Origin of the sequence: Desulfonema magnum (assembly GCF_017377395.1) — a bacterium.
GTDB classification, from domain to species: Bacteria; Desulfobacterota; Desulfobacteria; order Desulfobacterales; family 4be13; genus Desulfonema_C; species Desulfonema_C magnum.
The window spans coordinates 7,324,279-7,381,949 of record NZ_CP061800.1; the positions used below are offsets into that span (position 1 = coordinate 7,324,279).

35 protein-coding genes (2 of these 35 only partly in view) are annotated in these 57,671 nt (G+C 44.2%); 25 read left to right on the plus strand and 10 right to left on the minus strand.

The window, feature by feature from the left end:
• Both dnm_RS28130 and cbiQ read right to left on the minus strand, forming a co-directional pair.
• Positions 1–159: the beginning of an energy-coupling factor ABC transporter ATP-binding protein gene (locus dnm_RS28130; protein ID WP_207680191.1), read on the minus strand. Its footprint begins 591 nt before the window's first position; 159 of the gene's 750 nt are visible here — the first part of the coding sequence; the start codon lies at positions 157–159; its stop codon lies off the left edge, out of view.
• Positions 138–899, minus strand: coding sequence for a cobalt ECF transporter T component CbiQ (gene cbiQ / locus dnm_RS28135; RefSeq protein ID WP_207680192.1), 762 nt, complete (start codon positions 897–899; stop codon positions 138–140). Before cbiQ ends, dnm_RS28130 begins: the two co-directional genes overlap by 22 nt.
• A gap of 769 nt (positions 900–1,668) precedes the next feature.
• On the opposite strand from cbiQ, the gene dnm_RS28140 reads away from it, so the two are divergent.
• From dnm_RS28140 to dnm_RS28160, 5 genes are all read left to right on the plus strand, one after another.
• Positions 1,669–2,097 (plus strand): NIL domain-containing protein, encoded by a 429-nt coding sequence (locus dnm_RS28140; protein WP_207680193.1) that lies wholly within the window; start codon positions 1,669–1,671, stop codon positions 2,095–2,097.
• A gap of 3 nt (positions 2,098–2,100) precedes the next feature.
• Complete coding sequence (mnmA, locus tag dnm_RS28145; protein WP_246556129.1) at positions 2,101–3,264, plus strand: tRNA 2-thiouridine(34) synthase MnmA; 1,164 nt, start codon at positions 2,101–2,103, stop codon at positions 3,262–3,264.
• Between the two features lie 60 nt (positions 3,265–3,324).
• Positions 3,325–4,905 (plus strand): DNA methyltransferase, encoded by a 1,581-nt coding sequence (locus tag dnm_RS28150; RefSeq protein WP_207680194.1) that lies wholly within the window; start codon positions 3,325–3,327, stop codon positions 4,903–4,905.
• A gap of 260 nt (positions 4,906–5,165) precedes the next feature.
• Positions 5,166–6,443, plus strand: a complete 1,278-nt coding sequence (gene mtaB / locus dnm_RS28155) for a tRNA (N(6)-L-threonylcarbamoyladenosine(37)-C(2))-methylthiotransferase MtaB (protein WP_207680195.1) — start codon at positions 5,166–5,168, stop codon at positions 6,441–6,443.
• A 512-nt stretch (positions 6,444–6,955) separates the two neighbouring features.
• A complete protein-coding gene (locus dnm_RS28160) occupies positions 6,956–8,284 on the plus strand; it encodes a hypothetical protein (RefSeq protein WP_207680196.1) in 1,329 nt (442 codons plus the stop codon).
• A 66-nt stretch (positions 8,285–8,350) separates the two neighbouring features.
• Here the strand turns inward: dnm_RS28160 and dnm_RS28165 are convergent, their stop codons facing one another.
• A complete protein-coding gene (locus tag dnm_RS28165; protein ID WP_207680197.1) occupies positions 8,351–8,491 on the minus strand; it encodes a hypothetical protein in 141 nt (46 codons plus the stop codon).
• Positions 8,492–8,521: 30 nt separating this feature from the next.
• On the opposite strand from dnm_RS28165, the gene dnm_RS28170 reads away from it, so the two are divergent.
• The 12 genes from dnm_RS28170 (at position 8,522) to dnm_RS28225 (ending at position 29,714) form a co-directional block, all read left to right on the plus strand.
• Complete coding sequence (locus dnm_RS28170; RefSeq protein ID WP_207680198.1) at positions 8,522–9,073, plus strand: CDP-alcohol phosphatidyltransferase family protein; 552 nt, start codon at positions 8,522–8,524, stop codon at positions 9,071–9,073.
• A gap of 47 nt (positions 9,074–9,120) precedes the next feature.
• Positions 9,121–10,839: a B12-binding domain-containing radical SAM protein gene (locus dnm_RS28175; protein ID WP_207680199.1), complete on the plus strand. Its 1,719-nt coding sequence runs from the start codon at positions 9,121–9,123 to the stop codon at positions 10,837–10,839.
• A 308-nt stretch (positions 10,840–11,147) separates the two neighbouring features.
• Positions 11,148–12,386, plus strand: coding sequence for a type II secretion system F family protein (locus dnm_RS28180; RefSeq protein ID WP_207680200.1), 1,239 nt, complete (start codon positions 11,148–11,150; stop codon positions 12,384–12,386).
• A 479-nt stretch (positions 12,387–12,865) separates the two neighbouring features.
• On the plus strand, positions 12,866–14,854 hold the full coding sequence (locus dnm_RS28185; protein WP_207680201.1) for a response regulator: 1,989 nt from the start codon (positions 12,866–12,868) through the stop codon (positions 14,852–14,854).
• A 32-nt stretch (positions 14,855–14,886) separates the two neighbouring features.
• The gene (locus dnm_RS28190) at positions 14,887–15,540 is read left to right on the plus strand and encodes a response regulator (RefSeq protein WP_207680202.1); all 654 of its coding nucleotides are present in this window, start codon (positions 14,887–14,889) and stop codon (positions 15,538–15,540) included.
• A 554-nt stretch (positions 15,541–16,094) separates the two neighbouring features.
• Positions 16,095–16,385 carry a hypothetical protein gene (locus tag dnm_RS28195; RefSeq protein WP_207680203.1) on the plus strand — a complete coding sequence of 97 codons (291 nt, stop codon included), beginning with the start codon at positions 16,095–16,097 and terminating at the stop codon, positions 16,383–16,385.
• A gap of 762 nt (positions 16,386–17,147) precedes the next feature.
• On the plus strand, positions 17,148–19,709 hold the full coding sequence (locus tag dnm_RS28200) for an ATP-binding protein (protein WP_207680204.1): 2,562 nt from the start codon (positions 17,148–17,150) through the stop codon (positions 19,707–19,709).
• A gap of 19 nt (positions 19,710–19,728) precedes the next feature.
• Entirely contained in the window at positions 19,729–20,130 is a 402-nt protein-coding gene (locus tag dnm_RS28205) for a response regulator (protein ID WP_207680205.1), read from the plus strand.
• A gap of 1,633 nt (positions 20,131–21,763) precedes the next feature.
• The gene (locus dnm_RS28210) at positions 21,764–22,204 is read left to right on the plus strand and encodes a hypothetical protein (protein ID WP_207680206.1); all 441 of its coding nucleotides are present in this window, start codon (positions 21,764–21,766) and stop codon (positions 22,202–22,204) included.
• 690 nt (positions 22,205–22,894) lie between these two features.
• Positions 22,895–27,166: a PEP/pyruvate-binding domain-containing protein gene (locus dnm_RS28215; protein ID WP_337833590.1), complete on the plus strand. Its 4,272-nt coding sequence runs from the start codon at positions 22,895–22,897 to the stop codon at positions 27,164–27,166.
• Between the two features lie 265 nt (positions 27,167–27,431).
• On the plus strand, positions 27,432–28,679 hold the full coding sequence (locus tag dnm_RS28220) for a type I glyceraldehyde-3-phosphate dehydrogenase (protein WP_207680207.1): 1,248 nt from the start codon (positions 27,432–27,434) through the stop codon (positions 28,677–28,679).
• Positions 28,680–28,994: 315 nt separating this feature from the next.
• Positions 28,995–29,714, plus strand: a complete 720-nt coding sequence (locus dnm_RS28225) for a response regulator (RefSeq protein ID WP_207680208.1) — start codon at positions 28,995–28,997, stop codon at positions 29,712–29,714.
• 69 nt (positions 29,715–29,783) lie between these two features.
• Here the strand turns inward: dnm_RS28225 and dnm_RS28230 are convergent, their stop codons facing one another.
• Positions 29,784–30,686 carry a hypothetical protein gene (locus dnm_RS28230; protein WP_207680209.1) on the minus strand — a complete coding sequence of 301 codons (903 nt, stop codon included), beginning with the start codon at positions 30,684–30,686 and terminating at the stop codon, positions 29,784–29,786.
• Positions 30,687–30,933: 247 nt separating this feature from the next.
• Between dnm_RS28230 and dnm_RS28235 the strand changes: the two genes are divergently transcribed.
• The 3 genes from dnm_RS28235 (at position 30,934) to dnm_RS28245 (ending at position 33,705) form a co-directional block, all read left to right on the plus strand.
• On the plus strand, positions 30,934–31,095 hold the full coding sequence (locus tag dnm_RS28235; protein ID WP_207680210.1) for a hypothetical protein: 162 nt from the start codon (positions 30,934–30,936) through the stop codon (positions 31,093–31,095).
• Between the two features lie 771 nt (positions 31,096–31,866).
• On the plus strand, positions 31,867–32,331 hold the full coding sequence (locus dnm_RS28240; RefSeq protein WP_207680211.1) for a hypothetical protein: 465 nt from the start codon (positions 31,867–31,869) through the stop codon (positions 32,329–32,331).
• A gap of 729 nt (positions 32,332–33,060) precedes the next feature.
• Entirely contained in the window at positions 33,061–33,705 is a 645-nt protein-coding gene (locus dnm_RS28245) for a hypothetical protein (protein ID WP_207680212.1), read from the plus strand.
• 137 nt (positions 33,706–33,842) lie between these two features.
• On the opposite strand, the gene dnm_RS28250 is transcribed toward dnm_RS28245, so the two are convergent.
• From dnm_RS28250 to dnm_RS28265, 4 genes are all read right to left on the minus strand, one after another.
• Positions 33,843–35,297, minus strand: coding sequence for an FAD-binding oxidoreductase (locus dnm_RS28250; RefSeq protein ID WP_207680213.1), 1,455 nt, complete (start codon positions 35,295–35,297; stop codon positions 33,843–33,845).
• Between the two features lie 58 nt (positions 35,298–35,355).
• Positions 35,356–36,741: a chromosomal replication initiator protein DnaA gene (dnaA, locus tag dnm_RS28255; protein ID WP_207680214.1), complete on the minus strand. Its 1,386-nt coding sequence runs from the start codon at positions 36,739–36,741 to the stop codon at positions 35,356–35,358.
• A 992-nt stretch (positions 36,742–37,733) separates the two neighbouring features.
• The gene (icmF, locus tag dnm_RS28260) at positions 37,734–41,015 is read right to left on the minus strand and encodes a fused isobutyryl-CoA mutase/GTPase IcmF (protein ID WP_207680215.1); all 3,282 of its coding nucleotides are present in this window, start codon (positions 41,013–41,015) and stop codon (positions 37,734–37,736) included.
• Positions 41,016–41,373: 358 nt separating this feature from the next.
• Positions 41,374–42,039, minus strand: a complete 666-nt coding sequence (locus dnm_RS28265) for a TetR/AcrR family transcriptional regulator (RefSeq protein ID WP_207680216.1) — start codon at positions 42,037–42,039, stop codon at positions 41,374–41,376.
• A gap of 662 nt (positions 42,040–42,701) precedes the next feature.
• Here dnm_RS28265 and dnm_RS28270 point away from each other — a divergent pair.
• The 3 genes from dnm_RS28270 to dnm_RS28280 are packed head-to-tail and all read left to right on the plus strand — an operon-like array spanning position 42,702 to position 47,679.
• Positions 42,702–43,310 carry a TetR/AcrR family transcriptional regulator gene (locus dnm_RS28270; protein WP_207680217.1) on the plus strand — a complete coding sequence of 203 codons (609 nt, stop codon included), beginning with the start codon at positions 42,702–42,704 and terminating at the stop codon, positions 43,308–43,310.
• Between the two features lie 50 nt (positions 43,311–43,360).
• On the plus strand, positions 43,361–44,647 hold the full coding sequence (locus dnm_RS28275; protein WP_207680218.1) for an efflux RND transporter periplasmic adaptor subunit: 1,287 nt from the start codon (positions 43,361–43,363) through the stop codon (positions 44,645–44,647).
• A complete protein-coding gene (locus dnm_RS28280) occupies positions 44,644–47,679 on the plus strand; it encodes an efflux RND transporter permease subunit (protein ID WP_207680219.1) in 3,036 nt (1,011 codons plus the stop codon). The genes dnm_RS28275 and dnm_RS28280 overlap by 4 nt, the downstream gene beginning before the upstream one ends.
• A 592-nt stretch (positions 47,680–48,271) precedes the next feature.
• On the opposite strand, the gene dnm_RS28285 is transcribed toward dnm_RS28280, so the two are convergent.
• Together dnm_RS28285 and dnm_RS28290 are read right to left on the minus strand one after the other, a co-directional pair.
• Positions 48,272–51,379, minus strand: a complete 3,108-nt coding sequence (locus dnm_RS28285) for an efflux RND transporter permease subunit (RefSeq protein WP_207680220.1) — start codon at positions 51,377–51,379, stop codon at positions 48,272–48,274.
• A gap of 1,056 nt (positions 51,380–52,435) precedes the next feature.
• Positions 52,436–52,672, minus strand: a complete 237-nt coding sequence (locus dnm_RS28290; protein ID WP_207680221.1) for a hypothetical protein — start codon at positions 52,670–52,672, stop codon at positions 52,436–52,438.
• On the opposite strand from dnm_RS28290, the gene dnm_RS28295 reads away from it, so the two are divergent.
• Both dnm_RS28295 and dnm_RS28300 read left to right on the plus strand, forming a co-directional pair.
• Positions 52,654–53,067, plus strand: a complete 414-nt coding sequence (locus tag dnm_RS28295; RefSeq protein WP_207680222.1) for a Crp/Fnr family transcriptional regulator — start codon at positions 52,654–52,656, stop codon at positions 53,065–53,067. The genes dnm_RS28290 and dnm_RS28295 overlap by 19 nt on opposite strands.
• 459 nt (positions 53,068–53,526) lie before the next feature.
• Positions 53,527–57,671, plus strand: partial view of a CHAT domain-containing protein gene (locus dnm_RS28300; RefSeq protein ID WP_207680223.1) — the 5' portion only. The gene runs 3,349 nt beyond the window's last position; the window shows 4,145 of its 7,494 coding nt (coding positions 1–4,145); the start codon lies at positions 53,527–53,529; its stop codon lies off the right edge, out of view.

The window sequence follows — 57,671 nt, forward strand, 5'->3', positions numbered from 1 at the left end:
CAAAAAGGTTGTCTTACCACTCCCGTTGTGACCGATAAGCCCCAGTTTTTCCCCTTTTTGCAGTTTAAAATTCAGATTCTCCAAAATTGTTTGCCCGCCATAAGGATAAGAAAAACAAACGTCCTGCATATGAATAATCAGGTTATTTTCACGAACCATTCCAACATCTCCAATCCGATAATTGCCGCGACCATAAAAGCCGAGCAGATAACATCCAGCCGGGTGAGCGAAAACTCGCTGAGGCAGTAAAATTTTCCTTTGAATCCGCGGCACACCATGGCCTGATGCACTCGTTCGGCCCGGGCTGAGGCTCGGACAAAAAGCATTCCGATAAGATACGCATATGTTCTGTAGGTGTGTATATCTGTCTTAGGGCAGAATCCCCGGATTTTTGCAGCTCTTATAAGACGCTGATATTCCTGCTCGATGACAAAAACATACCGATAGGTCAGCAGGAGAAGGTGAACGATTTTTTCAGGAACGCACAGGCGGTTCATGGCATGTCCCAGCGTGGCCAAAGGTGACGTGGCAACCAGTGCAATAAAAGCCAGCAAAATCGCATTTGATTTCAGGGTAATCTGAGCTGAAAGCAACACTCCTTCCCGGGTTGCGGAAATAGGCCCGATGCTGAATATCGGCTCTCCCTCGAAAGTCAGAGGCAATGCCACCCAAAAGAAAAGAAGCAGAGTGTTGAGCATCGCCAGTCTTCTGCCGACTTCCCGGAAGTTCAGCCGGGCCAGAAGCACCAGCAGAAATGACAAAAAAAGTGCCCACGCCAGCGCGGGAAACTGATTCAGAACCGCAACAGCAAAGGAATATAACGTTGCAAAGACAAGCCTGACCCTCGGATCAAGCCGGTGAATCAGGGAATTCTCATTTATAAAAGGTTCGGTGATCATTATTTTTCTGTTTAACTCTCTGTCGTTAAAGAACAAAAGATGTCAGACGCTAAAAAATAAGCCTGCAAGTTCCGAATACCTGACAACTTAATCTGACATTTAGCACCTGCCACTTGACACCTGAAACTTAACACCTAATTTTTATGGCGAAGGTTGTCAAGTGGAAACCAGGTTATTTTATTTTCCAAAACCAGTTTTTTATAACAGTCATGAACTGTCAGTCACAACAACACATGAAAGTTTAACAGATTTTCCTGATATCCGACACTTTCATGTAAAATTTTAACCACGAAAAAAACACGAAAAGGAAGAAAATGACCAATCACAAATCACCGAGGAATAAAAATGAACCATCAGGAAAATCGGATACTGAGTGTGACCTGCTTTGATCATTTTATGAGCCACTTTAACATGCTGGTCTTTCCGGCTGTGCTTTTTCCGCTGTAAAAAAGCGTTTCGCTCTGTTTTTGAACTCCGGAAAAAATTTTCGTACTGTTTACGCTGCCAAAATTATATCTTAAAAATTCTTATCAGCAGAAATAAGTTAGTAACGGAAAATATTTTTTCGATAAGCGATAACGTAATTTATTATAACATAAAAAAGTGTCCGAAGTATTACAAAAAAATTTTTTCGGAATATTTTGATTTGTCCCGCATTTCTTCCCTATTTTTGCTTCAATGCTTCAATGTTATTTGTTGACATGAATTGAAATCATTATTACAGTATTTTCTTTTTTTATAAAAGCAATATGTCTTGTCGGAGTTTATTATGTATTCAAAAATACTTATCCTTCGTTTCCCCGGAGACGTCGTACATAAACCTATTGTTTGTTCCCTGGTCAGAGATTATGACCTTACTTTTAATATACTCAATGCCACCGTGTTTCCCAGGAAAGAAGGCATCCTGGTTCTTGAACTTTACGGGACCAGAAAAAATTTCAGGCAAGGTGTCAGCTATCTCAAAGAACAGGGCGTCCATGTTAAGAATGCAGAGCAGGAAATCAAAAGAAAAGAGGAAAAATGCACGCATTGCGGCGCATGTACAGCAGTATGCCCCACTGGTGCCCTTTCGATTCAGCGCCCTGAGATGATTGTTAATTTTGATCAGAAAAAATGCAGTGTCTGTGAACTTTGCGTACCTGCCTGCCCTACCAGAGCAATGAAAGTCCGCCCCACAAACTATGCGTTTTTTGAATGAAACTTGAAACTTGAAATTGGGAGTTGGAAACTGGAAACTCGGAATTTGAAACTGGAAACCGGAAGCTCGGAACTTGAAGCTCGAAACTCGAACGCGGATAACCAAGTTTCAAGTTTCAAGTTTCAAGTTTCAAACATAGCCATTGCCATCAGCGGCGGTATTGATTCGCTTGTGTCGGCATATTTGTTAAAAGAACGAGGGTATGAGGTCATCGGCATTCATTTTGTTACCGGATATGAATCTGATGATTCCCGACAGATTCAATCTGTAGCGGACCAGATTGGGATTCCGTTAAAAATCGCGGACTGTAGTACTGAATTCCAAATAAAAGTCGTTGATTATTTTACACAATCCTACCAGAGCGGTAAAACCCCGAATCCGTGCCTTGTATGCAATCCGTCCATAAAATTCGGAACGATTCTTGATTTTGCCCGAAAACTGGGCGTTTCCTGTCTTGCCACCGGACACTATGCCCGAATCATAAAACATGACAGCGGCAGGTTTCATCTTTACAGGGGAACGGATCCGGTAAAGGAGCAGTCTTACTTCCTGGCGTTTCTGTCACAGGAGCAATTGGCGAGCGCATGTTTTCCCCTGGGAAATATGACAAAATCAGAGGTGATAAAACTGGCTGAAAAAAAAGGACTTCATCCTGTTGTAAAAGAAGAAAGCCAGGATGTATGCTTTATCAAAGGCAGAACATATGGTGATTTTCTTGTCCGGACCCAGGGATTTGAGCCGGAACCGGGACTGATACAAGATATAAACGGCAATATAATAGGGGAACACAAAGGGCTGCATCTTTTTACCATCGGCCAGCGCCGCGGCATTAACTGTCCTGCTTCGGAACCTTATTATGTGGTACGCCTGGACATGGCGCAAAATCGTCTGGTGGTGGGCTTAAAAAAAGATTTGTTCTCCGGAGAATGCCGGGTGGCAGGGATAAACTGGATCAGCCGGAAACCAACTGACCCGATTAAGGTTCATACCCGGGTGAGATACCGCCATAAAGCAGCACGGTCTGTGCTGTTTCCTGTTGACACACATACGGCAGTCATCAGGTTTGATGAGCCGCAGTCAGCCATAACCCCCGGACAGGGAGCCGTGTTTTATAAAGGAGATGAAGTCCTGGGCGGGGGGTGGATTGAAAAAAATGTCAGGTGTTAAGTGTCAAGTCTCAGTTTTTAAGTTATATACCATAAAGAAAAATAAAGGAAAGATGTTAATATGTCAGAATTACTAACAATCAAGGAAGCCAGTCAATGGGCTTCTGAATATTTGGGAAAGAATGTCACACCATCGAATATATCTTATCTGATTCAATATGGCCGTATTCCTAAAAATGGAGGGAACGGAAGTGTTCTCATTAACAGATATGATTTGGAAAAATATTACAGTTCGCATTTTTTAACAAAAGAAGAAACATGGAAAAAGCAGCTTGGTGAAGATTTAAACTGGACTTTATCCTTTTCTGAATACAAAGAATCAGAAACAACCAAACATGTTCACAGACTGCACCCATATAAGGGGAAATTTATTCCTCAGCTTGTTGAATATTTTTTAGACAGTCATGTTGATAAATTTAAAAAAGAAGTGTTTTTTAATTCAGGAGATATTGTTTTAGACCCATTCTGCGGTAGCGGAACAACACTTGTTCAGGCAGGTGAATTAGGTATTCACGCCATTGGAACAGATGTTTCAGCTTTTAACAGTTTCATCAGTAATGCAAAAGTAGATAAATACGACATTAATGATGTTCTGCATACAGCAAAAAAGATATCATTAAGACTCAGACAATTTCAGGAAGATAAAAACAACGTTGATTTTGAGAATCATTTGCTGAATGAACTCAGAATATTTAATAATAAATATTTCCCATCACCTGAGTTTAAATTCAAAGTGAGACAAAAAGAAATAAATGAAAAAATATATGGGGAAGAAAAAGAAAAAGAATTTTTAAAAATCTATGAAAAATTAGTTAAAAAATATCGAATCAGACTTAAACAAAAAGGGAATGATTCCTTTCTTGACAAATGGTTTCTGCAAGTTGTCAGAGATGAAATTGATTTTGTATTCCAGCAGATAAAATCAATAAAAACTGTGACAACTAAAAAAATTCTCGCGCTTGTTTTAAGTCGTACAATTCGTTCATGCAGAGCAACAACACATTCTGATCTGGCGACTTTGTTTGAGCCTGTAACATCAATATATTATTGTAAAAAACATGGAAAAATATGTAAGCCCCTGTTTTCCATCCTGAGTTGGTGGGAAAGATATACAAAAGATACCTTAAAACGGATTAAGCTATTTGATGAGTTGCGTACTCCCACTTTTCAAAGGTGTCTGAGCGGAGACAGCAGAATAATAAATATATTTAATGAGATGGAAAAAAAAGATGCTGAGTTTGGGAAATTGGTAAAAGCACATAAAATTAAGGGAATCTTTTCGAGTCCGCCTTATGTGGGACTGATAAATTATCACGAACAACACGCTTATGCTTATGACTTATTCGGATTTGAAAGAAAAGATGAATCAGAGATCGGTCCTTTGTACAAAGGTCAGGGTAAAGCTGCAAGAGAATCTTATGTCAGAGGTATTTCTGATGTTCTGAACAATTGCAAAAAATATTTACAGGATGATTATGATGTTTTCTTAGTTGCCAATGATAAATACGGACTCTATGCAAAAATCGCTGAATTGTCTGAAATGAGAATTGTAAATCAGTATAAAAGACCAGTGTTAAACAGGGTTGAAAAAGACAGAGCAGCTTATTCAGAAATAATATTTCATTTAAAGGGAAATAAATAGTGAGTTTGGAAAATCGTGTAAAAGAAAAAATTTCAATTGAAGTGATTAAAACTTTGGTAACAAGATTTGATAGTTTTCCAGAAGATGCTTCACATAATAGAAATGCACCTTTCCATGAAGCGTTTTTGGAAGCTTTTGCTGATAAAAAGGCGTATAACCCGGTGATACACTTGAGACCCACAGGTATCCGGTCATTATACTCCTTCCACCCTGCGTGCTGAAATACATCTTCCTAAAATCTGACACCTAAAAAAACACCTATGAATAAATTCAATATCATAACACTGGGCTGCAAAGTAAACCAATACGAATCAGAGGTCATTGCCAGGGAACTGGAATCCGAGGGATGGGTTCCTGCCAATGACAATGAAACAGCGGATATCTGCATTATAAATACCTGCACAGTGACTCAGAAAGCATCCATGCAGTCAAGGCAGGCCATACGGCAGGCCATACGGTCCAACCCCGAAGGACGTGTTCTTGTAACAGGCTGTTACGCCCAGACCGAACCGGATCAGATAAAAAAAATAAAAGGTGTGTCCGATATCATCGGTCATAAAGATAAGCATAAAATCGTTGAAAACTTGAAACTGGAAACTGGAAACCGGAAGCCGGATAGCCAAGTTTCAAGTTTCAGGTTTCAAGTTTCAAACGCAAGAACACGGCCCTTTCTGAAGATTCAGGATGGGTGTAATACGTTTTGCACTTACTGTATTGTTCCTTATGCCCGGGGAAGAAGCCGGAGCATGCCTTTTGAAAATGTATTGCAAAATATCAGACAGTTAAAAGATGCGGGATTCCATGAGGTGGTTCTGACAGGAATACATCTCGGGTGCTACGGGACTGATCTTTCTCCGGCAACCAGTCTCTCGGAACTGTTGCATTGTATCCATGATTCAGACAGAACAGACCGGATACGGTTAAGCTCAATAGAACCTCATGAAATCACTGATGATATCATAGAACTCGTGGCAAAATCAGACACACTCTGCCATCATTTTCATATTCCGTTGCAAAGCGGAGATGATTTTATTTTAAAGCAGATGCACAGACCTTATACCAACGCATTTTTCAGAACGCTGATTACCAAAATTCATGAGATGATGCCTGATGCGGCCATTGGTGTGGACACGCTTATCGGATTTCCGGGCGAAACCGAGCAGGCTTTTGAAAATACATATGCGACCATAAAAGACCTGCCTGTGACTTACCTGCATGTTTTCCCTTTTTCATCCCGTGAGGGAACGCCTGCAAGCACTTATCCGAACAAGGTTCCGTCAAAGGTGATCAAGACACGATGCCAGAAGATGCGAACACTTGGAAATGCCAAAAAAAATGAATTTTACAGAACAGTTGTGGGAAAAAGCGCTGAGGTTCTTATTGAAAGCAAAAGAGATAAATCTTCGGGTCTTTTAAAGGGAAGCACGTCAAATTATATCCCTGTTCTGGTGAATGGCGGAGATGAATTGAAAAATACTCTTGTCAGCGTCAGGATTGAAGAAGTGGATGATAAAAACAGGGTGCGGGCTGCTATCTGACCAAGCTGATGCTGACGGACCAGAGTGCCGAAGGAAACCCTCCGAGGACTTCGGCGAGTTTAGCTGAGTCGTTTTAAAAGCCTCGTCGGAGGTCTCATGTCACTTGTCAGAATCAGCGTAGTCGGGCAATACGCTCAGGCTGGATAACAGGCATAATTTTCATTAAAAAACTTGTTTTTTAAATGAAAATTATGTATAAAGCTTCGTAAACGAATTGAAAGCGAATTTTTTGGCCAACGATTTGTTGGAATCACCTAAAAATAAGTACCTGATCAAAATTTTTTATACATATTTTTTCTGTGAACCACGGAGAAACCCGGCTTTTTCCTTCACACGCGGCGGCTCATTCCGGGAAAAAAGCCGGGTTTCTTTCCCGTGCGAATATCGAAAACTTATGGTTAGATACTTATCTGTATGCAGATGCTTTTTGCATAAATTAAAGCGGAGGCTGCCGAACCAATCATTCCAGCAGGCGGCGTTATCCGAGTTCAGTAAGAGGAGGTAAAAAAATAATGTTTTGTTCCGTATGCAGATTATGTTTTTCAATTCTTGTCGTCGCAGGTCTGATGATTTTATCAGACCCCGCACTGGCTCAGGATTTCCCATCCACAAAAACGGTGACAGTGATAGGGACCAGTCCGATCCGGGGGCAGAATGTGGCAAAAGCAAGGGAACAGGCCATCTCAGACGCACTGGCTTCCGCGGTTGATCTGGCGGCATTGAATATTTTACCTTCTGATATTTTTTCAAATAATTTTGAGATATTAAATGAAATTTTGTGTGATCATCCGGACAAATTTGTTCGAAATTACAAAGTGCTGGCAGAGTCTGATACCGGAAAGACATACCGGATAATGCTGGAGACAACTGTTCAGACTGACAGAATCGAAGCACAAAAAAGACAGTTGGCGGCCATTGATATGACAGCCCGTAATGATGTAAAAAAGCCCCTCAATGTCTTGTTTCTCATTGCGGAACAGAATCTGAATAATTCGCCGCAATATTGGTGGGGGGAAAATATGACCCGGCCCGATGCTTTTTCAGAAAAAGCCATGGCCAAGATAATGGAAAAAAAAGGATTTATTGTCGTACCCCACGGATACAGGGTTTCCGATACAAAGCTGAATACATCCCTAGGTTATAAACCGGACCTTGACAATCAGGAGGCGATGAATATTGCAAAGCGTTTGCAGGCAGATGTGGTCATTGTGGGGAAATCCATTGTGTATAACGTCTCAAACACATCATCATTCAGCGGGACGGTGTCAGCCCGTGCCATTCGGACAGATACGGGCGAAGAAATCACGTCCACGCTTCAGACTTCCGTAAAAGTAAGCGCAGATGAAATATCAGGTGCCAGAGACGCGCTTTCATCATCCGGCACCCTTGCAGGCAAAGAACTCTCTTCACAGATAAGCGCTGCCTGGCACAAGTCTCCGACAATAGCAGATGTGCGGAAAACAGAACCGTGGAAGCCAGCAGATGTGCGGAAAACAGAACCGTGGAAGCCAGCAGATGTGCGGAAAACAGAACCGTGGAAGCCAGATATACGCCAGAGCCGGTCACAAGAAAAAAAAACAGACTTGCTGGAGCTTATTGTCAGCGGAACCAGCCAGCTGGGAAATTTCATAAAATTCCGCAGGACACTTACTGAAATACCGGAAGTCGAAAAAATACAGATCCGGGAGATGAAATCAGATGAGGCGACCATTCATGTCAGCTTTCAAGGAAATACCGGAGCGTTTGAAGATGCACTGAGATCAAAAACCTTTGAGCTGTTTCGCACCAAATTTTATCGTGTATCAGATGATATCCTGAGAGTCGAACTTATTTCCAAATAATAGTCATGAACCAACGGTCACAATGAAACATAAAAGTGGAAACCGGAATCTTTTAATTATCAATTATCAGCAGATGGAAATTTCAGACGTATCTTGTTGGCATGTCAGGCGGATTCGGGACGCGAAGCGTCCGCACTGCATTCCCACGCAAAGCGTGGGAACGAGATGGTTAAAAATTTTTTCTGGCTGCTGATTATCAATTGTCAATTATCAATTATCAATTATCAATTATAATCAATGCCTATAAATATTCCCAATATTATATCAATTATCAGGATACTCCTGACACCTGTTTTTGTTATCTGTCTGATGAGGGGTCTGTTTTTCCCCGCACTTTTAGTCTTTGCTGTTGCGGGAATCAGTGACGCCCTGGACGGCCTTATTGCAAGATGTTTTAACCAGCGTACCGTATTAGGCGCATATCTTGATCCGATTGCAGACAAGATACTTCTCATGTCTGCTTTTGTCAGTCTGGCTGTTCTGAAGATCGTGCCTGGCTGGCTCACGGTCATTGTCATCAGCCGGGATATTATCATCGTGATCGGATACGCTGTTCTTGAAATTACAGGTACACGGGACAAGATTGAAATAAAACCGAGCCTTGTCAGCAAATGTACCACCTTTGCCCAACTGTTAACCATTTTTTTTGTCCTTCTGAACCCGGGTATATCAACCCCTCTTGCCATTAAGAGATTATACTGGGTCACGGCCGGCTTAACCATAGCCTCTGGTTTGCATTACATTTACATCGGTATGAAAAGCCTTCACCATGCGGCCGATGACAAATGAGCGTTTACAAATCACAAATCACAAATTAAAAATCACAAATCACAAGCATGAAACTACTCATTATTTATCCATATTGTCTTGAAGCCAGGGTTCACGAGGAAGACATCAGTATTGTTCCTATGGGGGCTTACTATGTGGCCGCGCTTCTCATGGAAAATCATTATGATGTTGAAATACTGAACTGGTATAATTTCAGCAGGGAAGACCAAAGAATAAAAGACATTCTGGCAGAGAAGAAACCGGATGTGATCGGATTTTCCGTCCTGCACGCAAACCGATGGGGCGGCATTGAAATTGCCCGGATGGCAAAGCAGGTGAACCCGAATGTGAAAATTGTTTTCGGCGGGATCGGCGCCACTTTTTTATGGGAACATTTTCTGACACATTTTAAAGAAATTGATTTTGTTGTTATCGGAGAAGGAGAACACGCGTTCTTAAATCTTGTAAAATGTATTGAAAATAAAGATCATGAACAGATTGAAAAGATCAGGGGAATTGCTTTCAAAAAAGAGGACAAGGTTGTAAAAACAGCGTCTGCCGAATTTATTCATGATCTTGATGAATTGCCCATTCCTGCAAAATATTTTACCTATCAGCATGTGGCCCTGACCCGGGGATGCCCTGGAAATTGCACGTTTTGCGGGTCTCCCCAGTTCTGGGGGCGTAAAGTCAGGTTTCACTCTTCTGATTATTTTGTTGATCAGTTGGAGCTTCTTTACAAAAGGGGCGTTGGTTTTTTCTACTTTTCTGATGACACATTCACACTGAAAAAAGATCGGGTTATTGAAATTTGTAAAAAAATCATTGAAAGAAATATTAACATCAGCTGGGCGGCAATTTCCCGCGTTGATCATATCAGCGAAGATATATTATACTGGATGAAAAAAGCAGGGTGTATCCAAATCAGTTATGGCGTGGAAAGCGGTTCGGAAAAAATAAGAAAGCAGCTGAACAAGAATATTAAGACCGATCAGATCAAAAAAGCCTTTTCACTGACAACTGCTTATGGCATTTTGGCCCGGGCTTATTTTATTTACGGATGTCCCGGGGAAAGCTGGGACACCATCCAGGAGACTATTGACCTGATAAATGAAATAAAACCCCTGAGTGCCATATTTTACATTCTTGACATCTTTCCGGGAACTGCCCTTTATGCTGATTTTAAGAAAAGAACTAAGGAAAATTTTCCTTTCACTGAAGGGGATAGGGGAAACTTTGATGATATATGGCTGAAACAAATTGAAGATATACTCTATTTTGAAAGTGATCCCCATTTGTCTCAGGAAATTATTCTGGCTTATGGAAAAAAACTCAGAACCACCTACTATGAGAGTCTTTATCGCTTTGCTGATGAGATTGAACTGACAGATAATAAAGAATTATATATGACCCATTCTGATTTTCTTTCCAAGCTCGGAATGACATTCACTCACGGAGATTACTCCCAAATTGAAGCGATTAAACATAAAGACAAGATTGCAGAGAGATTATACCAGAAATCATTAACATATTATCCTGATCATCGGGCTTATCTGGGACTGGGCATTATTAAGCAGAAAAACGGAGAGTATGAAGAATCTGTCAGCATTCTCTCCAAAGGCATTGAATATTTCCCTGACAGCGAGCCATTGCATATGTGTTCAGGGATCAGCTACATGAATTTGGGAAAATACGCGGAAGCGCTTCCCTATTTTCTGAAACTCCGACATTCAAAAGACGCTGCCTACTATATCGAACAATGCCATAAAGCATTAAAAAATACCTGATTGTAACGGATTTGGGGGATGCCCGGGGTTTTTTCCGCGGTATCGGGCAATATGACAGCGGACAGGAGGATGAGACGGATGTCCCGGCCCGGAATATCCGGTAAATCCTTAAATCCGATGTCATATTCGCGGGCCTCCCCCGAATCCGTTATAATCAGAAAAATACATAATGCGACAAATATGCACCTAACACCTAACACCTGACACCTGACACTTAACACCTAATACCTGAACACCTAACACCTAACACCTAACACTTAACACCCAACACCTGACACCTAACACTTAACACCTAACACCACCTATATATGTCTCTATATTCATACAAAGCAACAGATACTTCCGGCAAAATCATTAAGGGAACCCTTGAAGGCACAGATGAAAAAGGAGTGGCAGGCAAGGTCCAGGATATGGGCTATATTCCCATAAACATTCGTCTGGCTGGCAGGACCTCGGGCAACGGTGCTGAGGGCATGTTCACAGGCAACCTGAATGTTCTTTCTTTTGCCACAAGAATTTCAACCAAAGATGTCATGCTTTTCACGCAGGACCTTTCCGCCTTGCTGGAGGCGGGGCTTCCTGTGGACAGGGCTTTGTCCATACTCGGCAATGTGACGGAAAAAGAGAAATTCAGGAAAATTATCCGGGAAGTGTTAAAGTCTGTTGAGGGCGGGAGCTATCTGTCGGACGCCATGGCAAAATACCCTCATGCGTTTTCAACTTTTTATGTGAATATGATACGAGCCGGAGAAGCCGGGGGGGTTTTGGATGCTGTCCTGGGAAGACTGGGAATATTTTTGGAAAGCGCTCAGGATATCAGTGATTATATAAAATCTGCCCTGATTTATCCTGTTTTTCTGGTTTTTGTGGGAGGCATCTCAATCATTATCCTTATGACCTTTGTGATTCCGAAATTTTCCATTATTTTTTCTGATATGGGCCAGGCCATTCCCCTGTCAACACAGATATTACTCGGACTGAGCGAGGGCCTGAGAACATACTGGTGGCTTATCATCGGAACCATGAGTCTTGCTTATTTCTTTTTACAGCAGTATGCGAAGACCCCGGGCGGGCGTTTAAGGATGGATACCTGTAAAATTAATTTTCCCATAGGTGGTGAACTGGTCAGAAAAGTAGAAGTGGCCCGGTTCGCCAGAACACTGGGAACCCTGGTCAAAAGCGGTGTGCCTATTTTGCAGGCGCTTGATCTGGTTAAGGACATTATCGGCAATCAGGTGATAGCAGGATCAATGAAAAAAATTCGTGAACGAGTCAAAGAAGGGGAAAGACTTTCAAAGCCCCTGGAAGATACCGGAATTTTTCCTTCCCTTGCAGTTCAGATGATCACGGTGGGCGAAGAATCAGGACGACTTGATGAAATGTTGCTGAGAGTTGCGGACAATTACGAAAAAGTTGTAAGAAATATGGTAAAAAGATTTATCAGCCTTCTTGAACCGGTCATGATTCTTATTATGGGAGTTGTGGTGGGATTTATCATTATATCCATGCTCATGGCCATATTCAGTATGAATGAAATTCCATTTTAACTGAAAGAGTAAAAACGCTTCCGATTTTTATGGTGACACTTCTTATCTATCTTCAGGGCTTGTTTTCCATCAACCCATTTTAGCCCATAAGTACCTGATCAAAAATTTTTTATATATCTTTTTTTTGCGAACAGCGGAGAAACCCGGCTTTTTCCATTATGGGCAGCGGATCCTTCCGGTAAAAAAGCCGGGTTTCTTCCCCGGGAATATATCGAAAACTTATGGTTAGGTACTTATGATCCTTCGGAGAGTTTCCCCGGCCTCGCCAGAGCTTCAAGGTGGTCTTCCGTCAAAATCAAAGCGGGCAGGGTTTTAGGCATTCGTCCCCAATATTTATCTGTTTACACCTTGAATCTGATTTAAAAAGATGATAATAAAACTCAGTTTAGTTACAGGTTTCCAAAAATTAAAATCCGCAACCGTCTGAAGGGGCAATTCCCCTGTGGCTTCCCCTGTTTTTTCAAAAGGGAAAAATGATAATGGGACAATATGAAATTTTATTGGTAGATGATGATCCTCTGATCCTCAAAATGACAGACGAGTTTCTTAAAAGTCAGGGATATGACATTACAGCAGTTTCCGACGGCGCTTCAGCCATTGAGGTGACAGACCAAAAAAATTTTGATCTGGTACTCACGGATTTGGTCATGGAGCCAGTTGACGGATTAAGTGTTCTCAGGCATGCAAAAAAGCGGAATCCCGAAACCATGGTCATTATTATGACCGGCTTTGGTGATATGGACTCCGCAATTCATGCGCTCAGGCTTAATGCAGATGATTATATACTTAAACCCTGCGAACTGACGGAAATCTGCGCCAGAGTGTCCATATGTCTTGATAAGCTGAAGCTCAGGCAGAAAATCAGAACAGATCGGGAAAAACATTATGAATCCCTCTGCAAAGCACATGAAAATCTGGAACTCAAAGTTGAACAACGTACCGCTGAATTAGTGAGAACAAATGATCAGTTGAAACGTGAGATAGAAGAGCGAAAGCGCATGGAAAAAATTCTGTCCATGTATGAACTTATTATTTCAACGATCAGGGACAAGATGGCTTTTATTGACAGAAACTATATTTATCGGACGGTAAATAATGCCTACACAAAATATCATAACAAACCCAAAGACAAAATTGAAGGCCATTCCGTTGCAGAACTATTAGGAACAGAAATATTTGAAAATTCTGTGAAAGACTATCTTGACCGTTGTCTTGCCGGTGAAGAAATTCATTATCAGGAATGGTTTGTTTTCGCTGACGGGAAACCGAGGTTCATGGATGTGGGCTATTATCCGTTAATTGAGAACGGCGGTTCTGTTTCCGGTGTGGCTGTGAGTTCACGTAACATCACAAATATCAAACAAACAGAAGAAATGCTGCGAAAACGCACACAAGAGCTGAGTGAGCGGGTCAAAGAACTGAACTGCCTTTACTGTATTTTTAAGCTTCTTGAAAAAAAAGATGTCCCGCTCAATGAAATGCTTCAGGAGATAGTCAGTCACATTCCCTCTGGCTGGCAATATCCGGAAAAGACTTGCACACGCCTTATTTTGGAGGGTCAGGAATTCAAAACTGAAAATTTCACAGAAACCGCCCATAGGCAATATTGTAATATTCATATAGGTGGTCAGCAGATCGGGGTTTTAGAGGTCTGTTATCTTGATGAAAACCTGGAAAAAGATGAATGCCCTCTTTTAAAGGAAGAACAGAATTTAATCTCCGCTATTGCCGACCGGCTGGGAAAAACCATCGAACACAACCGGGCAGATGAAGCCTTGGAACGTATGAATGAACAATTGTTGGCAGAGCATTATCAGAGAAAAGAATTGTCAAAAAGACTGATTGATTTGCTGGAAAAAGATCGTAAGAATGTGGCCATGGAGCTTCATGACCAGATCGGACAGACATTGACGTCCCTTAAAATATGCCTTGAACTGGTCAGGAATGTAAAAAATAATCGTACTGAACTGGAAGCCGGGATAAAAAATGCAAAAAACAAAGCAAGCCAGGCCATAAGGGAACTCAAGAACATCTTTCACGGACTGAGGCCCGCCATGCTGGATACGCTGGGGCTGGTCCCTGCTCTTCGGGAACTTTTCAATGAGATTGAAAATCAGACTGAGATTGAAATCCGTTTTTTTTACAGCAAAAATTTTCCAAAGCATTTTGACAAAAAGCAAGAAATTGCACTCTACCGCATTGCCCAGGAAGCCCTTAACAATGCGGTGAAATATGCCAAAGCCAAAGAGGTCTTTGTAAATCTGATCCTTAAAAATCAGAGCATTTCGGTGAGTATTGAAGATGACGGGATTGGCTTTGATCCTGAAACGGTCATGGCGGATCAGAAAAAAGGCAAACGATTAGGGCTTGTTTTTATGCGGGAAAGGGTGATACAACTTAACGGAGAATTCCAGATTGAATCACGTGAAGGAGGGGGCACGCATTTGCTGGCAGAAATACCTCTGTAAAACATTTCGAATTTCAAATGGGGAATCCATTTATGCCTAAAACCAAAATTCTTATAGCAGATGATCATCGGGTAGTCATAGAGGGGATCAAAAGCACCTTGCGGGAATATCAGGAATTCGAAGTGGCAGGTGAGGCCCTTAATGGCAGAGAAGCTGTGAAGCTTGCGGAATCTCTGATGCCCAAGATTGTCATCACAGATATTTCCATGCCTGATTTGAACGGCCTGGATACCACATTGCAGATAAAAAAAATATCTTCTGATATTCGGATTATCATTTACACCATGTATTCGGACAGAGAATTTATTATTGATCTTTTCAAAGCAGGCATATCAGCTTATGTTCTGAAAGAAGACCCCATTTCAGAACTGATATTGGCGATCAAAGCGGTGAACGGAGGCGGTACTTATTTCAGCACAATGGCCCCCACGATTCTGTTAAGACATATAAAAACCCTGGAAGAAGGTAATATCGAAGAAAATATTTTTAAAATTCTCAGCCTGCGTGAGCGGGAAGTGTTTCAGCTTCTGGCTGAAGGAAATTCCACGAAAAATATTGCTCATAAATTGTGCATAAGTCCAAAAACAGTGGAATCTCATAAATATAATATTATGGCAAAACTGGACCTTGAATCCATAGCTGATCTTATCAGACTGGCTATCAGAAAAAAAATTATTCCGCTTTGATCTGAATGATTCATAAAAGCCGTTTTTGCTGTAAATTATGCCAATCCGAAAACTGAATTTCTGAGTCTTTTTTTCTGTATCTGTTTATTTATCAGCAGGATAAATAATTTTCTCTGAAATATTGTGAATAATACAGATTTAATCAGAGGTTCTTTTTCTCAGCGCTCAGTTTTTGAGCTTCAATCATATTTAAGAAATCTTCGGGACAAAATCAGGATTTTCCCTATGGAAAATATTTTTTTGCTTTGATATATTTCTTTTTTTGACGATGCTATGTTATTTATAGCTTCATGAAAATGGGAATTGAAAATTGAAAAATTCCGGTCTCATTTTCATATTTCGTCGTGACTGACAGGTTATATCTGTTTATATGAAACTGAAAATTAAAAAACTTCTGATGACCATTTTCATGTTTCATTGCGACCGCCAGGTCATGGTCGTTTAAAAAATGTTTTCAGAAATGTTCCCCCGGGAGGATTCCTTCGGGAGAGGGCGTTCTGATACCCTGAAAAACAGATAATAATGACAAATCAGCAGGAAAAGGAGAGAAATTAATGGCAACCAATTTCCGAATTTTATCTCATCGAAAAAGAAATAATCTGCATTTGAAGCTCACAGGGGATTTTGACGGATCTTCCGCGTATGAGCTGATAAACAAACTGGAAGCCAACTGCGGCAGTGTTGTCAGAATCTTCATTCACACCGGCAGCCTGAAGACTATTTATCCTTTTGGCCAGAAAGTGTTTCAAAACAAACTTTCCGTTCCCAGCAGTGAGGTCAGCAAACTTATATTCACCGGGGAAAACGGAGATAAAATATCCCCTGAAAAAGACAGATCCCTCTGACAGTCCGATTTTCACTGGTTTTATTGGGTTGAAAAGTAAAACCAATGAATCTGATTCCATCACATTAAGACGCTGGCTGTAAAAGAATTTGACCAATTATTGTATCAGAACAATAAGGGGGACCAGGCCGGACTGCTTCTTTCTGACCAAATTGGTAAAAGGTTCTCGCCGAGGAATTGTGAGCCTGACGAACAGGAACATTTATATATAGTTAAATTCCCCTGCATTTCGCTTAGTTCTGTAATGACTTTGAATTTAAAACAATTTTTGAATAATGTTTTGCATAATCAGAATTTGATACTGACAGATTCAGGTGATTATGAACGACAGGCGAAATGCAGGGCATATATAATTAAGGATATTTTTCCTGATTGTTTTGCCACACCATATTATGATATTTGTTAAGTAATAATGATTAAATAATCATTTAAAAACATACAAAGCGGATAACACACAGCGTAACCTGCTATCAGGAATCAGAGAGCGGCCTTGTTCACAGAGGAGCGGAGGGACTGCGCTGAATTTTGTGCATCTGCGCTTTTAACGGACTTTAAAATAAAAGGGATGACATCGGACCTGTGAGATTTGCATAACAGCCCGCAGGTTTTCGGAAAGGTTTCGAAAGCTTTCCATCAGAATCGGAGAGATGAGGCATTTGTTATGTCCTATTAAGTCAGCGACCTATTTACGGATTTCTGTGCTAACCAGATGTATTTAAAAAAATCCCTTAGTTATCTTGCCGACGGCAAGGTGGAACCTATCATGAATGAAAAAATCTTAATCATAGACGATGAAAAAGATATTGTAAAATTTCTCAGTGAATTATTAGCCAGAGAGGGATTTCAGGTCAGAAACGCATTGAGGGGTGAGGAAGCCATAAACATTTTTAAGGCCGAACCTTTTGATCTGGTCATTACGGATATCAGAATGCCCGGGATGAACGGCCTGGAAGTGATGAAACAGATCAAAGCCATGGACGAAGACACAGAGGTCATCATCCTGACAGGTTTTGCCACATTTGATACGGCTATAAAAGCGTTGCGGGATGAGGGGGCATCTGATTATCTGCTCAAACCTCTTGAAAGTACGGATGAACTTTTCATTGCATTAAACCGTGCCTTGGAAAAACGGAGATTGCGCATTGAAAACAAAGCGCTTTTCAATGAACTGAAACAGTCCAAGGAAAACCTTGAAAATAAAGTCGGAAAAAGAACCCGGGATTTGGAACAGGCAAACCGTGAACTTGCGGAAAGCATTAAAAAACTGAACTGTCTCTTTGGCATTTCCGATCTTCGCCAGAAAAATAATCTTTCATCAGAAGAGATTATCCAAAGTATTGTTGATATCATTCCCCCGGCATTTCAGTACCCTGAAATCTGTTATGCACGAGTTGTTCTGGAAGGAGAGATTTTTGAAACACGCCATTCGATGGCTGACCAGCACTCACAATTTGAAAATCAGAAATCGGACAATCAGAAAATTTCTGAGATAATTATTGTTAATGGTAATAAAATCGGAAAAATAGAAGTAATTTATCTGGAAGAAAGACCGGATATCTGTCACGACCCTTTTCAAAAGGAAGAAAAAAGCCTCGTCACTTCGATTTCTGAGCGATTGGGAAGAATTCTTGAAAAAAAACGATCTGATGAAGCGCTCCGAAAAGCAAAAAATGAACTGGAACAGCGTGTGAAAGAGCGTACTGCTGATCTGGTCATTGCCAACAGGGAGCTTGAGCAGGCAATGGAAACACAGAAACGAACTCAGAAAGATCTCCTTAAAAATCAGACCATGCTCCAGTCTGTTTTTGACGGAATTCCGGATCCCCTGATAATGTTATATCCTGATATGTCTGTTAAGATCGTGAATAAAGCCGCCAAAGCCTACTATCAGATATCAGAAGAGCAAGATGTTACCGACGGTCTTTCTTACAAAAAACTGATAGAAGAACCAATAAGTTGTGAAGAATATGACATTGCTTCGGCAATTTCCGGAAGCCATGCAGTGACATTTGAAAGAAAAAGTTTTACAGCTCCTGACAAAACTGAACAGGTGGATATTTATCCTTTAAGGGAAATGGAAGAAAAAGGAGCCATTATCCGCATCAGTGACATCACAGAGGCCAAATTAATGGCAAAACTGAAAGAGGAAAAAAAAATCGCCGAAGCTGCGAATCTGGCTAAAAGTGATTTTCTTGCCAACATGAGCCATGAACTCCGGACCCCTCTGAATGCGGTTATCGGTTTTGCAGAGGTTTTGCAGGATGAGTACTTTGGGTCTCTCAATGAAAAACAGGCCGAATACATCAATGACATTCTTCAGGGCGGGAAGCATCTGCTTGGTCTGATCAATGATATTCTGGATATATCCAAGGTGGAAGCAGGCAAGATGGATATCACTCCTTCTCCGGTCTTAATAAAAGAACTGCTGGAAAGAAGCCTGATTATGATCAAGGAGAAGGCCGTAAAAAACGGAATTCACCTCAGCCTTGACATTCCGGGTGACTTGGATAACCTGACAATTATGGCGGATGAGCGAAAATTAAAGCAAATCATGTTCAATCTCCTTTCCAATGCAGCCAAGTTTACACCAAAGGATGGCTCGATTTCTGTAGAGGTAAGACAGGCAGAGAACACAGGACACGAAAAACAGAAAACAGGTGACTGGCTTGAAATTTCAGTGGAAGACACGGGTATCGGCATAAGCCCTGAGGACCATGAAAATATTTTTGATGAATTTTATCAGGTCCGTAATCCCACAGATGAAGTCCGTGCCGGTACCGGACTGGGACTGTCCCTGGCCAGGCGATTTGTAGAGATGCACGGCGGAACCATGCAGGTCAGAAGCGAAGGAAAGGGAAGCCGATTCAGCTTTGTATTGCCGCTGAATCCCGAGGCCCGGGAAGCCAGTATGACAAAAGCAGAAAATATATCTGCCATTAGTATCCAGGATGAGACCGTTCTCTCCAGTTACCTGAATATACTGATCCGTTTGTCCGGAATGTCAAACCGTTTTTTTACGTTATGCCGCCTGCATACGGAACAAAAGCTTTCAAAAGAAAAAGCAGAGGAAATCGGAAAGACACTGCAAAAAATAAAAAGAGAACATGATTTGCTGAGAATAGAACAGAGCAGCCAGCTTTACCTGATTCTTAAAGATACTGATTACAACAGAGCAAAGCTGACCTGCGACCGGCTGACAAAGAACCTTAACAGTGTGGTCAACGGACTGGATATTCATTGGTCCATTGCCACTTTTCCTGAAAATGCCCGGACCCCTGAACTGCTCTTAAATAAAGTAAATAACCAAATAACGAATGAAATTTAAAAGGTTCCGAGGATCGGAGATGAAAAAAATCATACTGATTGCCGAAGACAATCCCGTAAATCTCAAGTTGGTACGGGATATTCTCCAAGTGTCCGGGTATGTCACTTTGGAGGCGACGAACGGCAGGCAGGCAACAGAATTTGCCAGGCTTTATTCTCCGCATATGATTCTTATGGACATCCGTATGCCTGTCATGGACGGCTTTGAAGCAACAAAAATTTTAAAAGCTGATCCTAAAACCCGAAATATTCCTGTGATTGCGCTGACTTCTTTTGCCATGAAAGGGGATGAGGAAAAAATCTATGAAGCCGGATGTGACGGATATCTGACCAAACCGCTTGATACCAGAAAATTTTTAAAAAAAGTGGCTGAATATTTAAAGCCAGATTCCGCCATTCTTAAATCCTCTGCTCTCGTCTGATGTTTTTCTGTTTCAGGAATAACGAGCCAAACAAAGACCTGAGGGTTGCCAAAAAAAAATGTTCAAAGCCTTCCCGCGTCGTCAAAAATCATCTCAAATATCTTCTCATCCCTGAATTTTCTTGAAAATACATATTATCTCTGCTATTTTTATCATAAAAAAAAGTGTCAGGTGTCAGGTGTTAAGGGAGTTCCCAAAAATTAATATACCTGTGAACGGACACTCCCCTGACTCCCATCAAGGGAAGTGCCGAACGGACCCGGAGTGCAAAAATTTTATTTTCGCACTTGCGAAAAAGCATTTTTCGCACTCCGGAGAGTTGACTTAGGCAATTGCGAACGGATCCGGAGTGCAAAAATTTTATTTTTGCAATTGCGAAAAAGCATTTTTCGCACTCCGGAGAGTTGACTTAGGCAATTGCGAACGGACCCGGAGTGCAAAAATTTTATTTTTGCAAGTGCGAAAAAGCAATTGCGAAAATTTTATTTTCGCACTCCGGAGAGAACACCGGAAAATCTGTTCAGCCCTCAGTCACCAGTATCGGAGGGAGGCAATGCTGCTGACAGGCTGCTCCGAACGGATCCGGAGTGCAAAAATTTTATTTTTGCAAGTGCGAAAAAGCAATTGCGAAAATTTTATTTTCGCACTCCGGATAGAACACCGGAAAACCTGTTCAGCCTTAAATCAACAGTATTGGAGAGGGGCAGGCAATGCTGCTGACTCAGGCAATTGCGAACGGACCCGGAGTGCAAAAATTTTATTTTTGCAATTGCGAAAAAGCATTTTTCGCACTCCGGAGAGTTGACTTAGGCAATTGCGAACGGACCCGGAGTGCAAAAATTTTATTTTTGCAAGTGCGAAAAAGCAATTGCGAAAAAGCATTTTTCGCACTCCGGAGAGTTGACTTAGGCAATTGCGAACGGACCCGGAGTGCAAAAATTTTATTTTTGCAAGTGCGAAAAAGCAATTGCGAAAATTTTATTTTCGCACTCCGGATAGAACACCGGAAAACCTGTTCAGCCTTAAATCAACAGTATTGGAGAGGGGCAGGCAATGCTGCTGACTCAGGCAATTCCGAACGGAGCCGGAGTGCAAAAATTTTATTTTTGCAAGTGCGAAAAAGCAATTGCGAAAATTTTATTTTCGCACTCCGGAGAGAACACCGGAAAATCTGTTCAGCCTTAAGTCACCAGTATCGGAGGGGGGCAATGCTGCTGACAGGCTGCTCCGAACGGACCCGGAGTGCAAAAATTTTATTTTTGCAAGTGCGAAAAAGCAATTGCGAAAATTTTATTTTCGCACTCCGGATAGAACACCGGAAAACCTGTTCAGCCTTAAGTCAGCAGTATCGGAGGGGGGCAATGCTGCTGACAGGCTGCTCCGAACGGAGCCGGAGTGCAAAAATTTTATTTTTGCACTTGCGAAAAAGCATTTTTCGCACTCCGGAGAGTTGACTTAGGCAATTGCGAACGGACCCGGAGTGCAAAAATTTTATTTTTGCAATTGCGAAAAAGCAATTGCGAAAATTTTATTTTCGCACTCCGGATAGAACACCGGAAAATCTGTTCAGCCCTCAGTCACCAGTATCGGAGGGGGGCAATGCTGCTGACAGGCTGTTCCGAAAGGATCCGGAGTGCAAAAATTTTATTTTTGCAATTGCGAAAAAGCATTTTTCGCACTCCGGAGAGTTGACTTAGGCAATTGCGAACGGAGCCGGAGTGCAAAAATTTTATTTTTGCAATTGCGAAAAAGCATTTTTCGCACTCCGGAGAGAACACCGGAAAATCTGTTCAGCCCTCAGTCACCAGTATCGGAGGGAGGCAATGCTGCTGACAGGCTGCTCCGAACGGACCCGGAGTGCAAAAATTTTATTTTTGCAAGTGCGAAAAAGCAATTGCGAAAATTTTATTTTCGCACTCCGGAGAGAACACCGGAAAATCTGTTCAGCCCTCAGTCACCAGTATCGGAGGGGGGCAATGCTGCTGACAGGCTGTTCCGAACGGAGCCGGAGTGCAAAAATTTTATTTTTGCACTTGCGAAAAAGCATTTTTCGCACTCCGGAGAGTTGACTTAGGCAATTGCGAACGGATCCGGAGTGCAAAAATTTTATTTTTGCAAGTGCGAAAAAGCAATTGCGAAAATTTTATTTTCGCACTCCGGATAGAACACCGGAAAACCTGTTCAGCCTTAAATCAACAGTATTGGAGAGGGGCAGGCAATGCTGCTGACAGGCTGCTCCGAACGGACCCGGAGTGCAAAAATTTTATTTTTGCAAGTGCGAAAAAGCAATTGCGAAAATTTTATTTTCGCACTCCGGATAGAACACCGGAAAACCTGTTCAGCCTTAAATCAACAGTATTGGAGAGGGGCAGGCAATGCTGCTGACTCAGGCAATTCCGAACGGATCCGGAGTGCAAAAATTTTATTTTTGCAAGTGCGAAAAAGCAATTGCGAAAAAGCATTTTTCGCACTCCGGAGAGTTGACTTAGGCAATTGCGAACGGACCCGGAGTGCAAAAATTTTATTTTTGCAATTGCGAAAAAGCAATTGCGAAAAAGCATTTTTCGCACTCCGGAGAGAATACCGGAAAAATTCTGCTGAGTTGCGGTTGCAAACCCGTCCCGCAAAAAAACATCCGAAACATTCACACACGGTGATTTGGTAAAATATTTCGAACGGGGTTGCAAACCCTGTCCTGCAAAGTTATGACCGGAAGGTCATGGCTGTTATTTAATTCGTTTGGTTTATTGGAAAGGATGCCAACTTGATACAATCAAAAGCCCTTGAGGCTAATCTGGCCAGTTACCATGTCGAGGTTACCATAGATTCCAAATATCTGGTCCTGCAAGATATTATGTCCGGCTATTATGGCATTATGGAGGGACTGAACACCTTTCTGGCAGAACTCTCCCATCCTCATAAAAACTGGCAATTCATTGTAAAAGAAGCCAGAAAATATTCCCTGGATTATCTTCATCTTTTCAGAAAACATCCCAAAGGGAATGATGCTGCCCGGCTTTTTGTTGATATTTTTATCAATGCCATTGAAGAAGCAAACACTGACACAGATGTCAAATCAGATGCCGCGGATAACCTTCTTCTTTTCTTAGAGCATATCATAAAGGAAGCCGGAACTGAAATTGAAAAATTCATACAGCTGACTGATGAGTCTTTTGATCGTATAAGAATGCTGGATGACAGCCATTTTTTCTTGTTCGTCAAAAGTTTCTACCAAATAAAAAAGCTCACAAAAGCCCTTTTCACGGCTGTAAGCAATCCTCAGCTTTCAGGCTTCGGCCTTCGCTCCTCTGTCTTGCTCCTTGTGAAATATTATAAACACACATATGCTTACTGGCTGAACCAGGAAGACCCCTGGCAATGGTTCGAAGAAGAAGCAGAGAACGGTTTGAAACCGCTTACCCCCGAAGCCCGGAAAACATTAAATGAATTTTTTAAAAACATATCCCACGAACAAATCAGCAAATGGAATTCGAAAATTTTGAATTTCGAATCTCAGATATCAGATATCAGATATCAAATCCCAAATCCCAAATCCCTGGAATTTCCGGGCTACAATCAGATTGTCGAAGTTTATCGGGACATGCCGGGCAGACTTCTTGATGCAGGAGGGAGAAACGGACAGGGCAAGGGCTGGAAAGTGATATTCCTTTTCCATATCATGAGTATCTCCGGGCTTTCAATGATACACGAAGAAGCATTAAGAGATATCAACAGAACACTGAGCTGGCTCATCAGCCACGAACGTCATCTGAATATTGAAAAAATTATACGAAAGACATTTTCCATTTTAAAGGAGCGAATCGCGGAATTTCCGACCACTGCGCTGAACTGTGTTCTGAATATGGGAAAAGGGGTGTCTGAGACCGATGAAAGCGACCTTATCAATCTTTTTATTAATTCGGTGATTGACCTGGGGTTTCAGTCGCCAATGATCAGGGGGGTCGGAAACGACTGGCAGATAAAAGTCAATACAGCCCATCTTCAGAATATAAAAATATGGCTTCAGCTGATCGAACTTAACCCCAAATACTCGACCCGCCTTCTTTCCTACCTGATCATCCATCTTTCGTTGTGCGGGGTCTTTATCAGGGATACGGATCTTTTTCCCAGGGATGTCACCCGGCTTTTAAACAGCGATATAAAGCCTGTTTATAATCTTGTGAAACAACTGGCGAAACTTTTTCCTGTTTATTTTAATGATATCGGTGCAGAGGGAAAATTAAGGGACATATCCACACAGATTGATGAGATAAGCCACCGAAAAGATATTCTTATCCATTTTTTGAGAAAACAGATCCATGTTGAAAGCAGCAATCGGATCATCGGCTTTATGGAAGCTGTTTTTTATTTCTGGATTTCCGGAGAAAAAAAGCCGCTTGAATCCTTTGTGCCGCCAAGTATCTACGAGCAGATTGATAGCAACGGGCCTTATACTGAGGGGATTCACAAGATATTATCCTGCCTTGATGAAAAAATACCCGGATTGCCCGAGGGGTTTCTTACAATAAAACAGGAGGAACTTAAAAATCTGTTTAAAGATATTGAAGACGTATCTGATGAGGATTTGGAAAGGGCGGAACTTGCCGTATCTTTATACAAATTATTGTGCCAGAAATATGACCTTGTCAGCTATTCCAAGATAGGCACCGAACCGGAAAATTATTTTTCTCTGCCGAGATCCGAAGCCTTTCCCGCGATGAACAAGCTGAAAGACGCACTGGCTGAAGCAGCCCGGCCCAAGGTCAGTTTTAAAAGAACAATTCTTAAACTGCTCAATTATCTTGAACTGTTAAAAAATCTGATTCTGTCCCCCCAATCTTATGAAATCAGAGAAGATATTTATAAAAAACGACATTTTACCGTGGACATCCCTTCCATGTACGGCAGTTATCATGAAATGAAATTTGACGCTCTCGGTCTCACGTTCCGAATCGAAGCGCTTGTGAATGTTCTTTTCGAAGAGCTGAATGAAAATATTGACCTTTCCCTGATTACCAAAGCAACATCGCATGAGATTTTCGCCCGCCTGAGCTTATTTAACAGGGCATTGAAACTGGATGGCATTTCAACGGTTGAAATTGAACGCCAGCTTGATTTTCTGGCGCATTCAATTGAGGTCAGAGGCTTCACCTTTACGCAGTACCTTGATATTTTTAAAGGGTTTGCCAGGGCCGTCAAAAATATCATCAATGATTATTTTAACAATATCCACGAAGAAAATCTGACCCGAATTCTTTCCCGGATACCGGCTGAGGAGATATTGCCCAAATATCTTCCCCGGAATGACAATCAGTTGTCAGAGGCCGATGAGGAGTCTTTGCCCATCAGCGAAAAAATGAGGCACAGGGTGTCGGAAATTTTCTCCCGGGAAAAAATCGCACATTCGCTCGGACTCCAGCAGCTGGATGTATTTCTGAGTCGAATCCTCAGCACCCTTTTCCGGCAGGCAGACAAACTTCCCGATGATCAGCTCCAGCAGCTGCTTATCTACGATCCCCAGAGCGCAATGATGCTGATTGACCACGAAGCTGCCAGCACCGGCATCATTTATCTGGGCAACAAGGGACTGAATCTGATTAAATTACAGAACTACGGGCTGCCCGTGCCTCCGGGTTTTATCATTACCACTGAGGTGTTCCGTTTCAGAAAGATGATCGAAAACTATCGGCCGGCCGAACGGAATTTCAGAGAACAGGTCGCGAAGCAAATTTCGCTTCTGGAAAAAATTACAGGCAAGAAATTCGGGTATCCGGCAAATCCGCTGCTTTTTTCCGTGAGAAGCGGCTCCTCCATATCACAGCCCGGAATGATGGATACATTTCTTAATGTAGGGATTAATGAAAAGATAACGGCCGGCCTTGCCGCTCAGACCGGCAATCCGTGGTTTGCCTGGGATAATTACCGCCGGTTTCTGCAATGCTATGGGATGTCATATGATCTTAAACGAGATGATTTTGATGCAATTATCAGCGAGTTCAAGAAAAAACTGGGCATTCCTTATAAAAGAGGTTTCACCGGAGAACAAATGAAAACAGTGGCCATGGCCTACAAAGAGATGATAAGAGCCTGGGGCCTTGAGATTACAGAGGAGCCTTTTGAACAATTGCTCACCACCATAAAAAAAGTCTTCAATTCCTGGGAATCCTCCAAAGCAAAGACGTATCGCAAGATCATTGGAATATCAGATGACTGGGGCACGGCGGTTACAGTTCAGTCCATGGTTTTTGGCAATCTTTCCCGCCAATCCGGTACCGGCGTGATTTTTACCCATAATCCCAGATGGTCAGGAGAGGTTTTAAGGTTATGGGGGGATTTTACCATCGGAAATCAGGGCGAAGATGTGGTGGCCGGCCTGGTTACGACTCTGCCAATTTCAATTTTTCAGCAGGATATTGAAATGAGGGATACTGATACCACCCTTGAATCTCATTTTCCGGAAATTTACGAAGCGCTCAAAGCATGGGCCAATAAACTGATTTATAAAAAAGGCTGGAGTCCCCAGGAAATGGAGTTTACATTTGAAAGCCCTTCGGTAAAAGACCTCTATCTGCTTCAGACCAGGGATATGGCCATTCGGGAAAGAAAAAAGGTTTTTACCTTTGATCCTGATGAAATTGCAGTGAAGCGGGCGTTGGGAAACGGTGTGGGCGTCAGCGGCGGCGCAATGAGCGGACGGGCAGTTTTCACGCTGGAGGATATCGGCATATGGAGAGTGCTGGAACCGGAAACCTCCCTGATTCTTCTCCGGGGAGATACGGTCCCGGATGATATCCGGGAGATTCATGCGGCTGACGGTCTGCTTACCGCACGGGGAGGACTGACGTCCCATGCGGCTGTCGTGGCGCATAATCTGGGCAAAACCTGCGTCGTGGGATGCAGAAAACTCGTGTGCAATGAAAAAGAAAAAACCGGTTTCCTGGGCGATATTATTATAAAAACAGGTGACTACATCAGTATTAACGGTCGGGAAGGCTCTGTTTATGAAGGACTTATGAAAGTGAGAACTAAGAATTGAGATGTGAGATGTGAGAAGTGAAGAGCAGGAAGTGGGAAATGACCAATGACAAACAAAAGGGAGGTTTTTGATGGCTGCTCAAATGAACCCTGAAAGCAAAAGCAGGTATGGTATGGTAATTTCCATAAATGATGGGTGCTTGGATTTTAGAGTTAAATTGTCTTGGCGTTGGATCCTAATAATAATCGGTACGATAGCATCAAGTCCGGCTATCGCTAAAATAGTAACCAAATTGCTGATAATTCAATAGATAAGGAGATGGAAAATGAAAAAGCTAGGCGTAAACGGATTTGGCAGAATCGGCAAACTGACAGTGTGGCATCATGTAGGGCGGAAATATTTTGATGAGATTGTTGTGAACGTGGGTCGCGAAGTGGGGACGTCTCTTGAGGATATCGCACATTATGTGGAAAGAGATTCGAGTTACGGCTTGCTTCGCGGATATCTGCACGGCCATAAGTCCGAGCCGGTAATTCGTGATATAGATGAAAAAAAAGGTTCAATGACGATTGACGGTACGCCTGTCCGATTTTTAAGAACCTCCAGAAACCCGGGGGAAATCGGATGGAAAGACCAGGGGGTAAAGCTGGTTGTTGACACCACAGGGCAGTTTCTTGATCCCAGTCTTCCTCCGGATCATCCCAAAGGTTCGGTCCGGGGTCATCTTGAGGCAGGCGCGGACAAGGTGGTGGTTTCAGCCCCGTTTAAAATTAAAGACAAGAAGGCAGATCTGAGCGGAAACGGACCCGGAGATGACTGGGTGACAACGGTCATGGGTATCAATGATAATGACTATGATCCCAGATGCCATAAAATCGTCTCCAATGCTTCCTGTACCACCACCTGCCTTGCTCACATGATGAAACCGCTGATCAATTTTCTGCCTCGGAAAATACTTTCTGCTTCAATGGCAACGGTTCACGCGGCCACAGGCTCCCAGCAGGTTTTGGACCGGCTCCCAAAGACCGGAGCCGGGGATCTGAGAAAAAACAGAAGCATCATGAATAACATCATCCTGACCACAACGGGCGCGGCCAAAGCACTGGCACTGGTTATTCCGGAAATGAAACATATCGGTTTTATTGCGGAGTCGGTAAGGATTCCCACCGCAACAGGCTCCCTGGTCATTCTTGTTGTGAATCTCCAGGAAGAATTATCAGGAGAATTCACAAAGCGGGAAATGATCAACGGCATATACCGTCAGGCTGCGGAAACTGACCCCAGGGGATATCTTAATTATACAGAAAAACAAAATGTCTCCTGTGATATTATCGGACTGCCCAGAGCCGCCACTGTCATAGAGGGGCACGAGACCCACACCCGAACCGCGGAACTGACCATAGATTTGGAGAAAATACCGGGAATCGAACAGGATATTATATCGTCTTTAAAAAATCGCACCATAAGGGTTCCGGTGACGCAGGCGGTGATCTACGGCTGGTACGATAATGAAATGGGAAGTTATGTGAACATGATGGGGGACAGGACCGTTACGGTGGCGGAGCATATGTGATGAACTCCTGCTGTGACAAATTTCTCTGCTTAATATTTTTTAATGAGTCAGAACACATCGCCTGAGTGAACAGAAACACTTCCGCGGGATTGACCAATTGCGCGGATCATGTTCGGGGTGACATAAGACCTCCGCTACATGAGATGTCCGAGGTTTTTAAAACCTCGGACATCTTTCACATGCTGACCTGCCCCTGGTCCGGAGCGAGAAAATCTTTTTTCGCCCTGACTTCGGAAAATGATTTTCGGGGTCAGGATGTTGCATCCGCCAGTTACGGTGTTATCGTCCTCGGAACATATTGAATGAATATCCAGGATGAATTCCAGGAAACACACAATACTTCTGGTAGATGACGCTGAAATACATCTCCATACACTCGTAGAAACCCTTGACGATGAATATGATCTTTCCGTTGTTCTCGACGGCGAAAGCGCGCTTGAACACGTCAGTTCTTATTTGCCTGATATTATCCTTTTGGACATTCTGATGCCCGGAATGGACGGCTTTGAGGTCTGTCGCCGTCTTAAAAATGACCCGGCCGAAAAAGATATCCCGGTCATTTTCCTCACTGCCCTGGGTGAGATGGAAGATAAGACCGCGGGTTTTGAAGCAGGGGCTGTTGATTATATCACCAAACCTTTTGATCCTTGCGAAGTCAGAGCCAGAGTTAAGACGCATCTGGATTTAAGGGATTCTCATAAAGAACTGAAAAAGATAAATGTGCAGCTGAATAATGAAATAATAGAGCGCAGACAGGCCGAGGCTGCCCTGCAAAAAGCCGCGGATGAATTGGAACAGCGGGTTGAGGAGCGCACTGCCGAACTGCTGAAATCCAATGATCAGCTCAGACAAAAGATAAATGAACACACGCGAACCCTGGCTTCGCTGACAGCGAGTGAAGAACGATACCGCCTGCTTACGGAGAATGTGGCTGATGGCGTTTACATTCTCGCGGAGGAAAAACTGGTGTTTGTAAATCCTGCCTTTGCTGCGATGTTTGCCTACTCTGAAAACCGCCTGATTGCTGTACAGTAGAAAGTTTTAGCTAGTAAACTGAGTAATTCGTAACCGGACAGCAATATGTTTATACCTATATATATAGTCTCATGCGGCAATGTCGGACGAAGTTTCACGACCTCTTCCCCGGATCATCCGCAAAGTTCGGTCAGCCGGAACTTTGCCGAGAGAGGACAGAAATTCCGCCTGAATGACACTCCGCACAACGCCCTCCGAGGGACAGTCGGAGGAGGCTGTTCTCAGCCAGCCTTCATATTTTCCCAACAAACTGTCTTCGGGAACAAGGTATCCCACATAATTGTTCTTCGCACGGGTGATAAGATGAACAGACTGTTCGCCGTTGTCGTTGACGGCTTCCCCGAAGGTCAGAAAAGCGGGTCCTGTGGAAAAGCAGGCGTCAAGAGTCACATAACACGGAAATCCCGTCTGTTCCGCTGTCCGGATGACAAGATTCGCCATCCGGGTCACCATGGTCGGTTCTCCTCCGATTTTTATGTCATGGCGTCTCGCACCGACTCCCTCGTGAATCTGTCCCTGAAGCGGAAGACAGAAGGTTTTTTCGGGGCGGCCGACAAGGAGGCCCGCGTATCCGAAGTGATGTCCGCTTATGTATTCGCCCCTGCCGCTGTTCTCCGAATCCTGATGCAGCGATTTCACGCCCGGCGTCTTCGACGATTCCTTCGCTATTTTTATGCCGTCTCCTATGAGAAGGGGGCGTCCGTTGAATTTGATGAGAGGATACCGGCTGACGGATGTTTTTATCCAATAATTCAGGAGTTCTTCCGAGTCCCATGAGGAAGCCCGGAAAAAGCGCGGCATCGGGTCATAACATGCCGGATCGGGCATAAGCCACCGGATTATGCTGCTTATTCCGTGATGGTCAAATCGGATTATAAGACCGAAAATAACAATCGAAAACCAGGAAAAAGCGGCATCACGGGAAAAACACTGACGAAATTCCGATATGACGGATTCAATAATACTGATCATAATAAAAACTCCTTTTATAACTGAATTTATTTTGCTATTATGATCACATCATATAATGTAGTTTCACAAAAAAATCCACCGATTTTTTTATGAATTACTCAATTTACTAGTCAGAACTTTCTACTGTCCAGTTAGAATCAGAAAAAAATATTTTTTTTGATTCTGTAACCTATTTGTAACTTTTTGCATGTTACTCAGCAATCATAAATTCTGCGGAATTTTTAACTTATTAATTAATATTCAGCAGATGGAAAAAATTTTAGCGATCTCGTTCCCACGCTTCGCGTGGGAATGCAGCGCGGACGCTTCGCGTCCTGATTTCGTTCGCTATCCGGAACGCGAAGCGTCCCGAAGGCATTCCCACACAAACCACGGGAACGAGGATGTTTATGAATTTTCCATCTGCTGATACTCGATAATCAGGTTTATTGATCCGATCCGGCAGGACCTGTCATTCCTGGTTTCGCAGGCTTCGGCGTGAGTTCAGACTTCGGCGGGTTCTGTCGGGTTGTCGAACAGAATGACAGAAAAAAATTTGATTATCGAGTGATAACTGCCCGATCAAAAATTTTTTATAAGTACCCGATCAAAAGTTTTTTATACATCTTTTTTTTCTGCGAACAGCTGAGAAACCCGGCTTTTTCCGTCACGGGCCGCGGATCTTTCCGGTAAAAAAAGCCGGGTTTCTTCCCCGGGAAGATATCGAAAACTTATGGTTAGGTACTTACATCTTTTTTTCTGTGAACGGCGGAGAAACCCGGCTTTCTCCCTCACGGGAGGCGGATCATTCCGGGAAAAAAGCCGGGTTTCTTTCTCTGGCAACTATCGAAAACTTATGGCTATGTACTTACTTATTACATGACCAAATAAATACTGACAGGCTGCCGAGATGTAAGACAATTTTTTAAATTGTTTTTCGGACAGTTTGAAAAACTGTCCTGGATGATTCTCATGTGTCCGGTTTTTCCGAATCTCACCCTTCGGAACTTATTTGGTCGGATACTATCATAAAATCATTAGTATTATTAATTACTAACATCCGGATAAAAGCAAACCCGCCGTGAACTCAGGATGGAAAGCCACTGAGTTTCATCATTGGTCTGAGGACAGATAACAGGAGCTGAAGACCGAAAAAACAATTTATTTTTTTGCTATTTTTAAAATTTTTAAGGAGGTTATTATGGATAATTTTTATCTTATCAGCATATTGGGATTGTCGCTTTCAGTTGTTTTTGCTTATGTTGCTTTCAGATCCGAACCTCAGAATACAGATATTCAGAAGCCTGCAATTCAATATTCTGTAAAAACAAAAAAGACTCCTCCCCAAAAAGAAATCTTCATTATAAAAATGATGCCGCCGTATTCTGTGCCTGAATTTGAAACCATCACAGGCGGATGGATACCCGCGAGTGAAATCGTTAACGGAGAACCCGGGATAAGTGTTTTCACCGACAGGGCAAAGGCGAAAGAATATCTTTCCGATTTGGAGCGTTCTCAGGAAGAATGCTTTGAATTCAATATCAGACCAGCGGATAAAAAATTGATCTGGTGGCTGGCAGGGGCATTTGAAATTTCCCTGATTCTTGTCAATCCGGTCAGAACGCCTTCTGATATGCTTGAGATCAGGGAGTACTACAAGTTTTAAGCAAAAAATTGGCAGAAGAGAAACCAAACATAAAAAAAGCGATCTGCTCTCCCGAACTGCGAAGAGGTTCGCGCCCCCCCTGATGCCGTTCTGATTTGAAAGGGATGCCAATTTTAAAAAAATATTTTTTTGGAGCCTGTAACCTATCTGTAACTTTTTGTGTGCTAAAGAATAATTCAGAGCAAAACATAATTCAATGTACACTCAAGGCAGGGACGGAAAGCCAGGGGTCTCGCGGGAGCGAGCCGGGTTGCCTGGAATGAAGTGATCCGGCTTTTTTATTTTACAGGGGATGCAGTGATTTCCAGTCCCGTAGGGACGACCGAAAATAGCCCGGCAATTCATTGCCGGGGGTGAGTTGAACAATATGACGAGTCCCGCAGGGATGACCGAAAATAGGCCGGGGGTGAGGTAAACAATATGACAAGTCCCGCAGGGATGACCGAAAATAGGCCGGCAATTCATTGCCGGGAAAGCTGAACAGTACGAACAAAGTCCCGCAGGGACGACCGAAAATAGCCCGGCAATTTATTGCCGGGGGTGAGTTGAACAATATGACGAGTCCCGCAGGGACGATTGAATTCACTTCATATCGGGCATCGGGAGGTAACACCATGAATTTCATAAAAAGGGGCAATCTGAAAATCCCGATACAGTACCTCCGAAGAAGCGTAAGTTCTTCGGAGGAAAATATTTACAATTGGTCTTAGTAACAACGCTGACGAATATTTGCTGGCACGGATCGCCGAAGTTACAGGAGGAGGATATTTTAAAGTATCCACAGAAGCCGCAGCGGTATATGCGATAGGTCGGCTTTACGGAAAAATTGCCCGGACCGCTCATGGAGCAGATGAACTATATGATGAGGAATTGATTATCCTCCAAGATGAGGTGATTGAAAGGGTATTTGAGATTATAAGAGGAACTCTTTCCTTTCAGCTTGAAAGGCTTATTCCGGGCAGTGACGTTGAAACATCCCTTATTCAGCCTGACGGAACTGTCATTGACAGAGCCTCTCAAAATTCTGATGTATATCATATGTTAGGCGCAACTTATGAAATATACAGGATAGACAACCCAATGCCCGGTGAGTGGACAGTGAGATTGGAGGGAACAGATACAAGTCCCGGGGGAGAGCCAACCAGCCTGAGTGTGGCAGCTGCCATGCCTGATCTTGGCGATTGTCATAGCGGAGATTACAAACCGGCAGATCATAAAATCAGTTTTTCAGAACTTCTCCGTGTTATCCAGCTTTTCAACAGTCAGTCCTATCATTGCGATTCCTGTGCGGAAGACGGATATGAGCTTGGAGATGGTGATACAAGCTGCACACCCCATGATTCAGACGACAAGAAGCTTCTCAGCTCTGTTTAAAATGACAAATGAGTTTCCAACGATGAGACTTCAGAAAAATTTGAGACCCGAAAGGCCGAACTGATGTGTTTTCAGGGGACCTGTCCTGAACATCCGGGATATGACAATTTCACAAAGCCGTTATAATCAGCCGTTTTTCATTCCGGAAAAATTTTGCCAGGATTTAATATGCCTCCGGGATCAAACACCACCTTGATTTTCTTCATCAGATGCAGTTCTGCCGAGCCGATCTCTCTGGAGATATAAGGCGATTTGGTGATTCCCACACCATGTTCGCCGGAAATGGTTCCGCCCAGTTCAAGGGTGTAATCAAACAGCGCATCAACAGCGGCATCAGCTTTCTCCAGTTCTGTCTTATTCTTTTTATCAAGCATAATATTGAAATGGATATTTCCGTCGCCGGCATGACCGAAACTCGCAATAAAAAGGCCGGTCTTATCTCTCAGTTCGCTGATTTTTCTGACCATATCCGGTATGTTGCTCCGGGGGACAACAATGTCCTCGTTGATCTTATGCGGACCATACTGAAACAAAGCAGGAGAAACAGCCCTGCGCGCTTTCCACAGATTTGCCGCGTCAGCTTTTGTTTTTGCTGTTTCAACACGCGCGGCTCCCAGGGAAAGACAAAGCAATTCCAACGCGTTTACAGCACTCGCTGTTTCTGCTTCTGTTCCGTCCACTTCGATGAGAAGCAGGGCCTCCGGTTCAGTCGGCAGACCAATGTTAAGATAATTTTCAGCGCACCGTATGGATGCATTGTCCATGAATTCAATGGTCCGGGGGATGATACGATGTCTGATGATCTCTGAAACCGTTTCCGCGGCCGCGTCTATTTTGTCAAAAAAAGCTGTGATAGTCTTTATCGTCTCAGGCAGGGGCAAGAGCCGAAGCGTCATCCGGGTAATGACACCGAGGGTTCCTTCGGACCCGGTCAGAATACGGGTCAGATCATAGCCCACAACCCCTTTGGCTGTCCGCACCCCGGTACGGATAATCTCTCCGGTGGGAAGAACCGCTTCAAGCCCCAGGACATAATCCCGGGTAACGCCGTATTTCACCGCACGAGGCCCCCCCGCGCATTCCGCGACATTTCCGCCCAGGGTTGAAAATTCGGAGCTTGCGGGATCCGGCGGATAAAAAAGCCCTTGTTGCTCAACAGCCTTATGAAAATGGCCCGTGACCACCCCGGGTTCCGCAAAAGCAATCAGATTATTTTTGTCAATATTAAGAATCCGGTTCAGGCGGGTCATCACAAGAACCACGCCGCGTCTCACAGCAACGGACCCGCCGGTCATCCCGGACCCCGCCCCCCTCGGAATGACCGCAAACCTTTCTTCATTTGCCAGTTTTAATATCTCGGATATTTGTTTGGCATTTTGCGGAAACACCACCGCGTCCGGAAGATATGCAGATGCGGCAGCATCATAAGCATAACAGACACGGTCCTCTTTTTTTTCGGTACAATGGGCAGGCCCCACAATCTTTTTCAGCTTTTGGAATGTGAGTGGTGAGAGACCGCGGGAAGTGTGAACCGGGGAATGGGAAGTGAGAACTGAGGAGGGAGAGGTGAAACCTATTGTTTTTGCTTTCATATTTTGTTGTCACCGAAAAAGACAGCCCGCTGTCAGATGCCTGCAATGCAAATTTTTGCTAAAGCTTTTCTGCCTCCAATTTTCCGCAGAGATATTCCATCTGCTTCCGCACACTGCTATCTCCTTTTAATCCTTTTTCCACCGCGGCAACAGAATGAAGGACCGTGGCATGGTATCTGTTGAAGTTTTTACCGATGAACTGGAGGGGCTGCTCCGTATATTTGCGGGAAAGGTAAATCGCCATCTGTCTGGGCCAGACAATGGACTTCTTCCGGGAACGTGATATGATTTCATCTATGGAAAGATTGTAATGTCTGCACACAAGTTCTTTTATGAGGTCTATTGTAACAGTGGGTCGCGGCCTGTTCACTGTAATGTTTTTTACCACGCTTTCTGCAAGGCCGATATCAATAGGGCGTCCCAGAAGGGATGACTTTGCTGTCACCCCGATAAGACCGCTTTCAAGCTGCCGGACATTATCCGAAAGCTCGCTCGCCAGATAATCGGTGATATCCCTGGGCATTTTATACCCGTTTTCCCTTGCTTTTTTCTGCAATATTTTAACTCTTGTCCTGAAATCCGGGGGGTCTATATTGGAAATAAGACTGCTTGAAATCCGTGATTTTAACTGCTCATTCATTTTCGGAATATCTGTGGGCAGATAACAACTGGTAAAAATAATCTTCTTGTCCGCATTCAGCAGATAATCCAGGGCCAGGGCCAGCTCAATCTGGGTACGTTCTTTGCCAGTCAGAAACTGAATATCTTCCAACAGCAGCACATCACAGTGATTTCTGTATTTTTCTTTGAACTGATCAACCGAATTGGTCCGAAACGCATGGACCATTTCATTCATAAAATCTTCGGCAGTCGCATAATAAACCCTGTCAAACGGGCGCTTGGACAAAATATAATGTCCGATGGCTTGGGAAAGATGGCTTTTTCCCATGCCGGTGTCTGACAATAAATACAGTGAATTCTGATTCGGGTCCTCCCGTGAGGCAAGCGAAAGGGCTGCTGAATAAGCAAAATCATTATTGTTGCTCACCACAAAGCGGTCTAATGTAAAATCTCTTCGCAAAAGACGGCCCCGGGATTCAGGGGGGTTGGCCGTGGGAAGCGTGAGCTGAAGGTCCGGTTCGAGTTTATCTGATTTATCTGATTTATCTGATTTTTTTGACTTTTTTTTCTTAACAGCTTCTTTTTTTTCTGAAATCTCAATTAAAAGTTTGCAGGGCTTTTTTGAAATTTTGTTGATTTCAGACTCTATCAGAGCGCCATAGTGATCCTGAACACGTTTTTTAGAAAAAAAATTGGGACAGGCAAGTACAATTTTACCCTCTTCACTCTTTTTAAAATCCACGGGTTCAATCCACATTTTATAAGTGTGGACAGGGACACTTTTTTTAAGCGCAGTTTTTGCCTTTTCCCAGAGTTTTTGCATAATACCTTTTTGTTTGTAACTGTACAAATCAGAAATCAGAAAGAGTAATCCAATGAAAATCTTTCGGAATGCGCGAAAAAAATCCGACCGGAGAGACCAAAGCCGCCCCCTCTGGGAATGCATAGGAGGGTTTTCCGAAGCGCTTCAGGCTCCTGACGTTTAGCTTCTGACTCGCAGATATCTGAGTAGCTACCTTTATTTTTTGGAAATTAATGAAGACAGATACCGCTTTTAAAAAACGGTTTCTTTTGACCTTATAGGATTATTTGAAAGTTTTTGAAAAACACATCTGATTTATTTAAGGCATCTGGCCGCTTTAGTCAACTCAGTTGAATACGATTTTATGTTTGTCTGGCACTGATTTGTAAGAAATGTTATCTCACTGATATTGTTGTTTTATAGATTAAGATCAGATACAACTGTCTCTAAATACATTCCTTTTTTGAATTGGGTTTTTTTGTTTAAATATTTTAAGCAGATCGGTACTGTCCCCGCGATCGGGGGAAAAAATATTTTCCGATAAAATCTTAGCATATCTTCGAAAATCTCTTATTTTTAAAAAAATAAGATTTGTCATGTTCCCCGGACTCATCGAGGTTGCGGAGTGCTGAGTTTATTGAATTATCAGAAGTTATGGGTATATTCCCGAAAATGCGGTGTCTTCAACATCCCGCGGATGTGATAACCTGTGAAGGAGAGTGAAAGAGAAGATGGGAAAAAAAGGATGACAGAATAGTTATCCGAAAAAAACGATATAAAAAAAGTGAGCTGCTGATATCAGAGACTTTTTATATGTTGCCACTGGTCATTTTACCCAAATGACCAGAAAATGTACGGTGGGTTACGCTGCGCTTCACCTACCCTAGATCCGACTATTTTATTTATTGGAAAATCCCTAAGTAGCTGGTCATAAATTTTCGGATATAAAGATCTCCGAGGTTTTTAAAACCTCGGAGGTCTCTGATAGCGAAAGCTTTTGCTCAGGTACTTATTTACATATTCCGCCTGTACTGACCGCCCACATCATACAATGCCTGGGTAATCTGTCCGAGAGAACAGACTCTGGCAGTGTTCATAATTTCGGCAAATATGTTTTCTCCTGACAGCGCGACCTCCTGAAGACGTTTCAACGCGGCCGGCGCTTCTTCCTTATGCCGATTCTGGAACTCTTCAAGGCGGTTCAGCTGGGATTCCTTTTCTTCGTCCGTGGCTCTTGCCAGTTCAAGACATGACGGGCCTTCACTGAAATCCTCACCATCTGCATGCGGATCCCGGAACGTGTTGACGCCAATAATGGGATATTCCCCGGTATGCTTTAAGGTCTCATAATAAATGGATTCTTCCTGAATCCTGCTTCGCTGATACCCTGTCTCCATAGCGCCCAGAACCCCGCCGCGCTCCGTAATCTTATCAAACTCGGAAAGAACAGCCTCTTCGACCAGATCCGTCAGTTCTTCCACAATAAAACTGCCCTGGAGCGGATTTTCGTTTTTAGCCAGTCCCCATTCCCGGTTAATGATAAGCTGAATTGCCAAAGCCCGGCGAACCGATTCCGTACTCGGTGTGGTGATGGCCTCGTCAAACGCGTTGGTGTGAAGGCTGTTGCAGTTGTCATAAATCGCGCAAAGGGCCTGGAGCGTCGTGCGAATATCATTAAACTGAATATCCTGGCTGTGCAGGGAGCGACCTGATGTCTGGACATGATATTTCAGCATCTGGGACCGTGGCGAAGCCCCGTATTTCTCCCGCATGGCAACAGCCCATATCCGCCGCGCCACCCTGCCGATGACCGTATATTCGGGATCCATGCCGTTGGAAAAGAAGAAAGACAAGTTGGGGCCGAAACTGTCAAGCGGCATTCCCCGGGACAGATAATATTCCACATAAGTGAATCCGTTGGAAAGTGTCAGTGCGAGCTGTGAAATCGGATTCGCGCCGGCTTCCGCAATATGGTAGCCTGAAATGGATACAGAATAGAAATTACGGACATTGTTATCTATGAAGAATTGCTGAATATCCCCCATCATCTTCAGAGCAAACTCAATGGAAAAAATACAGGTGTTCTGACCCTGATCCTCTTTGAGAATATCCGCCTGGACCGTGCCGCGAACATTGCTCAGGACCATGGCCCGGATGTCTTTATACTCCTCGGCCGAAGGTTCCCTCCCTTTTTCCTCTTTAAAATTGTCCACCTGCTGATCAATGGCAGTGTTCATAAACATGGCCAGCATGATGGGGGCAGGGCCGTTGATGGTCATGGAAACAGAAGTGCTGGGCGCGCACAGGTTAAAACCACCATAAAGGACCTTGACATCATCCAGGGTGCATATGCTGACCCCTGAATTACCGATCTTCCCATAGATATCCGGACGTCTCTCAGGATCATAACCATATAAAGTGACCGAATCAAACGCGGTGGACAGACGTTTTGCCTCATAATTGGCAGAGAGAAGTCTGAATCGTCTGTTTGTTTTAGCAGGATCGCCCTCACCCGCGAACATGCGTGTAGGGTCTTCGCCCACCCGCTTTAACGGAAACACCCCCGCTGTATATGGGAAATATCCCGGGAGATTTTCCCGGCGCATCCATCTGTAAATTTCACCCGGGTCCTTGAATCCTGGAAGTGAAATCTTGGGTATCTTCTGATGGGACAGGGATTCGGTGTACATGGGAACCCTGATCTCACGATCCCGGACGGTGTAAACCAGCTCATCTTTGCTATAAGCAGCTTTGAGTTCGTCCCATTTGCCAACCAGTTCCGCTGTTTCTTTGTCCAGGAGTTTCTCAGCTTTTGCCACCTCATCTTTAAGGCGTGAAAGGAGTGATGATGTATCGCCTTCCAGGGTATCTTTGCTGATGGCCTTTGCCGTTTCTTTCAGATGCCATACCCTTCGGACCGCGTCAGCCTGTTCTTCTGTATCTTTATGGTAGGTCCTTATGGTGTCAGAAATCTCAGAAAGATAGCGGGTGCGCTCCGGCGGAATAATAATGGTCTTGGATGTGGAGGTTTTGGTTTCCGGCTTTGGCAAATGAGATTCGAATATTACACCGGTTTTGTCCGCGATGGTCTCCAGCAGAGAATGATACAGGGCTGTGACACCGTCATCATTGAATTTGGAAGCAATGGTTCCGAATACGGGCATTTCTTCGGGTCTCTTGTGCCATGAGTCCTGATTGCGCTGCACCTGCTTCCGGACATCCCTTACCGCGTCTTCGCCTCCCCGTTTCTCGTATTTGTTCACAGCCACGATATCCGCATAATCCAGCATGTCTATCTTCTCAAGCTGAGACGCGGCCCCGAACTCACTGGTCATCACATACATGGAAAGGTCAACGATGTCAGTAATGTGGGAATCGCCCTGTCCGATACCTGCTGTCTCCGCAATAATCAGATCAAAGCCTGCGGCTTTTACCACTTCGATCACTTCAGGCAGTGATTTGGGAATTTCCGTATGAGACATGCGGGTGGCAAGAGAACGCATATAAACTCTGGGACTGCCAATGGCATTCATGCGTATTCTGTCACCCAAAAGCGCGCCGCCGGTCTTTCGCCGGGAAGGATCAGAACTGATAACGGCCACGGTAACATCTTTAATATCATGAAGAATGCGTAAGATCAGTTCATCCGTGAGGGATGATTTGCCGGCACCGCCAGTTCCGGTAATACCGATGACCGGTGTTTTCCGATCACCGATTTTTTCCCTGATCTGGGCTCTGAGATTGGCGAGATGACCGTTTTGCCCGGCTTTTGACTGCTCTATGGCTGTGATAAGATTGGCCACCATAAGGCTGTTAGACGGAGTCAGTTCGTCAAAATCAAATTTTTTATCCTGGACAGTGGAGAAATCCATAGACATGACCATGTTGTTGATAATGCCCTGAAGTCCCCATTTTGCGCCATCCTCGGGTGAATAGATTTTGGTGACACCGTACTCTTCCAATTCCCTGATTTCTTCAGGTACGATGACACCGCCCCCGCCGCCAAACACTTTGATATGCGACGCTTGTTTTTCTCTGAGAAGATCAACCATGTATTTGAAAAATTCCACATGGCCGCCCTGATAACTTGAGATAGCTATCCCCTGGACATCTTCCTGTATGGCGGTGTCCACAATTTCCTGAACAGCCCGGTTATGCGCCAGATGTATCACTTCAGCACCTGTGCTTTGCAATATCCTGCGAAAAATATTTATGGACGCGTCATGACCATCAAACAGAGATGTCGCGGTAACAACTCTGACATTGTGTGTTGGTTTATAAATTTCTGTTTCCATCACCTCTCCTTATTTTAATTGAGAATTGAGAATTGAGAATTATTTTTCAATTTTCAACGCTCATTCCGAATGGATGTTCTCTCTAAAAAATATTTTGTATTCAAAGACTTCCGAAATTTACGATACTTCGAATGTCCCTATTTTTTTCTAAAATTTAATATCTGATACTTTCATATAAACGGCCATGACCGGTCCGCTCACAACGAAACATGAAAGAACTTTTAACTTCAGTCACTTTATTAACTTTATTAACTTCAGACACTTTCATATAAACGGCCATGAGCGGTTCGCTCACAACGAAACATGAAAAAATTTTTAATTTTATTAACTTTATTAACTCTATTAACTTCAGACACTTTCATAAATTCGAATGGATATCCTCAGAACTCCGTGTGGATATCCCCAGAATAAAGTCAGTCTGAAGCTTTATATAATCCTCAATACTGTAATGACGGGCCAGAAACCAGCGTCTGAACGCCCACATATGCCCTAACACGGTAATATTATGAGCGATAAGTTCGATGGAATGTTCATCCAAATGAGGCATATTACCGGATGTGGCCATTTGTGCCAATACCTTGACAAAAACACCGCTAATCCCCAGTTCGCTCTCAAGCACGTTTTCCCGCCATTGAGTGGGCAGGGCCTGAGTTTCCTGATATATCAGAAGAATATGGTCGGACATTCGGTGACACACGAGGAAATACTCCCGGATCATCTCAGATAACGCATCTCGGCCTTTGCCCGCTCTGGCAAGGGCAGACTGCAACCCCCGCTGAACCTCGGCGTGAATTGCGTCGCAAACCATATATAAAACGTCCTCTTTGGATGCGACATATTCATATAAGGAACCAATGGAAAACCCCGCGGCGTTGGCGATCTGGCGTGTGGTGGTCTTGTGAAATCCCTTTTCGATGAAAAGCTGGACGGCCGCATCAACAATCTGACGCCGTCTTCGTTCAACGAGATCGGGATTTTTTACCTGTGTGGGTATATCTTTTATTTTGGGCGTTTGTTGCTTCATAAATTTAAAGTTCCATAGAGGTGGCGAATGAATATCAGGTATATCTGAACGAGCGCTCAGTCAACTTAATAGCATGTGTAATTTTATGTTGTCAAGTCTTTTCAATAAATGATAATTTTTGATAAAATCAAATAAGTTATCTTTTTCTGTTGTCAGAGCGCATTAATATTTATCCGAAGTTACAGAAAGCCCGGGCTTCATTATCACCCGCCTCAGATGCAAGGATTTCCTATAAGAAACATTCATAAAAAAGTCGGGTTTTTTCACCTCCGGTCATGAAAATATGTGGTGAAAACAGACAAAAAACCCGGGTTTTTCAAATGGATTTACATGGTAAACGTTCATGAAAAACCCGGGTTTTTTCACCCCTTGTCATGAAAATAAGTACCTGTGCAAAAATTTTTTATATATCTTTTTTCTGCGAACGGCGGAGAAACCCGGCTTTTTCCTTTGTCGGAGACGCATCATTCCGGAAAAAAAGCCGGGTTTCTTTCCGGACAAATATAAAAAACTTTTGCTCAGGTATTTATGTGGTGAAATGATTTTCTGAAATTGATGAAATGAACAAGATGACATTTCCCCATTGACAAAAAGATATTTCATAGCTACCTTTTTATGACTGTCCGGTCAGTCATAAAAAATGCAGTGATAAGGAAGTGTAAATGTCCAAAATAGTAGATAAAAAAAAGAGACGTTCTGAAATTGCAAAAGCGGCTGTTGACATTTTCGCCAGAAAAGGATTTGAAAACACAACTGTTCAGGAAATCGCGGACAGGGCTAAAATTGCCAAAGGCACTGTTTATCTGTATTTTAAAACAAAAGAGGATATTTTAAATGAGGCTTCAAAAGAGATTCTTTGTGAGCTTGAAGGCAATCTGCTTCATTCTTTAAGTCGTCTCACCGATCCGGTGGAGAAACTTTCCGCACTGATTACCGAAGCCATGACAATCACGCCGGAATTTGAACAAATATTTATCGTGTATATGGAGAGTCGGCTTTTTCACCTGAGAGACAGAGAATATGGAACTTTTATAAAAAACTTCGAGGAAAGTCTGAGAAAAGTCAGAAGAATTACCGTTGAAATCATCAGACAGGGTAAAACTCAGGGGGCTTTCAGAAATGATGCAGATGCCGAAGCATTGGCATTCTGCCTTTTCGGAGCTTTTGACGGTGTTGTCATGCAGTATTTACATAACAAATCAGGTTTTGATATAGAAAATGTGAGAAATGAATTTTTAAAGAACTTTTTTAACGGCCTGATGGATAATTGATAATTGGATAATTGATAATTGGATAATTGAATTACATAGGAGGAATGACAGTGAATGTGTTTGTGATAAGATTGGGTGCGATTATGGCGGCGATTTTCCTGTTTCTGACAGGGTGCGCGGAGGAAGAAAAAAAGGCTGCCTCGGTTGTTGTAAGACCTGTCAGAACAATGGTTCTGACATCGTCGGCGTCCGGGGGCGATACTCGGACTTTTCCCGGAAAAGTGCAGGCGTCTCAGCAGGTTGATCTTGCCTTCAGAATATCCGGGCCTCTGGTTGATTTTCCTGTAAACGAGGGGCAGGCTGTTGCAAAGGGCGATCTTATTGCCCGCATTGATCCGAGGGATTATAAAACGGATCTTGCCCATGTCGAGAGTTCGCTGGCTGAAGCACGCGCCAATCTCAAATCCATGAAAGCCGGGGCAAGACCCGAAGATGTAAAGGTGCTGGAGGCTGAAGTCGCCGCGGCCAAGGCACGGTTCCAGGAAGCAGAACAAAATTTTAAGCGTTATGAAAATCTCTACTCACAGGAGGTCGTGCCCAAAGCAGATTATGACCGTTATAAAAGCGCCCGTGATGTTGCAAAGGCTCATCTTAATACAGCCTCCCAGAATCTCCGAAAAGGGAAAAAGGGAGCGCGCAGGGAGGATATTGACGCCATGACTTCCCGCATCAGGGGACTGGAGGCCCAGCGCAAAAAAGCCCAGGCCGCCTTGGATGACACATATCTCAGATCACCGTTTTCCGGGGTCATTGCAAAGAAATTTGTGGAAAAATTCCAAGATGTTGATGCAAAGAAGCCCATTGTGAGCCTTCAGGATGTGTCGAGCATTGAAATTCTCGTTGATATTCCTGAAAAAGATATGGCCACCGTTGATGAAACAAACATCGCCAAAATAACGGCTAAATTCGAATTTCTGCCTGATAAGGAATTTGCGGTTGAGATCAAAGAACACGGCACACAGGCGGACCCGCAGACAAAAACCTACCCTGTTACGCTGACCATGGCGGCTCCGGAAGGTGTCAGCCTGCTTCCCGGAATGACAGCCACGATAACGGGCCGAATGAAGCATTCCGGGAATGCGAATGGCTCTCTGTTTACCATTCCTGTGAGCGCTGTTTTTGCTGACGAACCCGGCAGACAATACACATGGGTTGTGGATCAGACGAACATGACCGTTTCCAAACGTGAAATCAGCGTGGGCCGTCTTACTGGCAAAGACATTCAAGTTTCCCAAGGACTTAAAGCTGGAGAAATGATTGCAACAGCAGGGGTTCATTTTCTTCAGGAAAACATGGAGGTGCGAGTTCTTGAAAACGAAAAAGGGGGCATAAAATGAACCTGGGGGAACATGCGATTCATAAAAAGACCATCACCCTGATGTTTGTGATCCTTATCATCGGAGGCGGTTTCCTGTCCTATGAGAATCTGGGAAGGCTCGAAGACCCTGAGTTTACCATCAAAGAAGCCCTGGTCGTCACATACTATCCGGGCGCGTCCCCCACAGAAGTGGAGGAAGAGGTCGCCGATATTATCGAGACTGCGATCCAGCAGATGGGACAGGTGGAAAAGGTGACCTCGGTTTCAAGAAAAAGCATGTCCATTGTCACAGTGGAGATGAAGGATAAATATGACAAACACACGCTTCCCCAGATATGGGATGAGCTGCGTCGCAAAGTTGGAGATGTTCAGGGACATCTGCCTCCGGGCGCGGGCCCGTCAGTTGTGAATGACGATTTCGGTGATGTGTATGGTGTTTTCTTTGCCATTACCGGAGATGGCTATTCTTACAGAGAAATCAAGGATTATGCGGACGATCTCAGACGGGAACTCCTGCTGGTAAAGGATGTGGCAAAGATTGAATTTTACGGCGTTCAGCAGGAAGTCGTGTATGTGGAGATGTCCCGTTCGCGCATGACCGAGCTGGGGGTTTCGCAGCGGGACATTTATAACACGCTGAATCAGCAGAACACGGTTTCACCGGCAGGACAGGTAAAAGTCGGACCGGAATATATCCGCATCTCTCCGACAGGCATGTTTGAATCCGTGGATGAAATCGGCAAACTCCTGGTTCATGGGGGCAAATCCGACAGTTTCATCACACTCGGAGATGTGGCAAACATCACGCGGGGATATGCGGAACCGCCACAAACCATGATGCGCTTTAACGGACAGCCCGCCATCGGCCTGGGCATCTCCACTGTGTCCGGCGGAAATGTCGTGAAAATGGGAGAAGCCATCCGCAAGCGCCTTGACGAGCTTGAGGCAAACCGTCCCATTGGCATGGAACTGGGAATCGTGTCGTATCAGTCCGAAAGCGTGAAGAAATCCGTGAACAGTTTTGTTCTGAATCTGGCCGAGGCGCTGGCTATTGTCATTGGCGTGCTGATGATTTTCATGGGCATTCGCAGCGGAATCCTCATCGGAGCGATTTTGCTTCTCACGGTCTGTGCCACGTTTATTTTTATGAATATTTTTCATATCAATCTCCAGAGAATATCCCTGGGCGCGCTGATCATTGCGCTGGGTATGCTTGTGGATAACGCCATTGTGGTCACGGAGGGGATTCTGATTTATATTCAGCGGGGAAAAAATCGCATCCGGGCAGCGGCTCTGATTGTCTCACAGACTATGTGGCCGCTGTTCGGCGCAACCGTGGTGGCTGTTTTCGCATTTTCCGGGATCGGGTTTGCCCCCGGAAGTGTGGGGGAATTCTGTCGGTCTCTGTTTCAGGTGATCCTCATCTCCCTGATGATGAGCTGGGTCCTGGCTGTGACGGTGACGCCGCTGTTCTGCACCATGCTCCTGACTGCCAAACCCGGGAGCGAGAACCAGGACCTGTATGGCGGGCTGATTTTCCGGACTTACAAAAGATTTCTGATCATCTGCCTGAACTGGAGAAAGCTGGCCTGCACTTTGATGATAGGACTTCTGGCCCTTTCTGTTTATGGCTTCGGATTTGTCAAGGACAGCTTTTTTCCATCTTCCACGCGGCCCCAGTTTATGATTGATTACTGGCGCCCCGAAGGCACCCATATTACGGAAACTGCCAAAGATATGGAGAAAATTGAGCAATATCTCATGAGCATGGAGGAAGTGGCTACCGTGGCCTCCTTTATTGGTTCGGGTGCGACGCGTTTTACTTTGGTTTACAGCCCTGAAAAGCCGGACACAGCTTATGGTCAGTTGCTGGTCACGGTAAAGGATTATCATACCATTGACGGGATGCTTCCGGAAATCCGGCAGTTTCTGTGGGAAAATTTCCCGGACGCGGAGCCTAAGACAAAAAAATTCGTCCTCGGTCCCGGAGGCGGGGCCAAGATTAAGGTGCGCTTCAGCGGGCCTGATCCCAAAGTTCTCCGCCAGCTGTCAGACCAGGCTCAGGCGATCATGCGCGGGGATCCTATGTCCAAAGATATCCGGGACAACTGGCGTCAGCGGGTCAAAGTGATCCGCCCGGAGTTTGCAGAAGCACAGGCGCGGCGCGTGGGTATATCCCGTTCTGATCTGAATCAGTCCTTGGAGATGTCTTTCAGCGGGCTTTCCGTAGGTGTCTATCGTGAGGAAAATAAACTGATTCCCATTGTCTCAAGGCCCCCCGAGGGGGAGCGGATCAATGTGGATAATGTGAATGATTTGCAGGTGGGAAGCCCCATGACCGGGAAAATGGTTCCCATATCCCAGCTTGTATCCGGGGATCATATTAAATGGGAAGACGCCATCATCCACAGGCAAAACCGGATGCGAACCATCACCGCGGAATGCGATCCGAAAATCGGTCTTGCCAGTCCTCTTTTTAATCGTCTCAGGCCGCAGATTGAGGCCATTGAGCTTCCTATGGGATATGAAATGGAATGGGGCGGCGAATATGAGGATTCCACCGAAGCCCAGGAAAAACTGGGAAGGGTCCTTCCGGTCAGTTTTCTGGCGATGATCGTCACCGTCATCTGCCTTTTCAACGCGTTACGCCAGCCCATGATTATTTTTCTCTGTGTTCCCCTTGCCATCATCGGCGTGACCGCAGGGCTGCTGCTTACGGGACAGCCGTTCAGTTTCATGGCTCTGTTGGGATTCCTCAGTCTGGCCGGGATGCTCATCAAAAATGCCATTGTGCTTATTGATCAGATTAATTTGGAAATCCGGGAAGGCAAGGCACCGTTTCAGGCAGTGGTGGAATCCTCGGTCAGCCGTGTGCGCCCCGTGTCAATGGCTGCGATTACCACGGTTCTCGGCATGATTCCGCTTCTGTTTGACGCGTTCTTCATTGACATGGCCGTGACCATCATGTTCGGGCTGACCTTTGCCACGGTGCTGACGCTGATTGTCGTGCCAGTGCTTTACTCGATATTTTTCAGAATTTACGAAGTATGAATTTCACAGTTTTTCGTGGCACTTAGCAAAGGTGTGTTGTTGTGCGCGAAAAACCGCTGCGCTTTGTTAAGCACCTAACCATAAGTTTTCGATATTTGCCCGGGGAAAAACCCGGTTTTTTTTCCGAAATGATTCACTGACCCTGAAAGAAAAAGCCGGGTTTCTCCGCCGTTCGCAGAAAAAAATGTACTGATTATAACGGATTCAGGGGAGGCTCCCGCCATTCCGGAAAATCGTGATGTTTTCAAATGTCAGACCATGTGCAATTTTTTTTAACCGAAAAGACAAAGCCACAAAGACACGAAGACACAAAAAAACACAAAGAGACTTCGTGAGACTTCGCGCCTTCGTGCCTTCGTGGCATTTCAAATCGCACATCGAGCCAGTTTTCCCCCGGAATGACGTCCGGGGAGGACGGCGTCTTGTGACACAATAAATTCAGCATGTCGCGCCCTCCCCTGAATCCGTTATCATCAGCGAAGTTTTTATGTGAAGCAAACCTCGGTCTGCAAAGCAAATTCATAAGTTATTCATTACAGGACACGACCTGGCCTATGAAAGACCTCCGACATTTTCAACTCTTCGGAGGTCTTCAAAATTTCAAAAATTTACCAAAAATCCTCCCAAAATCTCCGACAATCTCCAGAAAAATATCTTTGATATCTTCAATAATAAGATAAAACGACGGAACCATGAGGAGAATAATAAACGTCGCAAAAAGCACGCCGAACCCCAGACTGATGGCCATGGGAATAAGAAATCGTGCCTGAAGCGACATCTCAAAAATCATGGGTGTCAGCCCCAGAAAGGTGGTCAGAGATGTCAGGAGAATGGGACGAAATCTCCGCACGCCCGCATCACAGACCGCCTGTTTCAGCGGTGTCCCCTCATCCCGCATCCGGTTGGCCGTATGGACCAGAATCAGGGAATCATTCACCACCACGCCGGAAAGTGCGAGAAGCCCCATCATACTGACCAGACTGAGACTGTAGCCCATGATCACATGCCCGATAATCGCCCCCACAATACCAAAAGGAATGGCTGACAGAACTGCCAGCGGCTGGATATATCTTTTAAAAGGGATTGCAATGAGCACATACATCACCAGCAGCGCGATGACAAATCCTTCCCCCAGGCTTTTCATGGACTCCCGTCCCTGACGTTCCGCACCTTCAAGAGAATAACTCAGCCCCGGATAATGTGTCATCAGATCAGAAATTTCCTTTTTCATCAGAGACGCGATTACTTTCCGTGCGCTCGTCACACTGGCTACCACATCTGCTGTGACATGGACCGTGCGTCGTCCGTCCGTCCGGGAAATAGCGGTGTAGGATTTTCCCCGCGTAATTTCCGCAGCCTGTGACAGAGGCATTTCACCGCCCCCGGGGGTGCGTATTAAGAGTTCTTCGATGTCATATTCCGAGGTTCTCTCCTCTCTGGGCAGGCGCACCACAACCCGGATCATATTTCTCCCCCGCTGCTGCCGGATGGCCTCAGCCCCCCAGAATGTGTTACGCATCTGGCGTCCCAGTTCCATGGCCGTAAGTCCCAGACTCTGCGCTTCCGGCCTGATGGTAAAATTCAGCTGGGACTTTCCTGTGGCAAATCCGTCATTAATATCAATGACGCCCTCATAAGCTTTCAGCAACTCAGCCAGTTCCGAGGCCGCCCGTTCCAATATATCCATATCCCGGTGACTGAGCTGGATATCAATGGGACTTCCCCCGTGAGGTCCGCCGGCTGTGGAATCAAAGATCAGAGACTCCATACCGGCAACAGATCCGATCTTTTTCCGCCATTGCTGGGCAAAGTCGGTGGCGTTGATATCTCTCTGATCCGTGGGAACCAGAAAAGCAATAACCCGTATCAGATGGCTGCCGCGGATTTGGGTAAAAACGCCGTTACATAATTTGTCCCGATATCCCGGGCTTTCCTCATCCACCACCTGCCAGAGGGCCTTCTCCAATTGCTTTTGTACTTTTTGGGTCTCTTCCAGAGACACACCGTAAGGAAGGGTGGCATCAGCCACCACCCAGTCCGATTCTATCTTGGGAAAGAACGTGATATTGATCCGTCCCCCGCTTACAAATCCGATGGCGACAATCAGGAGAAAAACGCCCAAGGCCCAGGTGATCCAATGATTGTTTACCGACCACCGCACCATGGGGCCGTAAATACCTTCGGCCATACGTTCCACCAGCTTTCCGAATCGCTGCTGAAGCCGATGCAGACGCCCTCTGATGCCTGTTTCTTTAGCTTTGTCCAAGTGTCCGAGATGGGCAGGGAGTATGTAAAGCGATTCAAAAAGCGAGAGCAGAAGTACAATAACAACGACTGAGGGCAGAATACGGAATACTTTTCCCATTGTTCCTTCCACAAAGAAAAGGGGAGAAAAGGCCGTAATGGTTGTCATGATGGAAAAAATCACCGGCGTGGAAACTTCATTGGCTCCGCTGATTGCCGCTTCAATAAATTTTTTCCCGTGCTGGCGATGCACATAAATGCTTTCCCCCACCACAATGGCGTCATCCACAACCATTCCCAGGGTGATAATAAACGCGAAAAGAGAAATCATATTAATGGATACGTCAACGGCCGGAAGGAAAAGAAAGGAACCCAGAAAAGAAATAGGAATTCCCATGGTGACCCAGAATGCGAGTCGTACTTCCAGAAATATGCCCAGAATTCCCAGCACCAGGAACAGACCGATAAAAGCATTCCGTTTCAGCAGGTCTATGCGCTGATGGAAAATTTCTGAACGGTCTCTCCAGATAGCGGTTTTGATACCCGGAGGAAGCACTTTGTCGAGACGTTCCTTATATTTTTTTACAGCCGCGGCCACCTCCAGAGGTGTTTCATCGCCGATACGATAGACACCGACTTCCACCGAGGGTTTTCCATTAAAAAAACTCGCCACATCCTGTTCTTCAAATCCGTCCTGAATCCGGGCGATGTCTTTCAATTTCACTTGGGAGCCGTCTTTTGTACTTAAAATAGTGAGGTCTTCAAATTCTTTACCCAGGTCCCGGCGTTCCGTGGTTCGAAGGAGAACTTCCCCGCTGGCAGTTTTCACACCGCCTCCGGGCAGTTCAATTGCGGAACGTGCAATTTCTTTTGCAATGGCGTCAATGGTGAGATTGTATGCCCTCAGCCGGGACATCGGGACCTCAATGCTGATTTCCAAAGGTCGGATTCCCCCCAGTTCAACCTGGGTGATCTTTTCTTCTTTGAGAAGGTCATCTCTCACGGATTCTGCCAGCTCACGGAGAACCTTTTCATCCTGGTCCCCGTAGATAACCAGAGCCAGAACTTCCCGGCGTTGCATGGGAATACTGACGATGGGTTCCTCCGCATCCAGAGGAAAAGAACTGATCCGATCAATCTCATTTTTAATATCTGATATTGCCTTTCGTTTATCCGCATCATAACGCAGCTCCACATTTACCGAAGCCATACTTTCCGTCGCGGTGGACCTGATCTCTTTCACCCCGTCCAATCCCTGCACCGCCTCTTCGACCGCCAGAATAATGCCTTTTTCGACTTCATCCGGCGAAGCCCCGGGATAAGGTATGGAGATTCTGACCAAGTCAATCTCAAATTCGGGAAAAACTTCCTGTTTGACCTGCATAAAAAGAATAATTGCGCCGCCAACAAGCAGCACCAGCATGACCAAGTTGGCTGCAACGGGATTGTTAGCCATCCATACAATCGAACGCGAGGCTCGGTGAGCAGAATTGGGAATTGGATTCATTGTTTTTTGGGTGTTAGGTGTTAAGTGTTAGGTGTTAAGTGTCAGCGACAACTGATTACATGCTATGCCCCTTGTCAAACGTAAATCACGCCGTCGTTGACGAAATAAACTGATTATGACGAATTTAGGGGAGGAGCGACCAAGCCCTGTAAGAGCGGCATATTTGTAGCAACAGATTTGCAGGCCGCCGCCCCGTAGGTGCGGCATGATGAATGCTGCGAAGATTCCGTCCCCGCGGGCTTTGCCAGCTTCTCCTAACTCCATTATAATCAGTAAAAAACTTTTGCTCAGATATTTACTTAATGATAAACTAATATCCGACCAAATAAGTTTTGAGGGGTGAAATGTGGAATCCGGTCAGAAATTTCTCCACAGAATTTCTGAAATCTCATTTTTCAAGGCGAAGATTTTCTGAGAATCCTCCATTTTCACAGGAACGAGTAATTTTATTCGGTGGAAAATTACCGTTTCTTATTCTTTGTAAATGAGAATGAGATGAATTATATGAGTAAAAAAAATTACATTAATATATTAGTAAAATGAGACAATTTTTCCGAAGAATCCGATCCTTAATTTTTTCTTCTCAACCTCTCATAACTTATGCAGGTAAAGTATTGGATAAAAAGCCGAAAAATTTATGGACAGATACTAAACTGGGCAGACCGTAAGATTTTCTTCATCTCGCTAAATCTGCCCGCGGGAAGCTGAACAACAATTTTATCAATCATTCGCTTATCAATTTTTTCCATCTGTAAATTTTTTTTGTGATAAATTTGATACGTTAATAATATATACCAAAAATTGACAGGGATGACAACAGAAAATATCTTGAAGATAAGTACCTGAGCAGAAGTTTTTTTATACAGCTTTTTTTCTGTGAGCGGCAGAGAAACCCGGGTTTTTCCTTTGTCGGAGACGCATCATTCCGGAAAAAAGCCGGATATCTTCCCCGGGCAGGTATTAAAAACTTTGGTTAGGTACTTAGTAGTCTGATGAAAAGAAGCTTCATGCAGCATCCTGAAACCGATCCCATTTTTGTTCCGTTTTTTTGGGAGATGAGAATGCCTCTCTTCTTTTCGTCTGAACGGATTTTCCAAGAAATTTTCCGCACCATTCGGAAATTTTTTTCGTGGGAATTTTTTCCATGGCTTTCTGAACAACTTCGGCAGTCGTCACGGAAACCATGGCGGCGACACTGAGCAGAAGCGATGTGAAACCGCTTTTTGCCTGATCCTGTTCCATCCTTTTCAGTTTGCCGAATACTGAAATCCCTGGATATTTTTTCGGAAATATCCGAGGAAGATCTGAACGCTCTGGTTTCCGCTGCCCAGGCGATTGAATTGGAAAATGGGGAAAGGGTTTTGGCCGCGGGAGATATCTGCAAATCCATGTATGTGGTCACGGAAGGCAGGCTCTCCGTGTGTGACGGAGATACAGAACTAACTCTTTTAGAGAAGGGATCTGTTTTCAGAAAACTGGCCGTGTTAGCGAACGAGCCATGCCCTTATGACATTACTTCAGTCGGTGAGACATGTCTTCTCCGTCTGGATCAGAAGCCGCTTTATGATTTTATGGCAGATCATCCTCAGGCGGCCCGGGGAGTGATTCGTTCATTGTGTCACGCCCTGAACTCGTAACCGCCCCTCCCGCCGGAGTGCAAAGCCGCGCCTTGTGAGTTTTTGGTTTCAGTGTTCGCACAAGGCAAAGAAGCCCCGTGGGGGCGGCATATTTGTAGCAAATCATGCCGGGCCGGGAAAGCCCCGTGGGGGCGGCATATTTGTAGCATTGGGGGGCCTGCAAACCTGCTGCTACAAACATGCCGCCCCTACGGGGCTTGGCGGAGCTGCTACAAACATGCCGCCTCTACGGGGCTTGGTGAGCCTTCTCTAAATCCGTTATAATCAGAAAAAATAAATGTGAAGAGGCATTGTAAAAACGGGAAAATCAGCGACAGAGAAGCCGCTTTTGCGGATGTTTTGGAAAAAAAATTTGAACTGATTTTATGGTTGTGATATGTCACATAACTATCAGTGATGATCATGAAAATAAATCTGCACGGATGAAATTTTCCGTTTACAGAATTAACAGAGGATAAAATGTCTATTCACATAACATGCGAAAACTGTGGGAAAAGCATCAGAACTTCTGAAAAATATGCGGGCAAAGAGGTGAAATGCCCCGGATGCGGCAGCACGTTACATATCCCTTCTGAAAAACAGGATATTTCTTTTCCCGAACAAACCGGAGGAAAGAAAAAGTCTGAAAAAGCCTCAGGTATCGGGGCGAACTGCGAAAATTGCGGAAAAAAGATCAATGCGCCGATACAATCCGCGGGCAAGAAAGTCAGGTGTCCGTCTTGCAGGCAGTCTGTTTCCATTCCTGTTTCCGCAACTGAACGGGCTTTCAAAGCATCCGAAAAAAAGCAGAAACCTGAAAACCCGGCTGCCAAAGGCATAATGGCAGAGTGTGAGAACTGCGGAACGCATATTGACGCACCTGAGAAGTACGCTGGCAAACGGGTCAGAAGAAAAGGCAACAGCGGAAAAAAGAGAAAAGTGATCCTGACGGCGGCACTGGTACTTACGCTTATTTTGTATTTTACAGCAAATAATCCTATGAAAATACAGTTGGTTGATGATATTTGGGTAAAAATGGCTCTGAAGGCTCCTGTTAAAAAAGGTCGTTATATGGAAGCTATGCTTATAGCTGAAAAGATTATGCAAAACAAACTGAGCGATCAAAGAGCCTTAGCCTTTGTTACAATAAACACTTTTGACAGAATTATGCTTTACCAGGCAGTCAGAAAGCTGACAGATCAGAAACTTATGGCAGATGTGACGATGATCACCTCTGATCCGATGATGGCTGACAGGTTAAGCGATCCTCAGTCGTTGAAATTCGTGGCCTTGAACGGTTCGTGGCTTATTGCCGCAAGGACTTTGAAAAAAATAAACGACCAGAATATCCTGTCCGAAATAGCGCTGAACGCGTTCAATCCCCAAGTTCGTGAGGCAGCAACAGCGTATCTGACCGATCAGAAATACCTGACCGATTTTGCGAAAAACAACTCTGACTGGCATATTCGTAAAGGCGCTGTGGAAAGCCTGCATGATCAGAATATATTAGCTGAAATCGCAATGAATGATCCGTCACCGGAAGTTCGGAAAACAGCAGCGGGAAAATTAGCGGTTCAGAAAATATTAGCCGATATTGCCCGGAATGCTTCTGATCCGGATGTCCGAAAGATCGTATTGGATAAGTTGGAAGATCAGAAGGTCTTAGCCGAAATGGCATTGAGAGATGCTGACAAGGATATCCGCAGAAAAGCCGTGATGAATCTGTATGATCATAAAATTCTGACTGATTTTGCAAATGGTTCTGACGCATATCTTCGGGAGATCGCATCAGAAAGATTAGGTGATGAGGCGGTGGAGAAGCTGACAGATCAGAAAAAGTTGGCAGATATTGCTTTGAATGCTTCCAATGCAGATATTCGCCAGATAGCAACTGAACGCCTGAATGATCAGAAAGTATTGGCGGCCCTTTCTCAGAATGATCCTGAAAAGAATGTTCGAAACGCGGCCATAAAAAGACTGACGGATCAGAAACTGTTGCTTTATCTTGCGAAAAACGCCACAGATCAGGATGTGCGTATCTCGGCAGCAGAGAATCTGACAGACCCGCAGGCTTTAAGCGATATTGAACAACATGCTTCGGATATGTATGTCCGTAAGACAGCAGTATTATGCAGGAAACTGACCGAATCCGGAATGACTGCCGAGGAGTTGCAGAATGAATCCATAGCAAAAATACGGGCTGTCGCGGTACGAAAACTCCGTGATAAGAAAATGTTGGCTGCTGTAGCACAGAATGATGCTGATAAGGATGTTCGTGAAGAAGCATTAAAAAAACTGACCGATCAGAAACTATTGGCTGAGATCGCACAAAATGACTCGGATCCGGATGTTCGCAAAGCAGCGGTAAAAAAGGTGACAACCCAGAGATTTCTATCCGATTTCCTGCTGAATGATTATGATTCCGGGGTTCGGAAAGCCGCGTTAAGAAATCTGACCGATCCGAAATGGTTAGCTTATGTTGCCGCGAATATACCCGGCACCAGCTTTGTTTATGAGGCAGCCCTGAAAAAACTGACGGATCAGAAAACATTGGCTGAGATCGCACAGAATGATTCTTTGCCGGATGCTTGTAAGGCTGCATTGGAAAGGTTCATAAAACAGGGAACATTGAAAACAGCGAATGAGCAGGAAACATCATCTGAAATTATACCGGAACCTGTACGGAAATTAAGAGAAGCGTTAAAAAAGGTGACTGATCAGACTGAATTAATTGGTCACGCTTACGCTCCTGATACCGAAACCCGCAGGGAAGTGATAAAAAAAATAACCAATCAGAAATGGCTGCTCTGTATTATCCCGGATAATTCTGATCCAAAGGTTTGCAGGGAAGCCGTAAACAAACTGACTCATCCGAAATTGCTGGCGGTTGTTATGAAAAAAGATTCCCGGGAATGGGTTCGGTCGGTAGCAGCGGAACGGCTGGCAGGTCAGAAGATTTTAGGTGTTGCGTTAAAGAAATTGAACACCCGAAATAATGCTGTTATAAATGCCCGTAAGACAGCATTGGAAAAATACATCAGAAAAGAGCGATTTTTAATACCCAAGTCTGATGCTTTGAAAAATAAGTCGCTGATTCAAACTGCCATCTCTCCTTATAACCCTGCTGAAACTCGGTTAGCAGCGATAGAAAATCTCGAAAATCAGGATGCGTTGGCTCAGATCGCTATCAAGGCTTCTGATGAAAAAATCTGTATCGCGGCAGTAAAAAAGCTGACAGATCGCGATGCGTTGATTCTGGTGCATAGCAGCCCTTATAGTGCTAATAGCCCTTCTGCCAGAAAAATTCGTATGATAGCGGAAGAAAAGCTTTTTCAGAAGGACTCCGGAGTTTCAAGATCACAGAGAGATCGTCGAGCATATGACACCTTCGCATCTGTTGATATAAAAAACGCTTATACGGCTGCCGTGGCTTATTTTAGAGATTATCCGAACTCCGCAATAACTGTCGAAGATCTGAAAAAATTCGGTTTGAGACCTGCTGAAGGCGTTGAACTGGTTGTTGAAAACGGAACATTTGAAAGTTTGAAAATTAAGACTTCCCATGTTAACGGTAACAAAGTTTATTTCATTGATGTGAGTGGAACAGTAACATCTCAATTTAAGTCTGACACAGATGTTCGCAGTTCACCGGGAGTAAAACCGAAAGACCAAAAAAATCGGTTTGCTCTCAATGATTCTGGCGGAGATGCTCACAAGACAGCGGTAAAAACCGATCAGGATGCGTTGGCTCAGGCAGCTCTGAACGCTTCTGACAAATCTGTTCGTAAAATAGCCGTAAAAAAACTGACGGATCAAGATGTACTGGCTCAGGCGGCTCTCAATGATTCTGACAGAGATGTTCGTAAGGCGGCAATAAAAAAGCTGACGAATCAGAAAACACTGGCGCAGATCGCTCTCAATGACCCTGATAAATTCATTCGCAGACAGGCAGCAGCAAAGCTGACAAATCAGAAAACACTGACTCAGGTGGCTCTCAATGATTCTGACAGAGATGTTCGTAAGGCAGCAATAAAAAAGCTGACGGATCAGAAAACACTGACTCAGGTGGCTCTCAATGATTCTGACAGAGATGTTCGTAAGGCAGCAATAAAAAAGCTGACGGATCAGAAAACACTGGCGCAGATCGCTCTCAATGATCCTGATAAATTCATTCGCAGACAGTTAATAAAAAAGTTGAGAGATCAAAAGATTTCGACGATAAAAGACTTGACAGATCAGAATCTGCTGGCTGATATTGCTGAAAATGATTCTCATGCCTGGAATCGTGAGGCATCAGTAACAAAATTAACAGATCAGAAAGTGCTGACTCGGATCGCGATCAATGATTCCGATGGAGATGTTCGTAAAGCCGCAGTAAAAAAGCTCAACAATCAGGATGCATTGGCTCAGGTCGCTCTGAATGTTTCTGATAAAACGGTTTGTCTGTCAGCAGTAAAAAAGCTGACAGATCAGAAAATTTTGGCGCAGATCGCCCTGAGTCATTCTGATGCAGCAGTTCGTAACATAGCAGGTAAAAAGCTGACAGATCAGACTTCAATGATAAAAGAGCTGACAGATCAAAAGCTTCTGATTGACATTGCTCAAAATGATCTTAATCCTCAGAA

Bases quoted from the DNA above. Each gene is read 5' to 3' on its own strand.
- dnm_RS28140 (WP_207680193.1), top strand. From the start codon at position 1,669: ATGTATTCAAAAATACTTATCCTTCGTTTCCCCGGAGACGTCGTACAT.
- mtaB (WP_207680195.1), top strand. From the start codon at position 5,166: ATGAATAAATTCAATATCATAACACTGGGCTGCAAAGTAAACCAATAC.
- dnm_RS28190 (WP_207680202.1), top strand. From the start codon at position 14,887: ATGCCTAAAACCAAAATTCTTATAGCAGATGATCATCGGGTAGTCATA.
- dnm_RS28180 (WP_207680200.1), top strand. From the start codon at position 11,148: ATGTCTCTATATTCATACAAAGCAACAGATACTTCCGGCAAAATCATT.
- dnm_RS28220 (WP_207680207.1), top strand. From the start codon at position 27,432: ATGAAAAAGCTAGGCGTAAACGGATTTGGCAGAATCGGCAAACTGACA.
- dnm_RS28265 (WP_207680216.1), bottom strand. From the start codon at position 42,039: ATGAAGCAACAAACGCCCAAAATAAAAGATATACCCACACAGGTAAAA.
- dnm_RS28175 (WP_207680199.1), top strand. From the start codon at position 9,121: ATGAAACTACTCATTATTTATCCATATTGTCTTGAAGCCAGGGTTCAC.
- icmF (WP_207680215.1), bottom strand. From the start codon at position 41,015: ATGGAAACAGAAATTTATAAACCAACACACAATGTCAGAGTTGTTACC.
- dnm_RS28205 (WP_207680205.1), top strand. From the start codon at position 19,729: ATGAAAAAAATCATACTGATTGCCGAAGACAATCCCGTAAATCTCAAG.
- dnm_RS28170 (WP_207680198.1), top strand. From the start codon at position 8,522: ATGCCTATAAATATTCCCAATATTATATCAATTATCAGGATACTCCTG.
- cbiQ (WP_207680192.1), bottom strand. From the start codon at position 899: ATGATCACCGAACCTTTTATAAATGAGAATTCCCTGATTCACCGGCTT.
- dnm_RS28290 (WP_207680221.1), bottom strand. From the start codon at position 52,672: ATGGAACAGGATCAGGCAAAAAGCGGTTTCACATCGCTTCTGCTCAGT.
- dnm_RS28160 (WP_207680196.1), top strand. From the start codon at position 6,956: ATGTTTTGTTCCGTATGCAGATTATGTTTTTCAATTCTTGTCGTCGCA.
- dnm_RS28185 (WP_207680201.1), top strand. From the start codon at position 12,866: ATGGGACAATATGAAATTTTATTGGTAGATGATGATCCTCTGATCCTC.
- dnm_RS28270 (WP_207680217.1), top strand. From the start codon at position 42,702: ATGTCCAAAATAGTAGATAAAAAAAAGAGACGTTCTGAAATTGCAAAA.
- dnm_RS28200 (WP_207680204.1), top strand. From the start codon at position 17,148: ATGAATGAAAAAATCTTAATCATAGACGATGAAAAAGATATTGTAAAA.
- dnm_RS28285 (WP_207680220.1), bottom strand. From the start codon at position 51,379: ATGGCTAACAATCCCGTTGCAGCCAACTTGGTCATGCTGGTGCTGCTT.
- dnm_RS28195 (WP_207680203.1), top strand. From the start codon at position 16,095: ATGGCAACCAATTTCCGAATTTTATCTCATCGAAAAAGAAATAATCTG.
- dnm_RS28250 (WP_207680213.1), bottom strand. From the start codon at position 35,297: ATGAAAGCAAAAACAATAGGTTTCACCTCTCCCTCCTCAGTTCTCACT.
- dnaA (WP_207680214.1), bottom strand. From the start codon at position 36,741: ATGCAAAAACTCTGGGAAAAGGCAAAAACTGCGCTTAAAAAAAGTGTC.
- dnm_RS28235 (WP_207680210.1), top strand. From the start codon at position 30,934: ATGGAAAAAATTTTAGCGATCTCGTTCCCACGCTTCGCGTGGGAATGC.
- dnm_RS28150 (WP_207680194.1), top strand. From the start codon at position 3,325: ATGTCAGAATTACTAACAATCAAGGAAGCCAGTCAATGGGCTTCTGAA.
- dnm_RS28280 (WP_207680219.1), top strand. From the start codon at position 44,644: ATGAACCTGGGGGAACATGCGATTCATAAAAAGACCATCACCCTGATG.
- dnm_RS28225 (WP_207680208.1), top strand. From the start codon at position 28,995: ATGAATTCCAGGAAACACACAATACTTCTGGTAGATGACGCTGAAATA.
- dnm_RS28240 (WP_207680211.1), top strand. From the start codon at position 31,867: ATGGATAATTTTTATCTTATCAGCATATTGGGATTGTCGCTTTCAGTT.
- dnm_RS28230 (WP_207680209.1), bottom strand. From the start codon at position 30,686: ATGATCAGTATTATTGAATCCGTCATATCGGAATTTCGTCAGTGTTTT.